Genomic DNA, 51,964 nt, shown 5'->3' on the forward strand with positions numbered 1-51,964 from the left:
TTCACACAAGACGATCAGCGCCGGAGCAACCTAACAAACTTACCCCCAACACCCCAAGAAAGCAAACCCAGTAAACACCAGACAAACCAACCCGAAACACCAGAAAACAACCGAACAAACGGCCATCAACAAAAAAGGGGAACGCCATCCCCAACACTCAGGACAACTCGATAAACACTACACACAAAGCGTGGCTGGCACAAATCCACACAGGTTTACTTGGCCAAGGAAAGGACCTTCCACAATCTGCGTAAATTGCGCCGAACTTGCAGGCCGAACTTGCAGGCCGAAAATATACTTCGCAACGCGAGTCGGTACTGGTCCCGGCGGGTGATTACTAGCGGTCGGCGCGGCTGCAACGATGCCGTGAACGGTAGTCGTCATCAACTGCCTCCGGTTCTGAAGATGGAACTGCTGCCGTTTCTATGGATTCAACATAAGGGCCTTGAAACACAGACGTCCTAATTTGGACGGTATTGGAGCGCGAAGCAGCTTCCGCAGTGCCGGTAGCCTAGGGCGCAGTTCCGGCAGCCTAGGGGTACACGCACTTGGGCCGGGATGCATCCCTATATATACGTGCCTTCCAGTGCCGTTCGTGGGTTGGCGGCACTGGGGACACAAAAAATCCCACCGAAATGATCCGATGGGATTCTTTGAAGCTCCAAGACTTTTTCACCTTGGGATTTATTTCAACGTGCGCGAGGGGGGATTTGAACCCCCACGCCCTTTCGGACACTGGCACCTGAAGCCAGCGCGTCTGCCGTTCCGCCACTCGCGCGTTGCGGCTATTTCACAGTCTCCCTTTCAGGTTCCAGTGGAACAGCGTGATCAAGCATATAGGACACTCAACCGAAATACCTAAACGACCCACCAGCGGCACGCGTGCGGCACCATATGGTCCTACGCCAGGGGTCCTGTCGCTCTTCCATGCGCTCCGAACATAGCGACTTCGAACCACCCTTTGAAAACCATACTGAGGGATGAAATCCGCCCCTTTCGGGGAATCAGATAGAGTTTTTTCAAGGCGCGCCCCGTAGTATCGTCTCTGTGGCGCGTTGCTAGCGGTTCGGGCAACCGCTCCGTGGGTGCGGAGTCTCGGGCCCAATGGTAGTTTCCGCCAGTCAGAAAATCTTGGAGAACGACCAAGCGTTCAAGCACTGAGCGCTGCAACTTGGGAGAGGAGACCGATGGGACTGTTTGACAACGTTGAAAAAGGCATTGAAAAGGCAGTTCGCGGAGCCTTTTCCCGGGGATCAAAGGTCTTGCAACCGGTGGAGATGGCGAGTGCTCTGCGCCGCGAACTCGACGATAAAGCTATGACCCTGGACGCCGGGCGCACACTTGCACCTAATACGTTCAATATTGAGTTGGGCGATTCCGACTTTGAACGGGCACGCTCTTGGGGCGTCACGCTAGCCGAGGAACTCTGTGATGTAGTAATAAATCACGCCCGGAGCCAGGGGTATGTTCTCCAAGGTCCCGTCCGAGTATCTTTTATCCATCAAGAGCAGCTTCGCCCGGGCCAGTTCGACGTCGTTTCGGCCACCGAAAAGGAAAGTGCTCGTTCCTCCGCTGCTCCTGCAACGGCGCCGCGTCAGCCGCCTCGTTCCGCATCTGCCACGCCAGCCCCGGTCTACAATCATCAGCCAGCCGCTGCGCCGGCGCCCACGGGGCAGCCTGTTTTGGATATTGATGGCCAGCGCTATTCACTCAATGCCAGCTCCATCATCTTGGGGCGCTCCTCCGAAGCCGACATTCTCATTGATGACACCGGAGTCTCCCGTAAACATCTTGAGATCCGAACCCGCGACGGCGTGAGCACTGCAGTCGACCTGGGTTCCACCAACGGTAGCTTTGTCGATGGGCACCGAGTACGGGGCAGCGCCTCGCTGGCAGACGGATCGACTATCACCATGGGGCGCACACACATCATTTTCCGCATTTTGCCAGCCCGGAACGGTGGACGCCCATGAGTGACCTCAGCCTTACCGTTACCATTTTGCGCTTCGGATTCCTGGCTCTGATGTGGGTCATGGTCTTTAGCGTTGTCGCTGCCATGCGCCGGGACTTAGTGATTGGTAGGAAAGCAAAGGTCGGAGCTCCGTCGGCTCGGCAGGTCCGCAAACACCCGGAACTAGAACAACCCGCTCCGCCTGCAAAGCTTCAAGCGCGAGAATTGGTGGTCACTGAGGGCCCACTTTCCGGGACCACTTTAGAACTTTCTGATTCCCCCATTTTGTTGGGGCGGGCTCAGGACGCAACTTTGGTACTTGAAGACGACTACGCTTCGGGGCGCCACGCACGCTTGTTTCCTCAAGGAACCCGCTGGTTTATTGAAGACTTGGGCTCTACCAACGGCACGTTTCTTGGCGGCACCCAACTGACGCGCGCCCTCCCTGTAGAACTCGGGACGCCGGTGCGGATCGGCAAAACGGTCATTGAATTGAGATCGTGACTATGGCCGAAACCACTTTGATACTAAGGTATGCGGCCAGATCGCATGTCGGTCTGGTCCGGGCAAAAAATGACGACTCCGCCTACGCCGGCCGCTATTTGGCTGTGGTCGCCGATGGCATGGGGGGCCATGCCGGCGGCGACGTCGCCAGCGCTTCAACCGTGCTCGATTTGATCCATTTGGACCATGGCAACTACACGGATGATGCAGGAACTCACCTTGCTGATGAAATTCAGAGCGCGAATTCCCTGTTGTCAGAATTGGTCCACGTAAATCCGAAACTCGCCGGAATGGGCACAACTGTCACGTCGTTGCTGCTCTCGGGCCAGCGGCTTGCGTACGCGCATATCGGCGATTCACGCGCCTACCGTCTGAAGAACAATACGTTCGAGCAGATGAGCAACGATCACACTTTCGTACAACACATGATCGACGAAGGCCGCATGACGGAGGCGGAGGCAGAAGTCCATCCTCACAAAAACGTGCTTATGCGCGTGCTGGGCGACGTTGACGCCTCGCCAGAGCTGGATCTGAAATATTTCGATGCGGAGCCGGGGGAACGTTGGTTATTGTGCTCAGACGGACTGAACTTTGTGCGTCACGAAATGATCGAGGAGGTCATTCGGCACACCAAGTCGTTAGCTGCGGCCGCAGACACTCTTATTGAGCTCACATTGGCTGCGGGGTCACCAGATAACGTCACGGTAGTCATTTTCGATGTGGTTGAAGCTTCTCCCGATGACACACAGACAGCGGCACTGGAAACAATTACCCCTTCCGCAAAGTCCAGAACATCCGAAGTGCTTGAGGACGATGCCCCCGTCGTTGCTGATCCTTCCGACAGCACACAGGCCGGTCCCCTTGACGAGCCGAAAGTACTGAAGGACGACGTCGGCGCCGCCGCTATAGCCAGCCCAACGGCCAATCAGCCAGAGCCCAAGAACGAAGACATTCCCGAGGAAGAGCTCGATACTCATATCAGGGCAAGCGCAGTCCATCATGAGCTTTCGTTGCGACCTCACGAATTAGTTGGCGCTGCCGTAACCGCCAATGCAGAGGGAAAAATACCCCGCTTGGAGCATCGTCCCCCCACTCAGCGCGCGGCTACAGTACTTACACACAAGCCAGTAGATACTCCCGTAATCTCGGATGAGACCGAAGAATCCCTGCCACGGGCGCATTACCGCCGCTTGGTACTTCTCATACTGGGCATATTGGCGACGCTGGCGATCGTAGCAGGCGGATGGCTGGCGTACACCTGGACACAGGCACAGTATTTCGTTGGCCTCTCGAACGGAAACGTTGCTATCTATCAAGGTGTCTCCCAGAATCTGGGCCCGATTTCGTTGTCCCATCTTTTGCGAGAAACGAGCGTCTCAGTGTCCTCCCTGCCGGAGTACTCTCAACAATTGGTCACGGCAACCATGCCAGCTTCCACCTTGGGTACCGCGGAACAACTCATCAGCGACCTTCAATTGGGCACGGGTTCCAGTCTGCCTCCTTGCAATCTGCTACCCACCAGTTCAGCTACCGGGACTTCCTCGGCCGCAACTGGTGGGACGATCCCAGCTACAGCTCAACCTTCTACGCCTGGAAATAGCCCGGCTGCTACTGCCACCCCCATCTCCACGGCCCCACCGACATGTAGCCCGGGAGGCGGAAATTGAGTCAATTAGCGACTGTAGCGAAGCCACGCCGCAACTCTGAACTTCTTTTGTTGGTGCTGGCTTTGGGTGTAGGAGTGATGGCCAACGCTCTGGTCAACCTCAACCTCGGCCGGACGTTTGACAATGATTTCTATATCCAGACGGCAGTACTGACCGTGTTGTCGCTGGCTATGCATGTTTCTCTGCGTTTCCGCGCACAATATGCAGATCCGGTCATATTACCGGTGGTTGTGGCTCTCAACGGCATTGGGTTAGCCGTTATCCACCGGCTTGATATTGTCACCGGGGATAATGCTGGCCCACGCCAATGGTTATGGACGACCCTCGCAGTTGCCGTCGCCGTAACTGTGATCTGGATGCTCAAAGATCACAGAATTCTACGCCGGTATACCTACATTTCACTGGTTTTGTCGGTAGCCCTCCTTCTGATGCCGCTAGTACCTGGCATCACAGCTGGGGACGTCAACGGCGCAACAGTCTGGATCAAACTCGGGCCGTTCACCTTCCAACCGGGAGAAATTGCGAAGATCACCCTGGCTATATTCTTCGCCGGGTACCTTTCCTCCAACCGGGACCTGATCTTGCTGGCAGGCAAAAAGATTGGTCCTTTACAGCTTCCTCGCGCCAAGGATCTAGCGCCCATGATCGTGGCATGGATGGCAAGTGTTGGCGTGCTGGTATTCCAGCATGACCTCGGGACCTCAATCCTGTTCTTCGGTCTATTCATGGTCATGATCTACGTGGCGACAAGCCGCGTCAGCTGGATTTTGATCGGTTTGGTACTAATGGCAGTTGGTGGCACGGCCGCTTACAAGATTTTCCCCCACGTCGCCCGTCGCATTGACGTGTGGATACATGCCCTGGAACCGGCTTACATTGATGCCCCTTACGGCAGCGGACAGGTAGTCCAGGGCCTTTTTGGTATGGCGAATGGCGGGTTGACAGGTACCGGCTTGGGTCAGGGTTCACCGCAGGGTGTGCCGTTGGCCAATAGCGACATGATTGTTGCCAGCATTGGTGAAGAACTTGGTCTTGTCGGTCTGTTCGCAATTGTCTGTCTCTACGCTTTGCTCGTTGCGCGCGGATTCCGAGCATCTTTGGGAACTCGCGATGCGTTCGGCAAACTACTCGCTGTGGGCCTTTCGTTCGCCGTCGCATTGCAGTGCTTTGTGATCATTGGCGGCGTCACTCGTCTGATTCCATTGACAGGACTCACCACGCCTTTCTTGGCTGCTGGAGGTTCCTCACTGTTGTCCAACTGGATCATTGTGGCCCTGATCCTTAAGATTTCAGATGCGGCACGCCGTCCAATCAACGTTTCTGACGGCCCCAACAGTGAACGTCAACGGGAGGTGTCCGCGGTATGAACCAAGCCATTCGAAATTCATGGATAGTGGCCATCACCTTGTTCGCCCTACTCTTTGGGTCTATCTCCTACGTTCAGTTCTTTGCTGCCGATGCTCTCAACAAGAACCCGAACAACAACCGCCAACTAATTGCTAATTTCTGCAGCAACCGCGGGCCGATCCTTGTGAGCGGGCATCCCATTGCCGAGTCCGTCGCTACGGATAACGACTGCAAGTACCAACGTAAGTACAACGATCCCTATCTGTATGCCGGGCTGACGGGATTTTACAGTCTCGGCAATGGCCAGTATGGGTTGGAGGAAGCCATGAAAGAGGATCTGGCTGGCACGTCCAACGATGCTCTCTTTGAGCGGATCGCCCAAACTTTTACCGGCGCCAAACCTCAGGGGCGTTCGGTGGAGTTGACGATCGACGACTCCATTCAAAAGCTGGCTTACAGCATGATTCCCGACGGTGTTGCCGGTTCCATTGTGGTGATGAATCCGAAGACCGGTGCCATCATCGCCATGGCATCCAAACCGTCCTACGATACGAACTTGATGGCCAGCCACGACTCGTCCGTCGTTGCCAAGGCTTATGACGAACTAGTCCAAACGCCCAGTATCAACTTGTTTGGTTCCCCGGCCTTCACGCAGACGTACGCCCCAGGATCAGTCTTCAAGTTAGTCGACACCGCGGCGGCCTTGGAGTCAGGGAAATACAATAAGGACAGCGTGTTGGCGAACCCGGCGGAACTAGCCTTTCCCGGCATCAACTACGCACTGCCCAACTATCGTTACGGCCAGTGCTACTCCCAAACAACGGCTACTTTTAAATTTGCTCTTGAGAACTCCTGCAACACTCCATTTGCGAGCATTGCACTGGACTTGGGACAGGACGCGATCACTAAGCAGGCAGAGAAGTTTGGTTTCAACGACTCCTCTGTGAAGATTCCCATGGGAGTAGAAACCAGCCGTTTCCCCGGAAGCACGGGCGTTCTGGATCCGCCCTCACTAGCTCAAAGCGCCATTGGCCAGCTTAATGTCACTGCTACACCACTTCAAATTGCCATGATGACCGCAGCGATTGCCAACGACGGCAAACAAATGAAGCCAAATCTTGTCCAAACTGTTCGCTCGCCGGATTTGAAAACCGTCTCGAGTTTGACTCCTGAAGTCCTGCGCCAATCCACAACCCCGGCAATTGCCCAACAAATCAAAGACTGGATGGTCAGTGTGGTAGATAACGGCATTGCTTCAGGCGCGGCCGTACCAGGCGTGAAAGTGGCTGGCAAGACAGGTACCGCGGAGGTGGCCAATAATTTGAACAATGCATGGTTTACTGGCTTCGCGCCGGCAGATGATCCCCAAGTCGTTGTATCGATTGTCATGCCGAACGTAGACGTGGCCACCGGTGCACTTTTAACTAGTCCAAATGCAAGCAAACTCTTCAAGGCGGTGTTGAAAAAGTGAGGCCTACATCAGGAATCACCTTAGGCGGCAGATTCCAACTCACCTCACGCATTGCCATTGGCGGCATGGGCGAAGTTTGGAAGGCGCAGGACATGGTCCTGGGCCGCATAGTGGCCATCAAAATCCTCAAGGATGAATACACCGGGGATCCGGGCTTTAGAGCCCGCTTCCGGGCAGAAGCTAAACACACGGCCCTGCTGAACCACGTCGGAATTGCCAACGTCTACGATTACGGCGAAGAGGACGGTTCCGCCTACTTGGTCATGGAACTTGTCCCTGGAGAACCGCTCTCCACGATGATCGAACGCGAGCATGTGCTCTCAGCCGACTGGACTTTGTCCATGATTGCCCAGACTGCCCGCGCCTTGTCCGTCGCGCATGCACAAGGTCTGGTGCATCGCGACGTGAAGCCTGGCAATTTACTCATCACACCTGATGGGCGGGTTAAGATCACCGACTTCGGCATCGCAAGACTGGCCGATCAGGTGCCGCTCACGCAGACCGGTCAGGTCATGGGGACGGCCCAATATTTGGCCCCCGAACAAGCCACAGGCCAAATTGCAACAGGCTCCTCGGATATATATGCTCTTGGCGTTATAGGTTATGAGTGCATTACCGGACATCGCCCCTTCTCGGGGGAATCACAGATCGCGATTGCTCTAGCGCAGGTCAACGATGCTCCGCCACCATTGCCTGACACCTTACCGACTCCGGTACGTGCACTGCTGATGTCCATGCTTGCCAAGGATCCCAGCAACCGACCAGCCAACGCGTTGAAGCTCTCCGACGCCGCCGAGGCCATTCGAGAAGGCAACATCAAGGCCGCCCATGCCGCAGTACCTGGCATGTTGCTTTTTGAATCCACCACGGGCCCCATCACGGCACCTGTGGATATCAATGCCACGGCACCCACCTCAGTGGTGGGAAACGTTCGCGAACCAAGCACGTCGGCGCTTCCCACTGTTATTGGCGGTGCCGTCCCGGAGTCCACCACGGACAAGCCCATGACACGCGCCGAAATGCTCGGTGCCGAGCGGGCCTGGACGGCGGGCCCGGACCCCGAGCAGGATGATTTCAACTCCGAAGACACCGCTGAGGAACCGGCCAAACGTGGGCGCAGCCCGTGGACCTGGCCGGCCGTAGCTTTGATAGCGCTTCTGATCTTTGCGCTTGGAGCACTGCTCCTGCAGAGTTTGGGAGTTTTTGATTCCGCCAAAACTGGTCCCGTGCAAAGTTCCTCCGCCGCCACGACCACGTCCGCTGCTCCCACCACTGCTGCGACATCTGCCACACCGTCTGCGACTCCGTCCGCATCAGCGACGCCCACCACGGTGACAGTGTCTGCGGACCAGTTCAGGGGCCGGCCCTTTGATCAGGTCCGGACCCAGCTCGAGAACATGAGTCTGCAGGTAAACCGCGGGGAAGATGCTTTCAGTGCAACCGTCCCAGCCGGCAGCGTCATCGATTTGACTCCCACTGGCCCCATGAAGGTTGGCTCAGAAATAACCGTCACGGTTTCCAAGGGTGTGGAACCTCCCACCATGGTGGCTGTCCCTTCCTCGGCGGGAATGACGGGTGATGCCTACGATCAGGCCATTGTGGCCGCCGGGCTCCAGCCGGCGCGGGTCGAGGAAGCTTCCACGGTGACCAAGGGCAACGTAATCCGCACCAATCCGCAGGCTGGCACCCAAGTGGCCAAGGGTACCGTGGTCACCTACTACGTCTCCTCCGGACCGCCTGCTGCGGCAACAACCCCCGCAGTACCGTAGCGTCTCGCCTAGCAACTTCCTTGATTTTCCAAACAGCCGAAAGGACCGACCGCACTCATGAGTGTTCCGCGCGTCCTTAATGGACGGTATGAAATAGGGGAGTTGCTGGGCCGCGGTGGCATGGCAGATGTCTATATGGCCCGTGACACGTTGCTGGGACGTACTGTTGCCGTCAAACTGTTGCGTGGAGACGTTGCCCGTGACTCTCAACTTCAGGCGCGCTTTCGCAGGGAGGCACAAGCTGTTGCTGGGCTGAACCATCCCTCGATCGTCGCCGTCTATGACACCGGAGAACACGCCAACGGGGACCCTCTTCGCGACGGGACCACCCTCCCGTACATCGTGATGGAATACGTCCACGGTAAGACGTTAAGGGACCTTATCCATGGTGGCTCACTGAGCATTGAGCAATCCACTGAATTCACCCTTGGAGTGCTTGCGGCGCTGGAATATAGCCACCGTGCCAGCATTGTGCACCGCGATATCAAACCCGCCAATGTCATGGTGACAGAGGATTCCGAGGGTCGGCTTCACGATGTGAAAGTCATGGATTTTGGTATCGCACGGACCATTTCAGATTCTTCCGCCACCATGACTCAAACTCAGACGGTGATGGGAACCGCTCAATATCTGTCGCCAGAACAGGCTCGTGGGGAGCCCGTGGACGCCCGCAGCGACCTATATTCCGCAGCCTGCCTATTTTATGAAATGCTTGCCAGCCGCCCCCCTTTCGTTGGGGACTCACCCGTTTCCGTGGCGTACCAGCACGTTCGCGAAGTTCCGCCGGCGCCGAGTAACTTCAATCCGAAGATATCTGCCGCCCTAGATAGTGTCCTGCTGCATGCCTTGCAAAAAGACCGCGAGGACCGTTTTCAGGATGCAGCATCTTTCCGTCGGGCCCTCCGGGCAGCCCGCACCGGCGTGCTTTTGGCGACCACCAATGCACCTGTGACAACTGATCCAGTAGAAACCGTTCCGATGCCTCCGGCACCGTCTACGAACCTTGGTAGCACCTCGCGTAATCCTCTGGCTGTCCAAGACGATGGCCCCTCCACCCGCGCCATGGCAAAGGTTTTGGCCGGCGGGGCATTGACCCATGACGGCGTCGTCGAAGAAGACCCTCGAGAGCCGGCAAAGTCCGTCCAACGACGCCGTCGCGCTTGGACCATTACCCTTTTTGTCTTTCTGGCTCTCATACTTGGTGGCGGCGCGTTCCTCGGCTGGACCATGATGAATTCCAAACCGCCGGCCGTGGTGCAAGTTGCGATCCCCAGCCTGGCGGGCTTCAGCGAGGAGGACGCCATGGCCAAGCTCAGCGCCTTGGGCTTGGAGGGCCATCACGCAGAAGCACATTCGACCACCATTCCTAGCGGTAAGGTTATCCGCACAAATCCTCAAGCGGATATTCAGGTCAACCTCCACTCCACGGTCGACGTTGTGGTTTCCACGGGCCCTTCAGCAGTCACCATTCCCACAGACCTCGCGGGTAAGACTGAGTCAGAGGTCAGGGGTGAACTCTCTGCCTTGAATCTTGTGTTCAAGTCCAACCAGTTTGTGGACAACGGGCAGATTTTGGCAAACCTCGTGGTGACCACAGATCCAGAACCGGGCAAGACTGTCCCGGTTGGCTCCAGCATTACCCTTAAGATCTCCAGCGGTCTGGTTGTCATGCCTTCGCTCTTTGAACTGACAAGTGATCCGGCAGCCGTCAAGGGCGCGGTAACAGAAGCTTTGGCGAACGTTTCGCCTTCTTTGACTGTGGACTTTGAGGAAGCGGAAAACTCCGCAGTGGCTCCAGGAATGGTCATCGATCAGTCGGAGACAAGCGGATCCCGAATTCCTCAGAGGACCAGAATAGTTGTGACGCTGGCCAAAGAACCGGCCAAAGCAACGCCCACGCCAACGCCCTCAGCCACACCCAAGAAGCCAACATCACCATCGACCGTGCCACCAGCTAAGCCTTAAAGTATCCCCGCCTCAACCGTCATCGGACCTGGTTAGACTAGCTGCTTTACTATTTGTTGATGAGTGGGCTGAGCGTGGCAGCCTTCGTGGCAGCACCGTTTAGCCCCAGAGATTCGAGCCAATTGCCAACCATCTGATAGCCACCCTGTGTGAGTACGGACTCGGGATGAAACTGAACCCCGCACAGCGGTGCGTTCTTATGTACCAAACCCATGATGACGCCGTCGTCCGTCTCAGCTGTAATTTGTAGAACATCCGGAATGCTACTGCGCACGGCAGCCAAGGAGTGGTATCGGGTGGCGGTGAGAGGACTGCCTAGGCCGGCAAAAACGCCGCTACCGTTATGAAAGACGCTGCTGGTCTTGCCGTGCATGAGGTGCTGCGCATGGGTGACAACGCCGCCGTACGCTTCCGCAAGAGCCTGATGCCCAAGGCACACCCCCAGCATGGGCTTGGCATACTGCCCGCACCATTTGATGAGGTCGATACAGACACCAGCCTCTGCCGGCGTGCCTGGGCCTGGAGAGATGAGGACGCCGTCGCGGAGCTTCGCGAGCTCCACCACTTCAGCCAATGTGAGATCGTCATTTCTGACGACGGTCGTTTCCGCGCCGAGTTGCTGGAGATAGCCCACAAGAGTGTAGACAAAGCTGTCGTAGTTATCTATCACCAAAATGCGTGTGGTCATGGTGTTGCGTTGCCACCTATCGTGGAGTCGTTGAGCGGATTGAATTGGCTAAGCCAAGGAAAAACGAACTGCATCAGCACCAAGATCGCCACAGCGATGAACAGTACGGCTGTGACAATGCGGAACCAGAGTGGCCCTGGAAGGTGCCGGAAAATCCATCCGTACATGGCTAACCTTTCGAACTATTCGCCGCGACTTGAGCGGCGATGGCGGCCGGGGGACCAGCACTGGCAGGTTGCCATGATTCCAGCAGAGAATACGCAATGATACGTTCCTCGGATCCAAAGCGGGGGTTGCAGCTGGTCATTGTCATGAAGCGCTCTGTTGGGACCGCACCGGCTTCTGTGGGCACAGGCAGAAGCACATCAGCGCGCGTAGGCAACACGATCTGATTGTTGCGGAAGACGTAGGTGTAATAACCATCCTTGGTTTGGACGTAGATTTTGTCACCTGGGACTAAAGAATCAATGGCGTCCAAGACTGCACCGTGCGTCTGGCGATGCCCCGCTACAGCAAAGTTGCCGATGCCTCCGGGCATGGTGGAAGTTGCATACCGACCTAGCCCGAGGGTATCGAGCTGTTCGCGGGCTACACCGTCGACCAGCGGGCGGCTGTACGTAGCGCCAAATCGAGGTATGTACACCACACCGAATACTTTTCCGGGGGAATCAATATCTGCCATGACCACTGGTGGTCCAAAATCCTTTGGTTCCGCACCACTGTTCACTGGTGCCACGGGACCTTGAAATTCCTTCGCGAACGCTGATATTGCGTGTTGTTGGGCATTGTTCGCATCAATATTGGTCCACCATAATTCCCACGCGATGAAGAGGAGCAAAACCACACCAGCAGTGATCAGCAATTCGCCGAGAATCTGCACAATCGTGCGAAAGAAACCCTGTCGATGGCGTTGGGCGTTTCGCTGTTTTGATCTACGGCCGGCTCTTTCGCCCGGTGCCTTTTCGTCAGTGAAAAGTTCGTCCACACCCACAGCAGCGTCGGTTGGATCTGGCGATCGGGCCACGCGCAATCTCCTCCTGGACGGGGGTCATTGGGCCGTGGAATCTTCGACCGCGTAATTTACAGTTAGAATTGCCTCAACAATACCGGCAGTTGCGCACGCCTGAACAATCTGGTGGGTATCCAGAGCGCTAGTGAACCACACTCCAAGTAGTAGCCGTGCTGCTACACCGACCAAGAACCCAAGGAGCTCCAAGTGCCTGAGTCCAAATCGCGTCGTCGTCCTACTAAAGGACCAGCACAGACGCCCTCGTCAAAGACTCAGAAACCCAATGCACCATGGTTTCTGCCCGTCATGGTCACCTTGATGCTGCTCGGCCTATTTTGGATCATCGTGTATTACATTTCAGACGGCGCCTACCCGATCCCCAACATTAAAAACTGGAACATCGGCATCGGTTTCGCAATCGCACTCTCGGGCTTCATGATGACTACCCGGTGGCACAGCTAAGGCTCAGTCCTCCACCTGGCCACCATCGCCGTAGTCACCAGCGACATATCTTCCCTTGGTGTCCTCTGAAGAATTTTTAGCAATATCCCCGGCAGTGCCGTAATCAGCTTCTACAAAGCGACTCGCCGCATCCTCGGGATCAGCCCCTTCTTTGCCAGTGCGCCCGTAGTCACCTTCAACGTACTGACCCTGGGACTGTGTATCCGCGTGCCCGGCTTCAGTGCCGGCCTTGCCGTATGACCCCTGAACATAGCGGCCGCTCTCGTGCTCTTTTTTACTTGCTTTTTCGTCGGACATTGTTCGGCCCTTCCTTTCACAGTGCCCCCTGTGCTTCCACAAAGCGCCTTAGGCTAACGAGCCGGCAGACCACCCGCGCTCCTTACCTCTGAGTCTAAGCATTTTAGCCATTTAGTGACAGGTTACTGTGAGGGGAATTTAGTCCCCACGTGGCTTCCGTCAAACCACTTGTGTGCTGGTACGGGGCGCGGCAGCGAACTAGGACGACGGCGGGCGCGTTAGCTGCAGCGTTGGCGAGGAGTGCGACGGGGGCGACAGGGCGCAACGGCGACAGAACACAGAAGACAGTCGCGCTGACGAAAGTGCGCATCTAAGGACTAGACAGACACCGCCTGGCGCACTCGTTGAACGATTTTTTGGCGGGCATCTCTTCCCACCACCGTCGGCAGCAAGGGAAACACGTGCAGTTGCCCGTCCTTTTGAATGAACTCTATGTCTACGCCGGCCTTGGTGGCTTTCTCAAAATAGAGGCGGGAGTCGGGGTTGAGGATGTCGCGAGTTCCCGAAAAGAGTGTGATGGGTCCCAGGCCCTGAAGGTCACCATTAAGAGGGCTGACCAAGGGATTTTCCACGTTCAGACAGTCTTTCCAAAGATCGATGAAGACCTTCGTCCCCTTGGTTCCGAGCCACGGATCACTGGGCTGAACCTTTGCGATGTCCGGATTCTTCATGGACAGGTCAAGGGCCGGCGAGATGGCAATTGTCCGTGGCAAGGTCAGGCCATGGTGATCCCGAAGCTGCAGGGCAGCGGACAAGACAATCTGCCCTCCGGCCGAGTCCCCTGCCAGTATGGTGGGGCCATGCGTCTGCGTGGATTTGTGGGCCATATCAGTGACGCTTTCAACGACCGCCTCCGATGTTCCAAAAGGGATCAACGGATAGATGAGAACCTGGACGAGTGTGCTCGCTTCGGCAGCAATTTGAGCAGCAATTTGCCAGTGTTGAAGCGATATCTCGTTTACCCATCCGCCACCATGGATGTATAAAACGTTGCCCTGAGCGGGCGTGTTCTTCGGTGACACAGTGTAGACGGGCCATCCTGCAGCATTGCGTTCTGCGGAGACTAGAACATCTGCTCTGAGCCGCCGGGGCGGCCCAGAGCGTGCTGGGCGGAGAGTTCGTTCATGCAGGCGCCGACGAGCTCCTGACTCCGTCAAGAACGCAGCGTTTGCTTGCGTGAGCCGCAAAAATACCGGAACCAAGGCTTCGGGTAAAATCATGTGTCAGGGTGTCCCTTTCAAATCAGAAATTTCGAGCGAGGGATTACTGGCCGTAAGCATAGCCTTGTTCACCTGTCCAGGAGACTAGATTCGCAGATATTCGGTACTATCTAGCTGTTGGGATGAGGCACATCTTCCGCGGTCGAACCATGTACAGTATGTTGCGTTATGTCGCCCGACCCCACTTCGCCTGAGCCCACTTCATCTGTGCCCGCCCCCCTGTGGCGCCGGCTGCTGCGGCAACCATTGTTGTGGGCTGCACTGTGCGTTGGCCTTGCGCTGCCATGGTATTTCACCGAGAACGCTCTGGAGCTGCCACCGTTTCTGCTGACTTTGGTGGGCGGGTGGCTGTGCGGTTTTGCTTTCGTCAATTTCACATTTGCTATGAAGAACGTGAAATACGGTCTGCTTGTTCATCTAGTTGGCGCAGCCATTTTCGGTTTGATCCTAAGATTGGGCACGCTCGTTAGTGGCAGCATGCGGGCCCATCTTCCTCAACCAGTTCTTGCGCTGTCCTATCTCGTCATTTTGGGTTCGATTCCTGCTGCCGGTTGGGTCTGGCTTGGTCTCCTGAGCCGTGTGACATCCGCTCGGTGGTTCGTGCCCCGAAAAGAGAAACCGGTACGAATCGCTCCGGCATGGGAGTTCAGGACAACGCACAGATTCATCCGATTCTCCGCAATACGGATGCCCCTGCGAACACTCGGGTGGATCATCGCAGCTGTCGTCGTCGTCCTTGGCTCGGTCACCACCATTACGCTCATAGCAACCGATCTAATCCGTTACATCAGCAGTGGAACTCTGTTTGTTTTCTTGTTCGGCACTGCGATTGCCCTTCCGGCCTACTTCATCCTCACCACCCTATTGAAGCGCAAAACGGTTACCTGCACCGTTGAATTCGCACCCGATCATATGCAAATCGACGCCGGCACGGAGATCATTCGTCTCGGCTTGGCTGATCTGGATCGCTTTCTCTGGCGATGTGAGAGCGACTATGCTCGTCTCGAAGTGCGCGGAGGCGGACATGATATTTCACTAATCACGGGAATCGCTCGGGTACCATCTACCGTATTGCCCGAACTTCCCAAGCTGCCAGGCGAGATTGCGCGCCGACTTGCCGCGGCCGGGCTGGTTCAGCAGCGCACACGCCGTGTCGGGGTTACCGTGTTCACGCGTCTTTCGGTGTGTAAGCATTGAGTGAACATGCTGGCACAGACGCCGTATGAGAGCCTGGTCTCCCTCCTCGCGAATATTTAGGGGATGAGAACGACCTTTCCGAACACCGTTTTTGATTCAGCGAGCGTCATCGCACGGTTTGCTTCTCGCAGCGGTATGCGTGCTGCGACGTTTGCCGTGATCTTCCCATCAACGAGCAGGCCAAGCACGGTGGTTAGATCCGCGGAGAGGTTCCCTCGAAATGCTTTGGCATGCAGAGTCTTACCTTCCCAGAAGTTGAAGAACAACGCTCGGCGGCGGTTGGGCAACAGAGTCCAAAGCATGAGACGAAAATAGAAGCTAAGAAAGCTCAGATTGATATTGTTTGTTTCATCACGCTGGGCCGCAGTGCCGTAGGCCACGAGCGTGCCACCGGGCGAAAGCAGGTTGAAGGAGCGTTTGAAGCTCTCCTCGCCGAGGTGGTCGAAGACGGCATCGACGCCACCGGGGGCGATCTGACGAACCTGAGCTCCAAGGTCTGGATCGTTGTAGTCAATCGGTTCCACTCCCAATTCACGTAGCTGCGCGTGATACCGGGGCGACGCGGTCCCGATCACGTGTACGCCAGCATTGCGGGCCAGTTGAACCAGAGTGCTTCCTACGCCGCCGTTGGCTCCATGGACTAAAATAGTGTCGCCAGATTTCACGCGGGCTTTACGGTGCAGCATCTGCCATGCGGTGACCCCGTTGACTACAACGGACTCGGCCTCAGCGGCATCTAGTTCATCGGGGACGAGGACTACGTCACGCGCATCGACGAGGACATGGGTACTCCAGCCGCCGGTCTTGATGACCGCTGCGACACGGCGGCCGGCAAGTGCTTCGTCGCATCCGTTCCCTGTTGCGGTGACTATGCCGACGATGTCATAGCCAGGGACGAACGGAAACTTCGGCTGCCCTGGATACCGGTTGCGACGCATTTGTTGTTCTGCAAATGAGACACCGGTTGCCAACATCTTGATGAGGACTTGGCCAGGTGCGGGGCAAGGCATGGGTAGCTGGCGAACAATCAGACCATCAGGCAAAACGACGCCGGGCAGCACGACGTCGGTCAGTGTGGTTGTTGGACTAGTCATGAAAAAGGCCTTTCACTGAATGGAGAATATTCGAACGCTCTTTTGGTGTGGTGGTTGGCGTTAAGCGACGTGGACATGACGATCAACACCAATTATGAACAACGTTCTCGATTTTGATCAGTGTATACGCTTCGAAAACGTCTGAGCAAGAACACCGTTCACGATTACGTCTTGTGTTCTCGCCGGATGATATATTGAAGTGCATGAATACCTCCGGAAATGCACGGGCAAGAGTCCGCGCAACACTGACACGCGAGATCCTTGACGTGGCTCGCCACCAATTAGCCGCTGTCGGAGCTAACGCATTATCTCTTCGTGCAGTAGCTCAAGAAATGGAAATGGTGCCTTCCGGGCTCTACCGCTACTTCGCAAGCCGGGACGTCCTGCTTACAGCATTGATCATCGAGGCATACGACGCTTTGGGTGACCAAGCAGAACGCGCTCTCCTAGATATCCCTGCGGATGACTATCGCAACCGGTGGCTCACCGTTTGCGGCTCAGTGCGAGACTGGGCCCTGGCGCACCCTCAAGAATTCATCCTGATCTACGGCTCTCCCGTTACGAACTATCGCGCACCAGCGGACACCATTGCACCAGCTGCCCGGGTGTACACACTTTTGCTAAACATCGTCAACGACAGCGTTGTTGCCGGACGATTTGAGTCGCCCGCCACTGAACCTGCAATGGCTGAACCAGCAATGGATAGCGGCCTTACCGAAGATGCGGTGGCTCTGCTGTCTTCTCTCAACATTTCTAGCCTCAGCCCTGCCACTCTCTTACGCGCTATCACCGCCTGGTCCCATGTGCTCGGTGCAATTAGTCAGGAACTATTCGGCCATCTCGATGGTGCATTCCGCGAAAAGGGCCATCTATTCGAGTACACCGCAGAGCTCATGGTTGACTTCGTCGGGCTGAGAGCCGAAAACTGACCAAGTACGTTTAGCAGTTGCGGACCAAGGTCTTCATTCTTGCCGCACTTTTCTACCCGCGCGCCACATCCGAGCGCGGGACAGTATCTCGGAGACGACGTCGGTCTTCGCTTCCGCGTAGTAATTCATATCTGTCCACTTTTGCGCAGCAAGACCCTTTTTTACTGTTGTGTAGAGGGTTCGGTCCATTTCATCCACTCGAAGCCAATCCCTAAAGTCCAGATAGTTTGCAACGGCAGGGTTATCCGGGGAAACCACGTGAATATGAACATCCTTTTCGGGCGTTCTCATCAGGACGTGGCCGGCTTCCCGAACACGGAGCACGAAACCCGCTGACTCAAGCTTGGCCAAGTATGAATCTTCATCGCCAACGTCTGCAACTGTCAGCAAAACATCGATAATCGGCTTCGCTGACAGGCCTGGGACTGAAGTCGAGCCAATATGCTCAACCGACAGCGCGACATCTCCAACCGCATCCCTGATTGCCAAATCAAGCTCGTCGAAACGTGCGGACCATTTTCGGTCGTATTCCACAATAACAATTTGACGCTCTTCACGACCGCCTATCAAAACGGCGTCTAGATGCTCATCGGTTTCAGGGATCATCGACTAATCATGTCATCGTCTCAACCAGAGCTTGCGCCTGCGGATCCGTGAAGTCATCCAGTTGATGGCGCGAAAAGCAGACGCTGCTTAGTTCTTCTGGCGCGTGTCTTTGATCTGTTGTTGTCTCGCCTCAGGCGACAATAGTCACCTTTGTCCGCATCGCGTGGAGTGCATTCGTCCATGCCACGACCGCGTCAAGCGTTCCGGCAAGGCTTTGTTCTTGGTGCGCACGCGGGGTGAACGGGCCTCCGAAGCCGCTCCAGTCTTCGCGGGAGCTGAGAGCTACCGCTGGCCCGACGTCGGCCATTCGCAAAGAAGCGGAGACAGGCCTGAGCGCCTCAACGGCCCGGATTCCACCGTCCACGCCGTACGAAACGAAGCCGACGACCTTGTCGTTCCACTGCGCCCACACCCGATCGAGGGCGTTCTTAAGCTTTCCGGGGAAGGAGTGGTTATATTCCGGAGTGACAATCACGTATCCATCGAACCGGGCGACGACCCCCGCCCACACCTTGGTGTGTTCTTCGGTGTATCGGCCAACTGCCGGGGGGATTGCCTCGTCAATCTCAGGCAGGGCATAGTCGGCGAGATCGATCAGCTCGTAGTCCGCGTCACCGCGGGCGGTTGCCTGCGCAAGAACCCAATGCGCGACGGCTTCTCCTGCCCGGCCGGACCGGGTGCTACTGAGAATGACGGCTATTTTCACCATGACGATCCACTCCTTGATGTGGTTGGCTTCTGTTAGAGATTTGAAATAAACGTGGCGATAACTGCGAAGACTTCATTCGCCTTCACACGGGTGGGGACGTGGCTTGCGCCTTCGATGCCCGCATACTCAGAATGTTGAAATGCTGCTGCGTAACTGCACCCAAATTAGGGAATGACTACGGAATCCTCGTCGCCGGCCCAGCGTGGTGCGCCGGGTCAGTGCTGCAGCGATAGCTCAGTGCACGTCAATCGCTTCGGTTGCGAGACTCACGGACTGGAAGAAGTTCACGAGCGGGCGGGGTGACCCTTTCTGGAACAACAGGTCCAGGCTTTGTGCGGAATCGTTGGCAGATTCAGCGGAACGTGGAAACAGTTCGGCTTCGTAGGCAAGCAGTGCCGCTTCGGTGTCACCCGGGTGAGCGGCGATTGCCAGAGCCAGCTCAGCGGCGTCGAACATCGCAAGGTTCGCGCCTTCTCCGGCAAACGGCGACATGACATGTGCGGCGTCACCGAGGAGCGTAACACCAGGTACACGATCCCAATGAAGCCCAATTGGCAGCGCGTGAATACGGCGAGGTGTGAGAGGAGTATCAGCGTTGGCAACAAAACCGCGCAGACTTTCGTCCCAGCCGTCAAGCAAGCTCAAAACCGTCTTTTTAGCCCGGGCGTCGTCCGTGAAGTCAACGGTGTCGACCCATTCTTCCGGGCACCGCAAGCCGACGTAGACATGCAGGGTCCCATCGGTTTCAAGATGACCCAGTATGCCGGTGGTGTCCTTGAATGCGAACAACATGCCCGAGCCCATTGCGGCAGCTTCGAGGGTGTGCTTGTGGACGCCGTCGTGAAGATCGGCTTCGAGAAAGGAGACGCCCACGTATTCCGGGCGTGCCGCACTGAGCAGCGGACGGACCTTAGACCATGCGCCGTCGGCACCAATAAGAAGGTTAGTGGTGATGGTCTCTCCATTCGCAAACACGACCTCATGCAAGTTTGATTGAGAAGGTACGCTCCGTACCGCGACGACTTTATAGCCCCAGTGGATGGCGCCATCGGGGAGAGAATCTATGAGCATGTTACGCAAGTCGCCGCGATCGACCTCGGGGCGAGCGAAACTGCCGTCATCGCGTTCGTCAATGTACACCGTGCCGAGGTGGTCAAGGACACGAGTGGCCTCGCCGCCCTCATGAATGATGCTGGTGAATTCCTCCATGAGTTCGGCGGCTTGGATCGCCTTCTGGCCGTTGTAGTCATGGATATCCAGCATGCCTCCCTGAACACGAGACTCACGGTGGGGCTCGAGTTCAAAAATAGCGGACTCGATACCCTTGGTGTGGAGAACTCTGGCGGTTGTAAGGCCGCCCAGACCGCCTCCGATAATGGCGATGGGGTAGTGCTTAGTCATGGTTGCCGCTCCTGGAAATTCAATGATCGATTGGTTAGGACTCATAGCTGGTGGAGGAAGGTACAGCTGTGGCAGTGATGCCTGCGATGAGTGCCCGGATGGCCCAACTGGAACGTTGTGCTGGAGTGCCGCTAAGCACTGCATCTAAGTGCATGGATAAATGCGGAGTATTTTCTGAAGACGCGTTGCGAACTGCACCTGCGAAGCTGTTTGCATCGACATGTTCGGTGACGGCAACAACGTCTGACGGCGCTGGGGCGCTGTGCTCGGCAGCACTGGCAGTCACGAACTGCACTAGCAAGTCCACACCCCATGCAGCGCGAGCTGGCTCGACACCTCCCTCTAAAAGAAGGCCCAGTACGGCGTCGAACAGGGACATCGAGTTGGTCCCAGTTGGCCGGAGAATGAGAGCAGATCTGGCGAGCCCGGGATACGTAAACAAAATATCCGAATAGCTGCCCAGGAGCCCTTCGATTCGATCGGCCCAGCCAGCTCCATCGGAACTGGGCAGTGAACCAAGCAGTTCATCCAGGACCGCGGCGTGCAACTCAGCCGTGTTGGCCACATAAACGTACAAGGATGCGGGACCGGTGTCCAGCGCCTGTGCCACCCTGCGCATCGTGGCCTTTTGCAAGCCCTCAGCGCGCATGATCTCGATCGTGGTTTCTATTATCCACTTGCGAGACAAGGCTGGCTTGGCCGGGCGGTCTCTGCGGCTTTGTACTGCGTTTCTCATATTTCGATCGTAACGAACATGTTCGTAAAGAACAAGTTCGACACAAAATTGTTTCCGTTCAAAGAAACCAGACGGACTGGTCCAACCAGAACTTCCGGGGCGGTGGTTCCCATGACGCTACCTATTGCCAACACTTCACGCCTCGACGAACCCGTCCGATGTGGTCGAAACGCAATGTTGGTCTCGTCAACGCACTGATCAATAACGGACAGATACGTGAGTGAGCCTTCACTGAGATCTCACTCACGAAGGCTGACGACGCTGGGAACGCGCTTATGCAGGCACTGCGACAATCGACATGCCTGCCGACCTGCAGGCCACCCTCGACGCATCGGCTACCCGTCAAACCTGACCTCCGCCTCGGGAACGACCATAGTACGTCGGCCCAGGAAGCAAGCGGGGATAAAGCGACGCCAAGTCCTACTGCCGCATTGAATGATCCCCACATATCCTCGATGTATTCCGTAAAGGTCATACATAACCAAGATCCTGGCGCAGTGTTCCCGGACACCGTCAAAACCCCAAAAAAACGTTCACCGACTTTTTTCACTATTTCACAAGCTGCCCCTGTTCCGTCGTGTGGCCGCGGCCTCCCGACACCTTCGCCACCAACAACTGAAGTATCCGCCACTGAGCAACGCGCATGATAAGCGCGTTCAACCGGATGCCGATTTTGCCCTTGGGCGCGATCATGTCTACTCGGCCGGGAATAAGCTTTTGGGCGGCGACCACGCGCGGACGCATCGTTTGTTCGTAGTTCGCGAGAATTTCCGACCGGGCGCGGTCGTTGCCGAGACTGGACCCGTCGCCAAGAGCGTCCGCAAGGGCGGCGGCTCCGTGGAGGCCGAGCGCCGTGCCGAGGCCGCTCAACGGGCTCGCGCACCAGGCGGCGTCGCCGAGAAGCACAACGCGGCCGTTGAACCAAGTTGGCATATGTACTTGGTCGAAGGTGTCGAGGGCGAAGTCAGGTGCGGTTCGAGCGGCGTCGAGGAATTCGCGCGTACGCCAGCTCATTCCGGCGAACTCCCGTTCTAGCAGTGCGATGCGGGCCTGGTGGTCAGTACGCGCCGGGAGTTCGTCGGCTGCGAATGTCAGGCCGATCTGCTGGTGACCGGGGAGCCCTGGCCGGGCAGAGACTAGACGGCGACCCGGGGCATTGTGGTCGAGGGCCCAGCCGTTCAGCGATGGTGTGGACGGTTTTTCGGCCAGGGTGTACCAGGCATGCGCGAGCCCGAGCGGGCGACGGAAGTCGGCTTCGGGTCCAAAGCGCAGCGCCCGCACATGGGAATGGGCTCCGTCCGCACCAACGACCACGTCGAACGCCTCGGTGTTTCCGGAGCGGAAACGCACCGACACACCCGCATCCACGTCGCGTAACTCGTCGACGGTGTCAGCAAACGTGTAGTGGACGCCCGCGTCCACAGCGGCACCGTGGAGCAGTCGCGCAAGGTCGGTGCGCAGCAGTTCCTCCTCCGACACGAGCCCCTGGCCACCGAACGCGTCAACAGGCATTTCTGCGAGTCGCCGCCCCCGCGCGTCGATCCAGGCAATACCGCGCTGCGGAACGAGGACATCGAGTGCGGCACCGAGCAGGCCAAGGCGATCGAGAACCTCGCGCGAGCCGCCGCGTAAGTCCACGGTCTGGCCACCAGTGCGAAGTGCTGGTGCGATCTCGACAACAGTGACCGACCAACCGGCACGGCCGAGCAGGACGGCAAGTGTGTCGCCGGCGATGCCGGCTCCGACGATAAGAATCTTGGGCATTTTTTCTCCAGATTAGCTAACGCTACAAAAGTTGTATTTATGACACTACATCTTAACGCTACAAATGATGCAATTGCGTGCAACAATTGATGCAATAGAATGAGACCCATGCCAGAACACTCCGGTACAGATAGGCCCGCGGGCCGCACTGCTCGCACGCGAGAAGCCGTTCACCGTGCCGTCGGCGAGCTGCTCGCCGATCCTATGGCTGAGGTTACAATGGCCACCGTTGCTGCTCGGTCCGGTGTGCACCGAACCACCCTCTATCGGCGTTGGCGGACTGCCGAGTCGATCGTGCTCGACTTTGCCGTGGAACGCGTCACTGAGGAATCGCCCGTGCCGGCGACCGGCGATCTACGAGCAGACCTCACCGAGTACGTGCACCGCCTTCTCACGACTCTGCAGCGCACTGGCACGAGCAGTTTGCTGCAGGCGCTCCTCGCCGCGGCCGCGCAGACGAATGACGCCGTCGAAATCGGGGACATCATGGAGCCACGTGTTCGCCAGTTTCAGGCGATGCTAGATGCCGCGGAAGTGAGGCGGCTCGACGGATCGCAGCTCGTCGACCTCGTGCTCGCCCCTTCCTACCTCTGGGCGCAGTTCGGGGCGCCGCTGGACCCTGATGCGGGTACGCAGCGGATCGTCGACGCCGTGCTCGCGGTTGCCCAATGGAAACACTAAAACGAACTGACAACATTCCTGCAGCACCTCGGGCGTCTCGCAAGCCCTTCCGCTTACAGGCGGCGCTTAATTCTCTGCCCGGAGTAGGGTTGTGCCATGACATTTGCTAACGCGGGAACACTCGGTGTTGTCCCCGGCAAGCGAGATGAACTGGTCGCTCATCTGACCAAGCGCAGTGACACCCTCAAACAGATCGGTTGCCTGGCGTATGAGGTGGGTGTCAGCGACGACGACCCCGACACGGTATTTGTGATGGAACTCTGGGAGAGCGCCGAAGCGCATCAATCTTCTCTCACTTTGCCAGAGGTCCAAGCAGCTATAGCGGCCGCACGGCCGCTTCTGTCCGGCGCCTTTGGCGGATTTCGCTTCAATGTTGTCGGATCACCACTCCGAGACTAAAACACGGCACTCCAACCGCGCGCTAAACAATCCACCGCCGGAACTCCTCGGGCATCCCATTCACCATTCCGCATGCGGGACTGCCGCCATGTATTAGTGACCGTAGTGATATCGGCATCCGGCAATGCGAATTTCAGCAATATCAATTTTGTAAACGAGGCGATGTTCGTCGGTGATTCGTCGTGACCAGTAGCCATGAAAACCGTGCTTCAGGGGTTCCGGCTTTCCGATGCCTTCATTTCCGTTTCGTGCGATATCCCGCAGTAGGATGTTGATGCGTTTGAGGACCTTACGATCCTGTGTCTGCCACCACTCATAGTCATCCCATGCGCACTCGTCCCAGACCAACTTCATTCTGTGATGTCGTGCTCGACGCCCTTACCAGATTCGAGCCGCTCTATTGCACCGAGGAGTCGCCTGGCATTCGTAGGGGATTTCAACAGATACGCGGTTTCTTTCAACGACTCATAATCATCTAGCGAAACGATGACCACTGGCTCGTGACCCGCGCGAGTGATAATGACTTCCTCGCGGTCATCGACCACAGCGGAAAGCGTCGCAGCGTAATGTGCCCGGGACTCTGAGTAAGTCATTGTGCGCATGATGTTCCCTTCTTGACGTACAACTTATTGTACGGTGAGGATTGATGTCCCGCAAGAGGTTCGGCGAAATCAGGCGGTCGTCGCACCAGGGGGTTACTCTGGTTGCGATAGTAGCTGTTCCTTGGCTTGTCCCGGGTGAATCGACACAAGACCCTTGCGCTGCCGGTCGTTGAGTTCGGTGGCGACTTCCAGTGGTCGCTTCGGTGAATGCTCGGACAAATCCGTGCCAACACAACAGCCATCAAATAGAGTTTAATTACACCGTCCAACTTTCGGGGACCAGTCCAGGAGCCCGTTGGTATCCTCGTTGGTTCGACGCTGCCAGGGCGAATGCAGTTCGTAGAAGTGATGTCCATTTGTGTTACCAGGGTGATTTTCTTGTGATTGTCAGCTCGGTTCCCGGGTCCCAGGTCAGCGACTTGCGCAGGTGCTTCCGCAACGCGTTGATGGTCCTCACCAGTCCCTCCCGGACGGCGACGACACCGTGATCGTTGGGCAGATGGACCAGCGTCGTGTACCTGCTTTGCCGTTTCACCAACGTTGCGATCGCCGAGCGGCAATTGGACCCCTGCACCAGATCGGCCAGTTCAACGTCATCGAACTTGCTGATCTTAGGCCGACACCCGCGCGAACCATCCTTACAAGGTCGGCAAAGACCAGCGGCTCGATACATTCGTTGATGGCGCGCATGGCCGTCTGTCGATCGAAATGCGTCGACACTCGCGCGCAGGCGAGCAGCTTGATATTCCGGAGGACAGTCTCCGAGGTTCCTGACCACACCTCATAGTCCCAGCCGTGTTGGCTGCAAACATCGCCGGGCGAATCAAAAACTGCTGCCGTTTCGGGATCGTCGAGCCGCGACTTCGGCTTCACGTCGACGATGAGGATTCGTCCAAGGTTCGAGCGGACCATGACATCAGGAACGTGGCGATGGTCCCTACCACCAAAACGGCCAGACAACTCAAACCGCTGCGTGGCAATCCAATCAACGGTTGGAAGAAGGTCTGCCGTCCACAGATAGTCGAGTTTCAGCAGACTCTCATAGATCAAGAAGGACCTGGTGGTCGCAGACCAGAACAAGCCAGGATAAATCCTCTGGCCCCTGTAGGTGGGTGATTTTCTGACGGGAAGCCCGTGCAGGACAGCAGCCACATCAACGTCTTCGAGCCGTGCGCTAACCGTGCTTCTGTCGAATGAGAGGTGCTGAACCCTAACGTCTTGACCCCGAACACCGGCCATACCTCAAGTCTCCGCCCCATGTGGTGAAACTGGGACAAGTGACAAATAGTTTGAGTTTCTACACCTTCAAGGGTTCCCTGATTCCTGTTGTCCACAGATTGTCCCCAAAGTTATCCACGGAATCCGACCGTCAAAACCTTAGTTACAAAAGTTATCCACGGACGTTGACAACTTCTTTGAACTATCCACAGGTGGTCTTCGAATGGCCACCGAACAGCAGTTGTTCACAAAGTTATCCACAGGAGTGGATAACTTTGGCTGGTTTTCCTCCCGAATACGGGAAAACTACCGCGTGGAAGTAATCCACAGCTGTGGAATTACATGTGTGTAACTTATACCCAATGTGTGTAACCCTGTGGAGAACAGTCCGTTCGACGAATCCTCACTTGTTCGAACTACAGCTCTGTAAGTTATGCCCATGTGTGGACAGTCCTGTGGATAACTGTGGATACGTGGGAACATTGAGGCATGGAATTGACCGAACCGCTTGATTTTTCGCCTGTTTCCCCACAGGCACCCACCCAAGAGCAAATAGACGAATATCGACGTCTAAGCGCTGAACAGGCAGCGGGAGTTGGAATTGTGAGTACGGTCTGGCGTGGCAGAGACTACGCTGCTACCGTCTCTGCTTTTCTATCGGTCTCCTACGACCCTCCGACGATCCTGGTGAGCCTCTACGAGGGCTCCCGGATCGCACAGGCAGTGTCAGAATCGGGCACCTGGTCCCTGACGTTGCTCACCGCAGATCAAAAGCGTGACGCGAATTGGCTTGCTAGCCCAGGCACGCCAATTGAAGGTCTGCTCAGCCAAGTGAAGTTCAAACGCGGTGGGGCCACCGGATGTGCCATCGTCAGTGGTGCCTTAGCGTATTTTGAGGCATCGACCACAAACATCTACCCGCAGGAAACCCACTTGCTCATCGTGGGAAACGTCGTAGGGATGGGCAGCGAGTCCATATGGACACCGAACACATCCCCGCTGCTGCACTACGGTGGCGACTACCGCCGGCTCAAGCCCTAGCCATGATAGGTCTAAGAAAAGGTATAAGCCGGGAAAGTGGAAACTTTGTAGAGAGTCAGTCCTACCAAAAGAAGTACGACGGCGGCCATCGCACCCCACTGGATTACGTTACGTCTGGCTGTAGCTGGTGCATAGGCAATAGCGAGCGTGCAGAGCGCTCCGGCAATCAGCCCGCCTAGGTGCGCCTGCCAAGCGATGTTGGGGATGAAAAAGCCAAGGGCTGCATTAATCAACAGCAACACGATAATTTGACGAAGGTCTCCACCACGCTTTTTCTGCACCACGAATAAGGCGCCAAATAGGCCAAATACGGCCCCCGATGCCCCGACGACAACTGTATCTACGGGGGAAATCAGCAGTACGCCCACAGAGCCTGCCATTGCACTGATGAGGTACACCGCCAAGAACCGGACCCGTCCAAAGGCCGGTTCCAAAGCGTTCCCCAGAATCCACAGAGCGTACATGTTAAAAGCAATGTGCGTGATGTTTGTTGAATGCAAGAAGGCCGACGTCACCATGCGCCAAGGCTCGGTTTTCGTCGTGAACGGCGCATACGCAAAGTTCTCGAAGATGAATCTGTTAGGGATAGCCCATTCCACGATGAACAACGCCACACATATGGCCATCATGGTGATAGTGATCACTGGACGACCGGTGCGAACTACACCACCGAAGATGGTCCGTCGGCCAGGGACGGTCCTTGCCGCTTCCTTCACACAGTCCACACACTGGATGCCGACAGCGGCACTTCTTTGGCAGTCGGGGCATGTGGGACGCCCACACCGTTGGCAACTCACATAGGAGACGCGATCAGGATGTCGTGGACACACAGGTGCTCCCACTGGGGTGCCGGAAACGGGGTATGCAGAACTCATGGAGGCGATCCTAGGCTGATGTTCTATTACATGTTCTGGCCGACTCAACCGAGGTTGGGCCGGCCAGAACTATTGCTAATTGGAGTTAGAGCTTCTCGATCGTGACGGAGTTGATAACGACGTCTTCGCGTGGTTTGTCACCAGGACCGGTGGAAACGCCTTCGATGGCGTCAACTACAGCCTTTGAATCCGCATCGATTACCTCACCGAAGATGGTGTGCTTACCCTGCAGCCATCCGGTGGGGATGGTGGTGATGAAGAACTGTGAACCGTTGGTGCCGCGGCCACCCTGGATACCGGCGTTGGCCATGGCCAGCTTGTACGGCTCATTGAAGTTCAGATCAGGGTTGATTTCGTCGTCGAATTGGTAGCCGGGTCCGCCAACTCCTCGGCCTAGAGGATCTCCGGCCTGGATCATGAAGTCTTTAATGATGCGGTGGAAGATAGTGCCGTTGTACAGCGGTGCGTTGGACTTTTCTCCGCTGCCGGGGTGTGTCCATTCGATCTCACCGGTGGCAAGGCCGACGAAGTTGGCTACGGTCTTGGGCGCGTGATTACCAAAAAGGTTCACCACGATATCCCCGAGGCTAGTGCTGATAGTTGCTTTTGCGGTTGGGATAGCAGTCATGGCGCCATTCTGCCACGCTACAGAGACAATATTCCTTCCGAGTCCTCACATTCCGCGCCGGGCGAACTGCCAATTGATGACACGTGAACACATCGCAACGTAGGCTGGGCATTGAAGTCGTGTACATCTGGAGGAAAAAACGTGAAGACAGTAGAACGCTTGACCCACGGTCTGGAAGAGTCGCTGAATACCGGAGTGGACAACGCCCGTGAATGGGCAGCACCACGTGTGGAAAGCGCCAAAGAGTGGACCGCACCGCGTGTGGAGGCTGCCTGGGATTGGGCAGCGCCACGGATCGAGAGAGGTATTGAGAATGCATCTCCTAGAGTTCAAGAAGGTTTTCGAAAAGCTGCCCACTACACAGCCGACGGCGTAGCTGCGGTCACTCCTAGAATTCAGGAGGGATTGGAGAAACTAGCGCCGCGAATTTCGGACGCAGTCGACGGTGCCGGCCCACGCATGCAGGACGCCTTGGACAAAGCCACTCCCGCTTTGTCATCAGCCAAGGACAAGGTGGTTGACGAATATCTTCCGTTCTTCTCCGAAAAACTCGGGGATGCCGCGCAAGCGGTTGGAGCCGCCTTGGAAGGAGCCACATCATCTGAGCAGATTGCAGTGGTCAAGTCCAAGTTATCTGGCAGTAAGAAAGCCATCAAAAAAGCTGCCAAGGACGCCGAGAAATCAGCTACGCGGGCCGCTAAAGCCGCGTCTGCAGAACTAAAACGGAACCAGAAGAAGAGCCATAAGGGCTGGATTGTGGTTGGCGTTCTCGTCGCTGCTTCAGCTGCCGGTGTCGCTGCCTGGAAGGCTTCCAAGCCTGTACCAGACCCTTGGAAGACTCCCGCACCAGTTCCTACGAACCACGGCGTGAAAAGCCCACTGGACACGCCCGCCAAGGAAGATACGGTTCCAGCACCGATTCCTGCGGACGACGGCGCTTCCTCCGACACGGTTGCCTCAGTCCAAGCTGAGGTCCTGGACACAGGAGCTGCTACCGAAGCTGCCAAGCATGTCAAGGATGTCAAGGAAGAAGAGTCAGACGCTGATAAGGGGTCTACCCCAAAGCCGAAGGCACCGAACAAGTAAGCACCAACGAGTGAGGGAGGGTGTGGATGGCGGAAAATACTTCCGCTGTCCACACCCTCCTTTTTCGTCTAATGTCCCACGCCTGCTTGTTCTCAGCTACTCCGGCGTCTAAAACTCCCACGCCCCTGGTGCAGGACCACCACGGCCAAACCAAACAGGATCAGAACCAATCCCACGTAGGTACCAGTAGGTAGGCTCTCACCCAAGAAGAATCCGGCCAACAGAGCGGCACCAGGGATTTCTAAAAGAATCATCATAGAGACGACCAAAGGCGAAATAGTGGCCAGTAGATGATTGAAAATGGTGTGCCCCATGATCTGCGCCGTCAAAGTTACAGCAATAATTCCCACCCAGACATCAGGAGAGAGCTGAACTAGCGGCTGCCCAAAAGCGAGGCACATGACAAATAGAATCACCGAGGCAATTGTGTAGCAAATACTCGAGTACAAACTCGTTGGCATGCTCTTGCGAGCCCTCGACCCGGCCAACGTGTAGACAGCCGCCAGGACTCCGCCCGCGAGGGCAAGAACATCTCCTATCAGCGCTTCTGTACTGATGCCAACGTCAAATCCGGTGATAACTAGGACGCCTACCAGGGCAACACCGAGTCCAAGCACGATGAGCCTGTGTGGCCGCCGTCCCCGAAACCATTGGAACAATGCGATCCAGGCGGCTTGCAGGCACACCAAGGCCGTCGCCCCCGCCACGCTGGTCAACTTTACGGAGGTGACATATGCGGCAAAGTGTAGGGCTAACGCTGTGGCAGCTATCGCCGAATACTTCAGCTCGTTTCGGGTCAGCCTCCTAATGGCATCCCGCTGGCCTACCACTGCGGGCATCCCCATGACCACCGCACCAAGCGCATTACGCCAAAATGCTATGGTCAGCGCAGGAGCCGCCGTGGCAACCATAATGGGCCCTGATGCGGAAATACCCACAATACCCAAGACGGCTAAAAGTAATATCACTAGTCAACAGTAGGTGATCTAACGCTTCGTTGAGTCACCGGAGCCGTCCAAGTTCTGAGTCAAAGCCCTGAACGGTTAGGAAAGGGCTCCCAACTGAAAAAAACACCCCGGTCCAGTGGACCGGGGTGTTTTTCATGGTGGAGGCACGGGGACTCGAACCCCGAACCCCCTGCTTGCAAAGCAGGTGCGCTACCAATTGCGCCATGCCCCCATGAGGGTACTTATTCTACTTGACGGTATCCGTCGCCTTGCTCCAGGTAGCTTTCACAACCTTGGATTCATCATATTTCTTTTTCAGGAACAATGCTGCGCCAAGTGCAGAGGCTACTATCAGTAATCTCTTCACGAAACCTCATCCCTATTTTAGAACCATTGGTTCCGTGGGCGCACCAGGACTTGAACCTGGGACCTCTTCGTTATCAGCGAAGCGCTCTAACCGCCTGAGCTATGCGCCCTCATCAGCCCGCTTGGGCCGAGACAAAACTTTACCCCACACAATCCCTAACTCACAAATCGGCGGGTCCACGAGTGGCTTGGACCCGCCAATTCGGCTAGTTCAGAAAGGCATTCTTCCCAACTAATCGTCCGTCAAGGTCACACCAATGCCGCCAACCAGAGTGGCAGAGATGTTGTAAAGAACCGCTGAGAGCATTGAGAGAGCTGTCAGGAGGACCACATTGACGACGGCGATGATAGTTGAGTAGGAAGCTACCTGACCCAAGGAGGCGAACTTTTTCAGATCGAAGGCAGCACCACCCTCACTGCCTTGAATGTCTGTCATAAGCGCATTGATTTTGTCGAACAGCCCGAGGACGTCAAGCACAGACCACAGCACGATCGCGGCGACCACCGTGATGATACCTAATGCCACGGAGAGCAGAAATGCCATCTTCAGCACCGACCAGGGTTCAACCTTGCTCACCAAGAGCCGGGCACGACGAGCCTTCGCCTTGGGTGCTGGCTTGACCAAAGGCGGGTGAGATGGACGCTTAACCGCCGTCGTCGTCGGAGCAGGTCGCTGCTGCGGCCGCTGCGCGGGACGGGCTGGCGCACTTACCCTAGGGGCGGTCTTGGGCCGCGGATTCGGGTTATTCGTGCTCAATCGGTACCTCCATTTGTTGCGTCAGGATCGCTTAAGGGTACTTCATCAAGCTGATGCTCTCCTTCAGATAATATCTCAACGGGAGTTACCGCAGCCTCTACTGCTTCGACGGTAACTTCATCCTCGCTGTCAGGAGCGTCGTGCTCGTCATTGTCTAGGCCGCGTTCACTATTGCGGGCAACCTCGATGATTTTGTCGTTCTTATCCGGCTTTGCGAAGATGACCCCCATGGTGTCACGACCCTTGGCTGGCACCTCCGAAACGTTAGAACGGACGATCTTTCCGCCACTCATGACGACCAGAACCTCGTCGTCTTCACGAACAATGAGAGCACCCACGAGATCTCCGCGATCTTCTACCAGTTTGGCAACCTTGATGCCTAAGCCACCACGACCCTGCAGACGATACTCGTCCACGGCCGTGCGCTTGGCATAACCACCTTCGGTCACGATGAACACGTAGGAATCTTCATCCACCACGGAGGCTGAGAGAAGTTCATCTCGATCACGGAACTTCATTCCGGTGACACCGGAAGTTGCCCTCCCCATGGGGCGTAGAGCAGCATCCGTCGCTGTGAAACGGATAGATTGACCCTTGCGTGAGACCAAAAGTAGGTCGTCTGTTTCGGATACCAATTGTGCCGATACCAGTTCGTCATCGTCGCGCAGATTGATGGCAATGACACCGGCAGATCGGTTGGTGTCGTAGTCTTCCAATCGCGTCTTCTTTACGAGTCCGTTGCGAGTGGCCAAGACCAGGTATGGAGATTGCTGGTAGTCCTTGAGCTCCATGACCTGCGCAATTTTCTCGTCTGGCTGGAATGCCAGCAGATTGGCTACGTGTTGCCCTTTCGCATCCCGGCCGGCCTCTACAAGTTCGTAAGCTTTGGCTCGGTAAACACGTCCCAGATTAGTAAAGAACAGAAGCCAGTGATGGGTTGTGGTGACGAAGAAGTGTTCGACGACGTCGTCGCCGCGCAACTGTGCACCCTTAACGCCCTTCCCACCCCGGTGTTGCGTACGGTAGTTGTCGCTGCGTGTGCGCTTTACGTAGCCACCCCGAGTAATGGTGACCACCATTTCTTCTTCAGGGATAAGGTCTTCCATGCTCATATTGGGGTCGTAGCCCATCATGATTTCCGTGCGACGCTCATCGCCATACCGTGTGGTGATATCAGCAAGTTCATCGCTAACGATTCCTCGCTGAACTTCCGGGTCAGCCAAAATCCTATTGAACTCGGTGATCATAGTTTCAAGAACGTTGCTGCGATCCTGGATCTTTTGGTGTTCCAGAGCCGCCAGCTTGCGCAACTGCATGTCAAGAATGGCTTTGGCCTGAATCTCATCTATGTCAAGCAGCGCCATCAACCCATCGCGGGCCTCTTCCGAAGTTGAGGAGCGACGGATGAGTGCGATGACTTCATCCAAAGCATCCAGTGCCTTCAGCAGTGCCCGCTGGATGTGAGCTTCCTCTTCGGCTTTCCGAAGACGAAAACGTGTGCGCCGGACAATCACGTCCATCTGGTGAGTCACCCAGTGACGGATGAACGCATCCAACGGAAGAGTACGCGGGACCCCATCCACGATTGCCAGCATGTTGGCGCTGAAGTTCTCTTGCAATTGTGTGTGCTTGTAGAGGTTGTTCAGCACAACCTTGGCAACGGCGTCGCGCTTAAGCACCACAACAAGCCTTTGACCTGTTCGGCCAGAGGTCTCATCCCGAAGATCGGCAATGCCAGCAATCTTGCCGTCCTTGACCAGTTCGGCGATTTTGATAGCCAAATTATCCGGGTTCGCTTGGTACGGCAACTCGGTGACGACCAAACAAGTGCGACCCTGAATTTCCTCAACGTTGACCACTGCTCGCATCGTAATGGATCCGCGTCCAGTGCGGTACGCTTCCTCGATGCCTTTGCGCCCTAGGATCTGGGCGCCTGTGGGAAAGTCAGGGCCCTTAATACGTATGATCAGTGCTTCAAGTAGTTCCTCGCGGCTAACCCCAGGATTCGCCAGAAACCATTGCACACCCTCGGCTACCTCGCGAAGATTGTGAGGGGGAATGTTGGTGGCCATACCCACTGCGATACCGGATGACCCATTGACCAACAGGTTCGGGAAACGGGCCGGCAGGATGGTTGGTTCTTGGTTCTTACCGTCGTAGTTGTCTTGGAAATCGACGGTTTCCTCGTCGATGTCACGGACCATTTCCATGGCCAGCGGGGCCATTTTAGTTTCCGTATACCGGGGAGCGGCAGCCCCGTCATTCCCGGGAGAACCAAAGTTCCCCTGTCCAAGCGCCAGAGGGTAGCGCATGGTCCAGTCCTGGATTAGGCGCACCAAAGCGTCATAGATGGCCGAATCACCATGCGGATGATATTGACCCATAACTTCACCGACGACGCGCGCACACTTGTTAAAGGAGCGCTCGGGGCGATAGCCACCGTCAAACATGGCATACAAAACCCTGCGATGGACGGGCTTCAGTCCGTCTCTGACGTCGGGGAGAGCGCGGCCCACAATGACTGCCATCGCGTAGTCCAGGTAGGACCGCTTCATCTCATCCTGAAGATCAATTTTTTCGATCTTGTCATGCGTTGGCAGAACATCGCCTTCAAGAACGATGTCGGTGGAGTCGCCTTGACCCGGGCTTTCGGGGGTTTCGTCACTCATAATTATTTATATTCCATTCCAAACATATGCTATTACCGTAATATTCAGGGTAGGGAACCGCGTTCCCGGATGCCTAGATATCGAGGAAACGGACGTCCTTGGCATTTTGTTGAATAAAGTTTCGGCGAGATTCTACGTCCTCACCCATGAGGATGGAAAATGTCTGATCAGCCTCAGCAGCGTCATCCATGGTGACCTGAAGAAGGGTACGGTGCGCTGGATCCATGGTGGTGTCCCACAGTTCGGAGTAGTCCATCTCACCCAGGCCCTTATAGCGCTGAATACCGTTATCCTTGGGAATTCGTCGTCCCGCTGCGGCACCAGCAGCCAACGCGGAATCGCGCTCTTTATCGCTGTACACATAATCATGTGGGGCGTTGGACCACTTGATTCTGTAGAGCGGGGGCTGCGCCAAATAAACGTAACCACTTTCAATCAAAGGACGCATATACCGAAATAATAGAGTCAGCAACAAAGTGGTGATGTGCTGACCATCAACATCGGCATCGGCCATCAGGACGATTTTGTGATAACGAGCCTTCTCAACATCAAAATCTTCTCCGATTCCCGCACCAAAGGCAGTAATCATGGCTTGAACTTCGGCGTTACCCAGTGCCCTGTCCAGACGTGCCCGCTCAACGTTAAGAATCTTTCCGCGCAGCGGCAAGATCGCCTGAGTTGTTGGGTTCCTTCCGCGAACTGCCGAACCACCAGCAGAGTCGCCCTCCACAATATAGATCTCTGATAGCGAGGGATCCTTGGACTGGCAGTCCTTGAGCTTGCCGGGCATGCCACCTGATTCGAGCAGTCCCTTCCGGCGCGTGTTTTCGCGGGCTTTTCGTGCAGCCATTCGAGCTTGTGAAGCCTGAATAGACTTGCGAATTACGTCCCGGGCCGGACCAGGGTTGCGCTCGAGCCAGTCACCAAGACCGTCAGTTACGACGCGTTGAACAAATCCCTTAACCTCGGAGTTTCCCAATTTTGTTTTGGTTTGACCCTCGAATTGTGGTTCGGACAGTTTGACGGAAATCACTGCAGTCAAACCCTCACGGATATCATCTCCGGTGAGGTTATCGTCCTTTTCCTTGATGATGTTCTTCTCACGCGCATAGCGGTTGATAAGGGACGTCATCGCCGCACGGAAACCCTCTTCGTGTGTTCCACCCTCATGGGTATTGATGGTGTTCGCATACGTGTGAACACTTTCAGAGAATGACGTGGTCCACTGGAGGGCAAGCTCCACCGCCATGTGACGTTCAGTATCTTCGGTCTCGAACGCAATGACGTCCTCATGTACGGGCTCGTACTTTTTGGAAGAGTTGAGGTATTTGACGTAGTCCAACAAGCCATCGAGGTACTGGTAAACAACTACGCGTTTACCGGTGGAAGTATCCTTACCCTCAGGAATCGCATCCAGTTCAGGATCCTCGTCCACAGTTTCCGGTACGCGCTCGTCCGTCAGCGTGATTTTTAATCCTTTGTTAAGGAAAGCCATCTGCTGGAACCGTGCACGGAGCGTCTCAAAATCGAACTCAATGCTCTCAAAAATTTCCGGATCTGGATAGAACGTCTGTGTGGTTCCGGTTTCCGTTGTGGACTCACCCTTGACCAACGTTCCTTGCGGCTTCCCGCCGTCGGCAAACCTCATGCGCCAGACGAACCCCTTGCGCCGGATTTCAGTGTCGACACGCCGGGACAATGCATTCACAACTGAAATGCCGACGCCATGTAGCCCACCGGAAACCGCATAGCCACTTCCACCGAACTTGCCGCCGGCGTGCAGAATTGTCATGACTACCTCTACCGTAGGTTTACCCTCGGTTGGGTGAATGTCCACGGGAATTCCGCGCCCATTGTCCACCACACACACTCCGCCATCGGCAGTCAACGTAATTTCGATGTGGTCACAATAGCCCGCTAGGGCCTCATCAACTGAGTTATCGACTACTTCGTAGACCAGATGGTGAAGACCTCTGGGGCCAGTAGAGCCGATGTACATTCCTGGACGCTTTCGCACGGCTTCCAGACCCTCAAGGACAGTGATGTCACTTGCGTCATAGTGCGGTGCAATCACTTCAGGCACAACCGCGTCCGTGAGCGGATTCTGCCCGGGAAGGCTTGCCGATTCCGGATTATTCATTGTCACAGGCGCGTTCGACCCCTTTATAGTTCGTTCGATTGCCACTACCGGGCATGCACATGATGCTTGTGGTTGCGTGCATTTGCTCACCCGGTGGAAGGCAGATGAATACCGCTCTCACGGCTATCACGAAAGGCATTACAGCGCCGTGGAGAGGCGGTCCTAAAATAATTCTACCTTGTGGAGGCTTGAAACTCCGCCTAAACGTGCTCTAGAACGCGAGAAAAGCGGCCTGGAATGCCACAATCTATCGAATGTCGAGGGGAAGTACGCCCAACGGACCACACATCGCTGGATAGGCCTTTTGACACTTTGCGCACATCAAAAATGATCCTTATCCGTATGTGTCCCGTGGACCACGTCCCTTAACACTGCGAAAGCCCTTTTTCCAGCTAGGTGCGGCTGGGCCCAAGACTAGAATTTTAGTAACGACGCCTGCGCCTAGATCAGCATCAAACTTGGCTAGGAGCGACGGCGAAAGTAGTCGCAGCTGTGTCGCCCAGCTAGTGGAATCACACCGGACATGTAAAGTCGTCACCTCAAAGCTCTCAGGTTGGCAGTGTGCTGCGATGTCAGGACCAACCAAGGTTCCCCATTGGGACATAACCGAACCGACGGCAAGAGGCGAACTCCATCCGCGGTCAGACACAAGCCGGCTGACTACCTTCCCTAAACCCAGGGGATCCCGTCCTCCTTCTGTTCTATCTAAGAACGGGAGCCTCTTATTTTTGGGTGTTACTTTCTCACCAAGGCGACTGCGCGAGATACGCAGTTCACCACGACTCTTCGCAAGTGTACGCATGTGGTTCAGGGCTGCTTGAGGAGCATCCACCTCTGTTATATGGTCAGCCGCTGTTGCTGCCAAACGGTCGCTTCGTCCCGTTGCATCATGCTGGGGGCTACCTGGTGTTATGCCACTAGCTACCATCGGAAAGCTCATTTTCCTTGATGAGAAGTTCCTGGCCTTGACTACTTTCTTCCTGGGCCGCCGACTCGATCACGCCACCAGGAATGACTTGTATCTGGGCACCAGAGAGTTCTTCGGGAATGTCCCCCACCACGGCTGCCGTGACCAAAACCTGTTCCGCTGTGGAAACCATGAGAGCCAATTTACGGCGTCGCAAAGAATCAAGCTCAGCAAACACGTCATCCAAGATCAGAATGGGCTGGTTACCCTCAATGTGGGTGTCGTCGCTAAGAACATAAAATGACGCCAACCGCAGGGCAAGTGCCACCGACCACGATTCACCATGGGATGCATAGCCTCGTGCGGGGGAAGATCCCAAAAGTAGTTCAACGTCATCACGATGCGGCCCTACCAAGGTCATGCCCCGCTCCAACTCTCGCTTTCGTGCTTGAGCCAGTGCAAGGACATATCGTTGAGCTAACTCATCAACATCACAGAGCGAGAGATCTTCTGACTCTCCCTCAATACCAGGTGAGCTCGAAGTGTTGGAGGCTCCGGCGTCGTACGTTCCCAAATCATTCAAAGGTTCAAGACTACTTCGATAATCCGCTTGAAGTAACTTGGATCCGTCGGTCAACTGGGCGTATGCCTGGGCCATATATGGGCGCAGACTATTGAGTAATTCAAGCCTGGCCGCTAACAATTTTGCTGCAGATCCAGCCAAATGTGTATCCCACACATCAAGGGTTGCAAGCTGCTCAGCCCCAACCCCGGCACGGGAATAATGAGCTGATTTAGCAGACTTTAACAAGGCATTGCGCTGTTTAAGAACCCGATCATAGTCCATGCGCGTTCTGGCATGTTTGGGGTGCAGAACCACCAGCAGCTCGTCTAAGAACCTACGTCGATTAGCGGGATCTCCCTTAACGAGGGCAAGATCCTCCGGCGCAAAGAGAACACTGCGGCATATCCCAAGTACTTCACGGGAACGGATGGGGTTGGCCCTATTAATTCGGGCTCTATTTGCCCGGGAAGAGTTTATCTCCACCTCAACCATGACTTTTTGCTCCCCACGGACCAATTGTGCACGGATCAACGCCCGCTCAGTCCCAATACGCAGCAATGGGGCATCGGAGCTAACACGGTGGGAGGAAAGGGTGGATAAATATCCAATTGCTTCCACCAAATTGGTTTTTCCGAATCCGTTAAAACCAACTAAAACTGTCACTCCCCGTGAGAGTGCAAGATCAACTTGGGCGTAACTGCGGAAATCTGTAAGGGAAAGGTGTTCAAGAAACACAGGTACTGCCGGCTCTTCTAATCGCTCTAAGAACCAGCAGGCTTAGTGGCATGGCCACCAAATTGGTGGCGTAGTGCCGAGACCATTTTCATGGCAGGTGAATTGTCTTCACGCGAGGAGAAACGGGCAAAGAGTGCTGCCGTAATGGCGGGGGCTGGCACAGCGTTGGCTATTGCTTCCTCTACGGTCCAGCGTCCTTCCCCAGAATCTTCGACGTAATCGTCGATGGACTCCAGACCCGGATCTTCCTCCAGGGCCTTGACCATCAGGTCTAACAACCATGAGCGAACCACGGTTCCTTTTTGCCATGCTCGGAACGTCCCGGGAAGATCTTGGATGATTTCTTTTTTCGCGAGAAGCTCATACCCTTCGGCATAGGCCTGCATGAGCCCATATTCGATGCCGTTGTGAACCATCTTTGCGTAATGTCCGGCACCAATATCCCCAACATGGACAAAACTGTCAGCACGATCGCCCTCCGGCCGCAAAGCATCGAGAATTGGCATGGCCCACGCCACATTCTCAGATGATCCGCCGGCCATGAGCCCATAGCCATTTTTGAGTCCCCAGACACCACCGGAGACACCTACATCCATGAAACCGATACCTTCCTCGGCTAACATGGCACCGTGCTTTTGATCTTCGGTGAAACGGGAGTTTCCACCATCAATGAGAAGATCACCACTGTCCATATGACTTGAGAGTTCAGTAATGACCTGGTGGGTAATGTCCCCGGAGGGAACCATCACCCAGATCAGACGAGGAGCATCAATTGCTTCCGCCAGTGCTTGAAGCGAAGCCACATCGCTAACATCAGGATTTCGATCAAATCCAGTGACTTCAATTCCCGCTTCACGCAACCGCGCCCGCATGTTGAAACCCATTTTTCCAAGTCCGACAAGTCCGATGTGCACGGCATTTCCTTTTCTTGAGGTGGCGGGGAGGCAATAAAACAGGAATTATTGGTTGGGCAACCTAACAGGCATTACCAAGTATCGGTAGTCATCGCGATTGTCGCCGTCAATGTCATCTTGTGCTGTCAACATTGCAGGTTTGGGAGCCGAAGTGAAAGAGAACCTAACGTATTTGCTATCAAACGCGTTGAGTCCTTCACTGAGATAGTGCGGGTTGAAAGCGACTGTTATGTCGTCCCCGACCAGGGAAGCTTCAAGATTCTCTGAAGCTTGTGCATCTTCACCCGTTCCTGCATCGAGGGTCAACTGACCATCGGTAAACATGAGTCGAACTGGCGTATTTCTTTCAGCAACAAGTGAAACACGGCGGACAGCTTCGGCTAAAGCATGGGTTTCAACCGTGGCATAGATGGGTGTGTTCTCAGGGAACAGAGAACGAATCTTGGGGTAATCTCCATCAACTAGCAAGGATGTGGTCCGCCGTCCACCACTTTCAAATCCAATGAGTTCACTGTTCTGGGACAGTGCAATGTTGATTCTCCCAGACCCACCCAGTGTTTTAGCAACTTCACTAAGGGTCTTGGCTTTCACCAGTGCACCGGTTGATATGTCCGGGTTGCTTGGGTTCCAGCGTATTTCTCGTAGTGCTAGACGGTAGCGGTCAGTTGCCAACAGGGTAATCAGATCGCCCTCTATTTCCATTTTCACGCCTGTGAGAATGGGTAAGGTGTCGTCCTTGCTTGAGGCAATAATAACTTGGGAGACAGCTTGGGCAAATGCTTCGCCGTCCACAGTTCCGCTGACGTCTGGAAGCGCCGGGAGCTCAGGATAATCATTGACGGGCATGGTTGCTAGATGGAAACGGCTACTTCTGCAAGTCAAAGTGACTTTTGCGCCGTCAGTCTCAACATCAACAGGTGCCGAGGGCAGACTTCGGCAAATATCTGCAAGAAGGCGGCCAGATACTAAAATGGTTCCCTCTTCGGAGATGTCAGCTGGAATATGGAGATGAGCTGATATCTCGTAGTCAAAGCTAGCCAAGCTAAGTGTGCCAGCCTCAGCTTTCAACAGTAGGCCTGAGAGTACCGGGACGGGTGGCCTGGGGGACAAGGAACGTGCGGCCCAGCTGACTGCTTCGGTCAGAACATCCCGTTCGACTCGGAACTTCACGGAAGGGTGCCGCCTTTCATTTTAGAAATTTGTCAGTGGTGCCTGAGGAAGGCTTCCATCTGAAACTACATGCTTCCAGACAGCTTAGCTCTTTGGCTAGCTGGATCTGACATTGTCATTTGGGTCTTGCCTGGCGGTGATGGGGAAACAGAAGATGTTCTTTGAAAAGAAGAATTATTGGTGTTCGTAGTGTTAATAAGTCCTGTGGATACTGTGGATAACCCTGCTGGTTCGCGTGGTTGCGGGGATCTTGCCTGTGCACAGTATGTGAGGCTGTCCCGTAGCTGCCTGTGTGGACCGGTGGAGAACTTTTTCGACAAAATACTGCGTCCACAGGAAGGTAGGGGGTTATCCGCAGGTAGGAGGTGGTTGTGCACTTAACTGTCCACAGCTTTATCCACAGCTGTTAATTCTCAAAATTTTTCCACCCTGGCGTTTAGCCTTCCCGCTGCTGCTGCTTGATCTTGTTGGTTAGCTCGGTGACCTGGTTGTAGATGGCCCGTCGCTCTGCCATAAGTTCCCTGATCTTTCGGTCAGCGTGAATAACCGTGGTGTGGTCCCTGCCACCAAATTCTTGGCCGATCTTGGGAAGGGACATATCTGTTAGCTCACGACACAGATACATAGCGATCTGCCGGGCCGTGACCAATGTCCTGGTGCGGGACTTGCTACAGAGTTCTTCCAAAGAGATGTTGAAATAGGCAGCTGTCTGGCCCAAGATCGCGGTGGAGGTAATCTCTTGAGCGCCGTCGTCAGTGATCAGGTCCTTCAAAACCATCTCTGCCAGGCCAACGTCGACTGGTTGGCGATTCAGACTGGCGAAGGCTGTCACTCGAATCAGTGCCCCCTCGAGTTCCCTGATATTGGTGGAAATTTTGGAGGCGATGTACTCAAGTGCGTCGTCCGGAGCAGACAGGCCTTCACCGATGGCCTTTTTACGCAAGATAGCTATGCGAGTTTCCAATTCCGGAGGTTGAACATCGGTGAGTAAACCCCACTCGAATCGAGAACGCATGCGTTCCTCAAAACCCTGAAGTCGCTTCGGAGGAAGGTCCGAAGTGATGACTACCTGCTTGTTGTGGTTGTGAAGTGCATTGAAAGTATGGAAGAACTCCTCTTGCGTGGCGTCCTTGTTGGCCAGGAACTGAATGTCATCGATGAGCAGAATGTCTACATTGCGGTAGAGCTGCTTAAAACTGGCGCCTTCGTCGTCTCGGATGGAGTTGATGAAGTCGTTGGTGAACTCTTCAGAATTGACGTAGCGGACGCGAATTCCTGTGTAGAGGCGCCGAGCATAGTGACCGATGGCATGAAGTAGGTGAGTTTTACCCAGACCCGAATCGCCATAGATAAATAGCGGGTTGTAGGCCTTTGCCGGCGCTTCCGCGACGGCAACTGCGGCGGCGTGGGCGAATCGGTTAGAGGAACCAATCACAAAGGAGTCGAATACGTACTTTGGATTCAGACGACCAAACTCTTGAGAAGTGCTTGGCAGCATAGGAGAGGGTCTGGATGCCCTGTCTTGGCGATCGGTTCTGTCTTGGCGTTCGATTCTGTCCTGGTGTTCGGTTCTGTCTTGGCGTTCGACTCGCGACGGTGCTGGCTCCGGCTTAGATTCTTCCTCGGTGATAGACGGCACTAAATCCGCATTGACACTGAAGGCGCAGCTGATCTCTTCTGGAAAGACTTGACGCAAGGCATCCACAAGTGCCGTATTGAGCTGGTTTTGGAGGACCTCACGAGTCAATTCGTTGGGAACGGCCACCAACAAAGTGTTCCCAATTAAGCCCTGTGGCTGGGTGAGGACAACAAAGCCACGTTGGCGCGGGGAAACGCGCTCATCTTGTTCTAATATCCGGATAACTCGGCGCCAGGAGCTTCCAACATCATTGATTTCTTCAGTGCTCATCGACTGCCCCATCCTCACTGCCGGGTGGACTCGCTGTCCGGCCTAGTCGTATTTTGTGCCTTCCAAGTGACATTGATTACAGTCCGGTGGAAGTGCTGTATAGAAGGAGGCGATGCTACCGCACCGTCATCCACAGGTTTATTCACAACCCGTGGATAACTTGCCACGGGCCTAGCCTAAAGGATGATTTGTTCAGAAGATAGCGAGGAAATCGGCTTGTGGATAAATCTCACATCCAAGCAGACTTTTGACGTGTGTCAACAGGTTGTCCACGGGTTATCCACTTAACAGTGCACAGGGTGGAGACGGTCGACAAGTTTTATTCCGGCATAAAGCCTGATTTTAGGTGGCGCGAAACGGCGGTGGCGTTTGACTGGTAGCCCTGCGATGACCTAACGTTGTGAAGTCCCATGTGTCCACTTTGCGCATTTGTGCACGCTGCTGGTTTCCAGAAGCAAAAGTGGGCATCCATATACTTAGCGTCGGCCTGTTCTTCCCCTTACATTTAGCTTCGGGCAAGGCGCATCTTTGATTGTCTTGGAGTAACTACCGTGAGCAAGCGGACTTTTCAGCCGAACAACCGCCGTCGTGCCAAAAAGCACGGCTTCCGCCTTCGTATGCGCACCCGCGCCGGCCGCGCCATTTTGGCAGCACGCCGTGGCAAGGGTCGCATCGAGCTGTCGGCCTAAACCATTAATCGCTTGACGATTCGTCGAGCCTTACAGAAGTAGCAGTTGATCGCAGGGTGCTGGCCACCAGAAATAGAATGCGGACATCCGCCAACTTCTCGCATACTGTACGTTCCGGTGCCCGCAATGGACGCCGGAACGTAGTGTTATATGTGGAATTCACGACGCCGAAGGAACCAACTCAAATTGGTTTCATCGTTTCAAAGGCCGTTGGGAACGCTGTGACGCGCAATCTCGTTAAAAGGAGACTGCGAGAAATAGCTGTCACTACTGTTCGTCTTTTTCCAGAAGGTGTGAACCTCGTGGTTCGGGCATTGCCCGCAGCCACGAACGCCTCATGGGACGAGCTTGTTGATGACTATCAACGTGCATTTGCAAGGGCTGCCCGTTTGGGACAAAAGCCGCCAGTGATACGCCATCATGACGACCCGAAAGCACTAGCAGACGGGGAAAAGCGAGTTGAAGGAGATGATGTCCGTGACCCGAGCCAGGCTTAGGGGTCGGACAGACAGCTGGCCGGCCGAGGTTGCCTCTTTCGTGTGGCACCTTCCGCGCAATCTACTGATACTTGTACTGAAGTTATACCGGCGTTTCATCTCACCCAGCTATGGGCAGGTGTGCCGGTTTTTTCCGTCATGTTCCGCATATGCTCTGGAGGCCGTGACCGTCCATGGAGCCCTTAAGGGTAGTTGGTATGCCGCCCAGCGGATCGTACGGTGCCATCCATGGAATGCCGGCGGTCTTGATCCGGTACCCAGCCCGGCGCACGTCAACTGGGATGATCCTTCCAAGGTCCCCTTCATTGTCCAACTGAATCACCCGGATTTTTTTCTGGCTGCTCAGGCGGAGACACAAAGCCGCCCGGCGGCTTGAGGAGAATAGAAAAGAAATATGGATTTCCTCCAGACGATTCTGACGCCCTTCGAGTGGCTCGTGTCTATGATCATGGTCTTGTTCCATGACGGACTGACTGCCATTGGGTTGCCGGCCGCCTCAGGTGTTACGTGGACGCTGTCCATCATCGGACTTGTGCTGGTGATTCGGGGTGCGCTGATCCCGGTATTCGTCAAGCAAATCAAGGCACAGCGCGGTATGCAGGCGCTCCAGCCGGATATGAAGAAGCTTCAGGCGAAGTACAAGGGTAAGACAGACCAACTCTCGCGTCAGGCCATGGCACAAGAACAAATGGCCCTATACAAGGAACACGGCACTAACCCGTTCTCCGCTTGTCTTCCCATGCTGATTCAAATGCCATTCTTCTTCTCCCTCTTCAGGGTTCTCTCGGGTGTGGCGAAAGCAAACGCTGAAAGCAAGGGCATTGGTGGAATGAGCCACGAGCAGGTGGCGCAATTTGATCAGGCAAGTATTTTTGGAGCCCCTCTTTCCGCTGCATTCCTTCCCCAACTCCAGGGTGGCGATCTTTCTGTTGCGGTCGTGGTGCTCTCACTGATCATGATTATTGCCATGATTGCTTCGCAGTTCATCACTCAGAAGCAGATCATGACCAAGAACATGTCCGAAGAGGCCATGCAGGGTCCATTCATGAAGCAGCAGAAAATGATGCTTTATGTATTGCCGTTGGTCTTCGGCATCGGTGGTGTCAACTTTCCCATCGGAGTCTTGATTTACTGGACAACTACCAATATTTGGACAATGGGACAGCAGTTCTTTGTCATCCGTAGGATGCCCACACCCGGGTCACCCGCCTACAAGGAGTATCAGAAACGTCGCGAAGCCAAGGGCTTGCCGTTGTTGGGTGCTTCTAAGAAAAAGGTCGAAGAAGTGGTGGAAGAGATCCCGGAGCTTAAAGGCCAGCGCAGCCAGCCACAACGTAAGAACAGGAAGAAGAGATAATGCCTGCTGAAACAGAGATTGCCGTCGAAGACACTGTTGTTGAAGAGGGCGTGGTTGGTGTCAGTCGTGTCGAAGAAGAAGGCGACATTGCGGCGGATTACCTAGAGGAACTGCTCGACATTGCTGACATTGATGGTGACATCGATATTGAAGTCCGCAATGGACGCACCTACATTTCCATCGTCGCCGATGAGGAAACAGATGCATTGAAGACTTTAGTAGGTTCAGAAGGCGAAGTTCTGGATGCTCTTCAGGAACTGACGCGGCTGTGTGTGCTTTCGGCTACCGGCAATCGTTCGCGGCTGGTGTTGGATATCTCCGGGTACCGTGATCAGCGCAACGTGGAGCTTGTTGCCATTGCCAAGGGCGCCGCAGAGAAGATCGAGGGCGGTTCTACTGCTGTCGCTCTACCTGCCATGGGGGCTTACGAACGTAAAATTGTGCACGACGCCGTCGCCGAGCTCGGATTGGAATCCGAGTCCGAAGGAGAGGGTTCCAGCCGGCACATCGTAGTTACGGCTGCCCAGCAAGATTGAGCCTTAGCTAATACAACCGACTTTTTATTCATTATTTCCCGGTCCCGGTCACCTACCTATAGGTAAGTGGGCGGGACCTCTTGCAAGGAGCCTGCTGGCATGGAAGATCCAATCGCTGAAGAATTAGTTGCCGCTGAGCGGATCTTTGGTGATCGGGTGAATCTAGCCAAACGTTATGTTGAACATCTGGCCACTTCTGGAATTGAACGTGGACTTATTGGACCCCGCGAAGTTCCCAGATTATGGAGTCGTCATGTTCTTAATTGCGCGGTAGTAGAAGAGTTGATCCCGGAAGGGGTCAGAGTCGCTGACGTAGGAAGCGGTGCGGGACTGCCTGGGCTTTGCCTGGCAATCGCGCGAGCGGATCTACACCTGACCCTGATAGAGCCTTTGGAACGCCGGGTGATCTGGCTAGAAGAAGTGGTCATGGACCTTGGCCTGGAGAATGTGGAGATCATTCGTGCACGGGCTGAGGCTGTCATTGGCAAGGTGGAATGCAGTGTTGTGACGGCTCGTGCCGTGTCTGCGCTAAGTACCCTGGCTCCTTTGACGATACCGCTATTGGGTGGGCGCGGAGAGTTGCTGGCGATTAAGGGACGTAGTGCTGCTGAGGAGATTGTGAAAGCGGCGAAAATAATAAAGAAACTCGGCGGCGTGTCAACCGAGGTGTTGAATGCTGGTGTTACTGTCTTAGCTGAACCCACCACCGTGGTGCGCGTGAAAGTGGCACGTCGCTGATCACCGGAGGAACACCGGGAAAACGGTAGGCTAGTGAGTGGCAATCACAGCCAGATGAAAGAGAGTGTGTTCGCGTGACCAGCAGCGAAGCAGCTTCGCAACGGATCCCACCGTTCATGTCATTAGGGTCGGCTCGATCCGATACGACAACACAGGGGATTGCTTTGGATCAACACGTCGTAAATCAACCGAAATCAGTTGATCAAAAGCAGGATCCGAGTGTTTCACGTGAAACAGAATCATCTGGGTGGTCTGGCTTAGAGAATGACTTTGACGAAAGCAGTCCTATCGCAAGTCAGCTTGCGAACGAGACCAAGCGCCGGGAGAAATTGTTGGGCAGGAGACTGCCCCGCCCAACGAAAACACGGATTCTCACGGTGGCGAACCAGAAGGGTGGCGTTGGTAAGACTACGACCACCGTTAATATCGCGGCTGCACTTGCCTCCGCTGGACTGCACGTGTTGGTTATCGACATTGACCCCCAAGGAAACGCCTCGACCGCTCTTGGCGTCCCGCATCACGCGGAAATAGACAGTATCTATGATGTTCTCATCAATGATTTTCCGATGTCCGACGTGATTCAGGAGTGCCCGGACATTGATCATCTCTACTGTGCGCCAGCAACGATTCACCTTGCAGGTGCTGAGATCGAGCTCGTCTCGCTGGTAGCACGTGAGCAGCGGTTGCGCCGAGCAATTGATGAATATGTGAAGTTTCGCCAGAGCAATGGAGAAGAGCGTCTGGACTTTATTTTCATTGACTGCCCTCCGAGCCTGGGACTGCTGACAGTCAACGCGTTCTGTGCGGCCAATGAGGTGATGATCCCAATTCAGTGCGAGTACTACGCCTTAGAAGGACTGAGTCAACTGCTGAAGAATATAGAAATGATTCAGAAGCACCTCAACTCGGATTTGACGGTTTCGACCATTCTTTTGACCATGTACGACGGTCGGACAAATCTAGCAGCCCATGTAGCTGCAGACGTTCGTGAACATTTCCCCAAACAGGTCCTTCGTGCGCTGATTCCGCGCTCTGTGCGTATTTCTGAGGCTCCTAGTTATCAACAAACAGTTATGACTTATGATCCATCGTCCACCGGTGCGTTGTCATATCTAGAGGCCGCTGCGGAACTTGCCGAACGTTAGACTGCAGGTAGAAGTACAAATCGTCGTGTGCGAGATTTTTGCAAAGAAGTTCATCAGGCCGATAGCTAGTGTTGGCTCACTTAATGGAGGGGTATATCAATGACCGAAAAGCGTAGAGGCCTTGGCCGCGGTTTAGGTGCCTTGATTCCAAGCTCGTCAACTGATGAAGCGGGAGTGTCAGTGATGCCCACGCGCCCGGTGGATCTTTTTTTCCCGGAACCGCAGGGACGAAAAAGCCGATCTGCCGCGTCGGGAACATCCAAGCCAGCCATGGAAAGCACTCCAGACCTTGTGGAAGTTCCCGGCGCACGGTTTATGGAGCTGCCCGTTGGGGAGATCCATCCAAATCGAAAACAACCTAGGACCGTCTTTGACGAAGACGACATGGCGGAGTTGGTACATTCCGTCAAAGAAATCGGCGTTCTACAGCCCATTGTGGTTCGAAAGTCATCCGAGGAGGGTGATCAGCCGTATGAACTCGTTATGGGTGAACGACGTTGGCGAGCATCACAGGCTGCGGGACTTGAGACAATTCCCGTCATTGTTCGCGAGACGACAGACGACAACCTGCTCCGTGATGCGCTATTGGAGAATCTTCACCGTAGTCAGCTCAATCCTCTAGAGGAGGCTGCTGCATATCAGCAATTGCTTGAGGACTTCGGGACTACTCATGAACAGCTCGCGGACAAAATTGGTCGATCCCGTCCGCAGGTGTCGAATACCTTGCGGCTATTGAAGTTGCCTCCAGTGGTGCAACGGCGCGTGGCAGCAGGAGTGCTTTCTGCGGGCCACGCCAGGGCTTTACTGGCACTACCCGGACCAGATGCCATGGAACAGCTGGCCCAGAAGATTGTGGCGGAAGGTATGTCGGTACGGGCCACAGAGGAGGCTGTCCAGCTATATCAAGCGCCGGCCAATGCTCATAAGGCTCACTCGAGTAGACCTAATCCAAGGCACGAGCGACTCGATTTTTTGGCGAGTTCCTTGTCCGATCGTCTAGATACAAATGTAAAGATTTCTCTGGGTGCCAGGAAAGGCAAAGTCAGTATTGAGTTTGCCTCGGTCGAGGACCTGAATCGGATCATGGATGTTCTAGACTCTCGCTCCAATTAGTTCTACGACTTCGGATGCACTGCCGTGTTTCACGTGAAACACGGCAGTGCATTTCTGTTTTTGATTCCCCAGGAACGATCCTTAGAAATAGTTCTTCGACTACGTGGGCCACTGTTGGGGGAGCAATTGGTGTTATGACATGGAAATTTGGCAGCCTATGTAGTGGCACCTTGTTTCACGTGAATCGGTTAGAGCACGAATCCTCCGAGCTACTCTTAGTTGTGGAAGAGTCCGGGGAGCATCAACCAGGAAAGACGATGGGTTCGGCGGTACGCCCCTTTCATATGCGCTGCGTGCCGAGTTGGAATCGGCGCTGAATATCGGTACTGAGTATTGGATGTATTGGGAACGCAAACTAACGCCGCTGGGGGACAGCGCGTGCCGGGGTGGGAGCTACTGGCGCCAACGGTTCTAACTCTGCCTGAATGGGACCAATCTTTTCGCTCATGGAGTAGCTTCCGGTCTCGATCCAGATGGTGTCATGGATGATGCGGTCGATGATGGCGTCGGCGTGAACGCCGGAACCCACCCCTGGCGCGAGTCCTTCTGCTGCTACTGCGGGCAGCTTGCAATTGAGGTGGATTCGGAGCCGCGTTCCATGAGTTCCGGAAGCATGCGCAAGAAGTTGCAGCTGGGACGTTCGAGCAACCACTCATCTAAGACTAGCAACGTGTACGACGCATACTCTTCAAGAACTTAGAGGTAGCTTGTAGCTTGCCTTGAGCTTGGACCCATTCTTCCTGGAGGTCGGGGATGCGCATGTACTAGGTACGGATCCTGTTTCGGCAGGCCTGTTTCGTAAAGGCTCATCCCAGGTACGACCTGCCGGCACCTGTCATACCTTGGAAGACTAGGTTCTAATTCTGCTTGATGTAGGCGCAACTGCCAATGGGGGCGAGCGTGTTGAGGTTTAGTCCACGCTCTTGGAAAGTTGTTGCCGTACTAAGAGTTTCATCTTGGACCTCGACGGCTTGCAGCATGTCGTTGGCATTCACTTCACGTACTCTCTGTTTAGGCTCGATATCCAGTGAGCTCATCGGGCACCTCCAGCGTCGCAGTCCGTGCCGCGCACGTAGCCACCTTCGTTGTGGATAGGCTCAGGCAGTGCGCCGCGGTATTTGTCCTGTCCGGTTTCAGCAGCGGGCGCAGATGGGCGTAGCGAGGGGTAGGTATTTGGTGTTTTGAACACCACCAAATAGTGTGGTTCCGCACCACAATTCGTGCGAGAGAGTGCCAGGAGTGGTGCAGCTGGGAGCCCCTCGCACTTTACGTCAGGGATTACTCGCTGGTCAGTGCAGTGTGTTCCTTATGTTGTTGGTGCCAGTCTGGATCCAGGTCGTGTCTTGGGAGATGCGGTCCATGATTGCGTCGACTTGGTACCTAGGCCCAGGCGCTGGAGCCATTCCGTCTGCGAATACGGGATGGTGGACACAGTTGTCCTGTTGCCATGGCTTAGCGTTGCTTCATCAGTTCCTCTATTCAAGCAACTTGTTGCTCCGATGGAATGGTACCGCTGAGCACATATTAGTGAGTCAGGCGCAGCATGACTCCGGTGCACTCACTGGGCGACCTCCTGTATCCGAAGGGGCACTCTTGCGCGGCTATCCATGCTTCCTCGAGGTCGGGTACGAGGACGTCGTGGGCTCGGCTGCTGTGTTCGCAGGCAAGAGTGGCGATTTCACAACGCAGACAAGGTATCCCCGGGCCGGTGAATGCCTGTAAGGCAACGTTGGCCCGACGGGCGAAGAGGCAGTAGTGGCCGAGCTCGGATATCAGTCCATCAGGTGTCCAATGCATGGTGGAAGGGGTCTTTTAGGCAGCATTCGAGAACACCAATTTTGGTGCTCGACTAAGCCAGTTGCCCTACCGGGCAATGCCCCTCACTAACATCACACCTGGCGCCTAGCGAAGCCAGCCTCACTAGTCTATTGGTGACGACTCTTCTTGAAGTCCGCCAGCAAATACCAAGTAACGGCGGCTGGGCGGAGGCGGCAGTTTAGTGCACTACGCCTGATGCAGCAGCGTGCATCCCTTTAGGGTCCAGCCGCGGGGCTAAAAGTGAACGTCGAAAGTGGGGGGTAATGGCTACGCGATCTTTTAGGGGAGCGGTAAGCACTCTTGGAGGCATTGTTCGCGCAATTGGTACCGGAGGCTAGCCAGTGTCGCGTGGCAGGGTTCATTGAACGTTTGAGGGCTTGTGATGCAGCCGGCAACTGGAGAACTGCAAGCGACGACCGGCTTGCAGTGAACGGCGGGGTCCAGTTGGTGTTACGCGGCCTCGCGGGGTCTTACGTCTAGTGTCAGGGCCTGCGCAGTGACCAAGCGGGGTTATGCGGCACTACCCACGATAACGAGGAACGGTAGCGATGCATTTCGTACTTGGGCGGTGCGGGGCTCCCTATGGTCGGCGTCGTCAGTGACCTCTTGGCTTCTGTCAGTATTCAAACAGAGCACTGTGTCGAAGTGAATGGTGCAAAGTCCACTCGTGCCGTACATGCGCGATGTGGCGAACCAGCAGATCCAGGCAACATTGAGCGGCTGCCGCCGAGTGGGTGTTTCACGTGAAACCAGACATACACCATCTCCATGGCGTAGTTTTCCACCGGGATGTTTGGAACATAACATTGACTCAATATTCCTTCTATGGACTCCTCCGTCTCTGCGAAGACATTCGACGCGCCGTACGCTCGTATCATCCGTCGCAGAATGGGGACGCTGAGGAAGCCGCTGCTGCATCCGTGCTGACGATTGAACGGAGAGACTGCATCATCGCTCTCCGGGTCTCTGGCCAATGTCGAAGGCCGGAGGAGGGAGCCCCTATTACCGTTCCCGGTGGGCATACTCAATAGTATCCAAGTAGCCGCTAAAGAGGGCTGGTTCGAATCTGGCCTGACTATAAGCTCAAGACTGCAGAAACGACCCAGATCAGAGTCGTGGGGTAGGGGACGGGATAGTGAAAGATCCAGGGTCCAGGACTGGGGTCCAGGGCTAGGACTCCAGATTTCGTGGCCCAAGCTGCAGAGTCGGGCTCGGATTGACCCGTCCATGAAAAGCTAACCACAGTGCTCCTTAGCGGCACTGAAGAACCGCGGGCCCTCAATGTGGGTGTCAGCTCTGGCGCCGGGTCCCGACATCGCTGTCTGTTCTTACGAAGGAGATCTATGAATAAGAACGCGGCTTTTCTTAGACTGAGAGGATCACCGCACCGTCCCCATCTTTAGCTGCCACTAGCGAAAGCCTAAAAAATGGCTACTGGCTCCTCGACTGGCAGTGCCTGCCAAATTCTGGACAATCCACGATTCATGACTATCGTCAGGTAGTTCACGTATCGGTTGCAAAGGGGGTCAGTTTCACGTGAAACAATTACTTCTCAGATAAATCCGGAACTATTGTTCTCGGACACCATTACCGGGAAAAGCGTCGCACGAAAAGTGGACCTTACGATCAATCTGGGAGAAGCAGTTAAACAGTTGCGGGGCGGGCGTATTACGGCC

General features: G+C 55.3%; 51 protein-coding genes and 3 tRNA genes. 22 read left to right on the forward strand and 32 right to left on the reverse strand.

Annotated features, from left to right (window positions below):
• Positions 1 to 695: 695 nt before the first annotated feature.
• Positions 696 to 778, reverse strand: a tRNA-Leu gene (locus LOH53_RS05330).
• A 409-nt stretch (positions 779 to 1,187) separates the two neighbouring features.
• On the opposite strand from LOH53_RS05330, the gene LOH53_RS05335 reads away from it, so the two are divergent.
• The 7 genes from LOH53_RS05335 to pknB are packed head-to-tail and all read left to right on the forward strand — an operon-like array spanning position 1,188 to position 10,674.
• Positions 1,188 to 1,973: an FhaA domain-containing protein gene (locus LOH53_RS05335; protein WP_230066698.1), complete on the forward strand. Its 786-nt coding sequence runs from the start codon at positions 1,188 to 1,190 to the stop codon at positions 1,971 to 1,973.
• Positions 1,970 to 2,455, forward strand: coding sequence for an FHA domain-containing protein FhaB/FipA (locus tag LOH53_RS05340; protein WP_230066699.1), 486 nt, complete (start codon positions 1,970 to 1,972; stop codon positions 2,453 to 2,455). The genes LOH53_RS05335 and LOH53_RS05340 overlap by 4 nt, the downstream gene beginning before the upstream one ends.
• Before the next feature lie 2 nt (positions 2,456 to 2,457).
• Positions 2,458 to 4,122 (forward strand): PP2C family protein-serine/threonine phosphatase, encoded by a 1,665-nt coding sequence (locus tag LOH53_RS05345; protein WP_230066744.1) that lies wholly within the window; start codon positions 2,458 to 2,460, stop codon positions 4,120 to 4,122.
• Positions 4,119 to 5,489, forward strand: a complete 1,371-nt coding sequence (locus LOH53_RS05350; protein WP_230066700.1) for an FtsW/RodA/SpoVE family cell cycle protein — start codon at positions 4,119 to 4,121, stop codon at positions 5,487 to 5,489. Before LOH53_RS05345 ends, LOH53_RS05350 begins: the two co-directional genes overlap by 4 nt.
• Positions 5,486 to 6,940 carry a peptidoglycan D,D-transpeptidase FtsI family protein gene (locus tag LOH53_RS05355; RefSeq protein ID WP_230066701.1) on the forward strand — a complete coding sequence of 485 codons (1,455 nt, stop codon included), beginning with the start codon at positions 5,486 to 5,488 and terminating at the stop codon, positions 6,938 to 6,940. Before LOH53_RS05350 ends, LOH53_RS05355 begins: the two co-directional genes overlap by 4 nt.
• Positions 6,937 to 8,709 carry a protein kinase domain-containing protein gene (locus LOH53_RS05360; RefSeq protein WP_230066702.1) on the forward strand — a complete coding sequence of 591 codons (1,773 nt, stop codon included), beginning with the start codon at positions 6,937 to 6,939 and terminating at the stop codon, positions 8,707 to 8,709. Before LOH53_RS05355 ends, LOH53_RS05360 begins: the two co-directional genes overlap by 4 nt.
• Before the next feature lie 57 nt (positions 8,710 to 8,766).
• Positions 8,767 to 10,674, forward strand: a complete 1,908-nt coding sequence (gene pknB / locus LOH53_RS05365; protein WP_230066703.1) for a Stk1 family PASTA domain-containing Ser/Thr kinase — start codon at positions 8,767 to 8,769, stop codon at positions 10,672 to 10,674.
• 49 nt (positions 10,675 to 10,723) lie between these two features.
• Here pknB and LOH53_RS05370 read toward each other — a convergent pair whose 3' ends face one another.
• Genes LOH53_RS05370 through LOH53_RS05380 form a run of 3 tightly spaced genes read right to left on the reverse strand, consistent with a single transcriptional unit; the run spans position 10,724 to position 12,353 of the window.
• Complete coding sequence (locus tag LOH53_RS05370) at positions 10,724 to 11,362, reverse strand: anthranilate synthase component II (RefSeq protein ID WP_230066704.1); 639 nt, start codon at positions 11,360 to 11,362, stop codon at positions 10,724 to 10,726.
• The gene (locus tag LOH53_RS05375) at positions 11,359 to 11,529 is read right to left on the reverse strand and encodes a hypothetical protein (RefSeq protein ID WP_230066705.1); all 171 of its coding nucleotides are present in this window, start codon (positions 11,527 to 11,529) and stop codon (positions 11,359 to 11,361) included. Before LOH53_RS05375 ends, LOH53_RS05370 begins: the two co-directional genes overlap by 4 nt.
• Positions 11,530 to 11,531: 2 nt before the next feature.
• The gene (locus LOH53_RS05380) at positions 11,532 to 12,353 is read right to left on the reverse strand and encodes a class E sortase (protein WP_376991820.1); all 822 of its coding nucleotides are present in this window, start codon (positions 12,351 to 12,353) and stop codon (positions 11,532 to 11,534) included.
• Positions 12,354 to 12,578: 225 nt separating this feature from the next.
• On the opposite strand from LOH53_RS05380, the gene LOH53_RS05385 reads away from it, so the two are divergent.
• Positions 12,579 to 12,833, forward strand: coding sequence for a cell division protein CrgA (locus tag LOH53_RS05385; protein ID WP_230066706.1), 255 nt, complete (start codon positions 12,579 to 12,581; stop codon positions 12,831 to 12,833).
• Between the two features lie 3 nt (positions 12,834 to 12,836).
• Here LOH53_RS05385 and LOH53_RS05390 read toward each other — a convergent pair whose 3' ends face one another.
• Both LOH53_RS05390 and LOH53_RS05395 read right to left on the reverse strand, forming a co-directional pair.
• Entirely contained in the window at positions 12,837 to 13,130 is a 294-nt protein-coding gene (locus LOH53_RS05390) for a hypothetical protein (protein WP_230066707.1), read from the reverse strand.
• 317 nt (positions 13,131 to 13,447) lie between these two features.
• Positions 13,448 to 14,350 carry an alpha/beta hydrolase fold domain-containing protein gene (locus LOH53_RS05395; RefSeq protein WP_230066708.1) on the reverse strand — a complete coding sequence of 301 codons (903 nt, stop codon included), beginning with the start codon at positions 14,348 to 14,350 and terminating at the stop codon, positions 13,448 to 13,450.
• 207 nt (positions 14,351 to 14,557) lie between these two features.
• Here LOH53_RS05395 and LOH53_RS05400 point away from each other — a divergent pair, with 207 nt between their 5' ends.
• A complete protein-coding gene (locus tag LOH53_RS05400) occupies positions 14,558 to 15,547 on the forward strand; it encodes a hypothetical protein (protein WP_230066709.1) in 990 nt (329 codons plus the stop codon).
• A gap of 56 nt (positions 15,548 to 15,603) precedes the next feature.
• Here the strand turns inward: LOH53_RS05400 and LOH53_RS05405 are convergent, their stop codons facing one another.
• The gene (locus LOH53_RS05405; RefSeq protein WP_230066710.1) at positions 15,604 to 16,641 is read right to left on the reverse strand and encodes a medium chain dehydrogenase/reductase family protein; all 1,038 of its coding nucleotides are present in this window, start codon (positions 16,639 to 16,641) and stop codon (positions 15,604 to 15,606) included.
• A gap of 203 nt (positions 16,642 to 16,844) precedes the next feature.
• Between LOH53_RS05405 and LOH53_RS05410 the strand changes: the two genes are divergently transcribed.
• The gene (locus tag LOH53_RS05410) at positions 16,845 to 17,570 is read left to right on the forward strand and encodes a TetR/AcrR family transcriptional regulator (protein ID WP_230066711.1); all 726 of its coding nucleotides are present in this window, start codon (positions 16,845 to 16,847) and stop codon (positions 17,568 to 17,570) included.
• Positions 17,571 to 17,603: 33 nt separating this feature from the next.
• Here LOH53_RS05410 and LOH53_RS05415 read toward each other — a convergent pair whose 3' ends face one another.
• The 5 genes from LOH53_RS05415 to LOH53_RS05435 all read right to left on the reverse strand — a co-directional run bounded on the left by LOH53_RS05415 (position 17,604) and on the right by LOH53_RS05435 (position 22,786).
• Entirely contained in the window at positions 17,604 to 18,176 is a 573-nt protein-coding gene (locus tag LOH53_RS05415; protein ID WP_230066712.1) for a GrpB family protein, read from the reverse strand.
• A 130-nt stretch (positions 18,177 to 18,306) separates the two neighbouring features.
• Positions 18,307 to 18,885, reverse strand: coding sequence for an NADPH-dependent FMN reductase (locus tag LOH53_RS05420; RefSeq protein ID WP_230066713.1), 579 nt, complete (start codon positions 18,883 to 18,885; stop codon positions 18,307 to 18,309).
• A 234-nt stretch (positions 18,886 to 19,119) separates the two neighbouring features.
• Positions 19,120 to 20,286, reverse strand: a complete 1,167-nt coding sequence (locus tag LOH53_RS05425; protein ID WP_230066714.1) for an FAD-dependent oxidoreductase — start codon at positions 20,284 to 20,286, stop codon at positions 19,120 to 19,122.
• A 34-nt stretch (positions 20,287 to 20,320) separates the two neighbouring features.
• The gene (locus tag LOH53_RS05430) at positions 20,321 to 21,022 is read right to left on the reverse strand and encodes a TetR/AcrR family transcriptional regulator (protein ID WP_230066715.1); all 702 of its coding nucleotides are present in this window, start codon (positions 21,020 to 21,022) and stop codon (positions 20,321 to 20,323) included.
• A gap of 549 nt (positions 21,023 to 21,571) precedes the next feature.
• Positions 21,572 to 22,786, reverse strand: coding sequence for an FAD-dependent monooxygenase (locus tag LOH53_RS05435; protein WP_230066716.1), 1,215 nt, complete (start codon positions 22,784 to 22,786; stop codon positions 21,572 to 21,574).
• 108 nt (positions 22,787 to 22,894) lie between these two features.
• Between LOH53_RS05435 and LOH53_RS05440 the strand changes: the two genes are divergently transcribed.
• A complete protein-coding gene (locus LOH53_RS05440) occupies positions 22,895 to 23,467 on the forward strand; it encodes a TetR/AcrR family transcriptional regulator (protein ID WP_230066717.1) in 573 nt (190 codons plus the stop codon).
• Positions 23,468 to 23,563: 96 nt separating this feature from the next.
• Positions 23,564 to 23,866: a putative quinol monooxygenase gene (locus LOH53_RS05445; protein WP_230066718.1), complete on the forward strand. Its 303-nt coding sequence runs from the start codon at positions 23,564 to 23,566 to the stop codon at positions 23,864 to 23,866.
• A gap of 93 nt (positions 23,867 to 23,959) precedes the next feature.
• On the opposite strand, the gene LOH53_RS05450 is transcribed toward LOH53_RS05445, so the two are convergent.
• The 4 genes from LOH53_RS05450 to LOH53_RS05465 all read right to left on the reverse strand — a co-directional run bounded on the left by LOH53_RS05450 (position 23,960) and on the right by LOH53_RS05465 (position 25,707).
• On the reverse strand, positions 23,960 to 24,220 hold the full coding sequence (locus LOH53_RS05450; protein ID WP_230066719.1) for a Txe/YoeB family addiction module toxin: 261 nt from the start codon (positions 24,218 to 24,220) through the stop codon (positions 23,960 to 23,962).
• A complete protein-coding gene (locus LOH53_RS05455) occupies positions 24,217 to 24,468 on the reverse strand; it encodes a type II toxin-antitoxin system Phd/YefM family antitoxin (RefSeq protein ID WP_230066720.1) in 252 nt (83 codons plus the stop codon). Before LOH53_RS05455 ends, LOH53_RS05450 begins: the two co-directional genes overlap by 4 nt.
• 361 nt (positions 24,469 to 24,829) lie before the next feature.
• Positions 24,830 to 25,003, reverse strand: a complete 174-nt coding sequence (locus tag LOH53_RS05460; protein ID WP_230066721.1) for a hypothetical protein — start codon at positions 25,001 to 25,003, stop codon at positions 24,830 to 24,832.
• Entirely contained in the window at positions 25,000 to 25,707 is a 708-nt protein-coding gene (locus tag LOH53_RS05465) for a TnsA-like heteromeric transposase endonuclease subunit (RefSeq protein WP_230066722.1), read from the reverse strand. The genes LOH53_RS05460 and LOH53_RS05465 overlap by 4 nt, the downstream gene beginning before the upstream one ends.
• Positions 25,708 to 26,175: 468 nt before the next feature.
• On the opposite strand from LOH53_RS05465, the gene LOH53_RS05470 reads away from it, so the two are divergent.
• A complete protein-coding gene (locus tag LOH53_RS05470) occupies positions 26,176 to 26,727 on the forward strand; it encodes a flavin reductase family protein (protein ID WP_230066723.1) in 552 nt (183 codons plus the stop codon).
• Positions 26,728 to 26,738: 11 nt separating this feature from the next.
• On the opposite strand, the gene LOH53_RS05475 is transcribed toward LOH53_RS05470, so the two are convergent.
• Together LOH53_RS05475 and LOH53_RS05480 are read right to left on the reverse strand one after the other, a co-directional pair.
• Positions 26,739 to 27,371, reverse strand: coding sequence for a rhomboid family intramembrane serine protease (locus tag LOH53_RS05475; RefSeq protein ID WP_326832743.1), 633 nt, complete (start codon positions 27,369 to 27,371; stop codon positions 26,739 to 26,741).
• A 316-nt stretch (positions 27,372 to 27,687) separates the two neighbouring features.
• Positions 27,688 to 28,230 (reverse strand): peptidylprolyl isomerase, encoded by a 543-nt coding sequence (locus LOH53_RS05480; protein WP_230066725.1) that lies wholly within the window; start codon positions 28,228 to 28,230, stop codon positions 27,688 to 27,690.
• A gap of 141 nt (positions 28,231 to 28,371) precedes the next feature.
• On the opposite strand from LOH53_RS05480, the gene LOH53_RS05485 reads away from it, so the two are divergent.
• Entirely contained in the window at positions 28,372 to 29,316 is a 945-nt protein-coding gene (locus LOH53_RS05485) for a hypothetical protein (RefSeq protein WP_230066726.1), read from the forward strand.
• 92 nt (positions 29,317 to 29,408) lie between these two features.
• Here LOH53_RS05485 and LOH53_RS05490 read toward each other — a convergent pair whose 3' ends face one another.
• From LOH53_RS05490 to dnaA, 12 genes are all read right to left on the reverse strand, one after another.
• Positions 29,409 to 30,284 carry a DMT family transporter gene (locus LOH53_RS05490; protein ID WP_230066727.1) on the reverse strand — a complete coding sequence of 292 codons (876 nt, stop codon included), beginning with the start codon at positions 30,282 to 30,284 and terminating at the stop codon, positions 29,409 to 29,411.
• Positions 30,285 to 30,419: 135 nt separating this feature from the next.
• Positions 30,420 to 30,495: transfer RNA gene (locus LOH53_RS05495), tRNA-Ala, on the reverse strand.
• A 15-nt stretch (positions 30,496 to 30,510) separates the two neighbouring features.
• Positions 30,511 to 30,630: a DLW-39 family protein gene (locus tag LOH53_RS05500; protein WP_230066728.1), complete on the reverse strand. Its 120-nt coding sequence runs from the start codon at positions 30,628 to 30,630 to the stop codon at positions 30,511 to 30,513.
• Positions 30,631 to 30,665: 35 nt separating this feature from the next.
• Positions 30,666 to 30,739: transfer RNA gene (locus LOH53_RS05505), tRNA-Ile, on the reverse strand.
• A 122-nt stretch (positions 30,740 to 30,861) separates the two neighbouring features.
• Positions 30,862 to 31,386 carry a DUF3566 domain-containing protein gene (locus tag LOH53_RS05510; protein WP_230066729.1) on the reverse strand — a complete coding sequence of 175 codons (525 nt, stop codon included), beginning with the start codon at positions 31,384 to 31,386 and terminating at the stop codon, positions 30,862 to 30,864.
• A complete protein-coding gene (gene gyrA / locus LOH53_RS05515) occupies positions 31,383 to 34,055 on the reverse strand; it encodes a DNA gyrase subunit A (protein WP_230066730.1) in 2,673 nt (890 codons plus the stop codon). Before gyrA ends, LOH53_RS05510 begins: the two co-directional genes overlap by 4 nt.
• Before the next feature lie 73 nt (positions 34,056 to 34,128).
• Positions 34,129 to 36,195, reverse strand: coding sequence for a DNA topoisomerase (ATP-hydrolyzing) subunit B (gene gyrB, locus LOH53_RS05520; protein ID WP_230066731.1), 2,067 nt, complete (start codon positions 36,193 to 36,195; stop codon positions 34,129 to 34,131).
• Between the two features lie 334 nt (positions 36,196 to 36,529).
• Positions 36,530 to 37,060 carry a DUF721 domain-containing protein gene (locus LOH53_RS05525; RefSeq protein ID WP_230066746.1) on the reverse strand — a complete coding sequence of 177 codons (531 nt, stop codon included), beginning with the start codon at positions 37,058 to 37,060 and terminating at the stop codon, positions 36,530 to 36,532.
• 52 nt (positions 37,061 to 37,112) lie between these two features.
• Positions 37,113 to 38,402, reverse strand: coding sequence for a DNA replication/repair protein RecF (gene recF, locus LOH53_RS05530; RefSeq protein ID WP_230066732.1), 1,290 nt, complete (start codon positions 38,400 to 38,402; stop codon positions 37,113 to 37,115).
• 26 nt (positions 38,403 to 38,428) lie between these two features.
• Positions 38,429 to 39,316, reverse strand: a complete 888-nt coding sequence (gnd, locus tag LOH53_RS05535; RefSeq protein WP_230066733.1) for a phosphogluconate dehydrogenase (NAD(+)-dependent, decarboxylating) — start codon at positions 39,314 to 39,316, stop codon at positions 38,429 to 38,431.
• Positions 39,317 to 39,361: 45 nt separating this feature from the next.
• A complete protein-coding gene (gene dnaN / locus LOH53_RS05540) occupies positions 39,362 to 40,486 on the reverse strand; it encodes a DNA polymerase III subunit beta (RefSeq protein ID WP_230066734.1) in 1,125 nt (374 codons plus the stop codon).
• A 436-nt stretch (positions 40,487 to 40,922) separates the two neighbouring features.
• Positions 40,923 to 42,395 (reverse strand): chromosomal replication initiator protein DnaA, encoded by a 1,473-nt coding sequence (gene dnaA, locus LOH53_RS05545; protein WP_230066735.1) that lies wholly within the window; start codon positions 42,393 to 42,395, stop codon positions 40,923 to 40,925.
• A gap of 551 nt (positions 42,396 to 42,946) precedes the next feature.
• On the opposite strand from dnaA, the gene rpmH reads away from it, so the two are divergent.
• From rpmH to LOH53_RS05585, 8 genes are all read left to right on the forward strand, one after another.
• On the forward strand, positions 42,947 to 43,084 hold the full coding sequence (rpmH, locus tag LOH53_RS05550; protein ID WP_062008104.1) for a 50S ribosomal protein L34: 138 nt from the start codon (positions 42,947 to 42,949) through the stop codon (positions 43,082 to 43,084).
• Between the two features lie 56 nt (positions 43,085 to 43,140).
• Positions 43,141 to 43,581, forward strand: coding sequence for a ribonuclease P protein component (gene rnpA / locus LOH53_RS05555; RefSeq protein WP_230066736.1), 441 nt, complete (start codon positions 43,141 to 43,143; stop codon positions 43,579 to 43,581).
• A complete protein-coding gene (yidD, locus tag LOH53_RS05560) occupies positions 43,556 to 43,957 on the forward strand; it encodes a membrane protein insertion efficiency factor YidD (RefSeq protein WP_230066737.1) in 402 nt (133 codons plus the stop codon). Before rnpA ends, yidD begins: the two co-directional genes overlap by 26 nt.
• 18 nt (positions 43,958 to 43,975) lie before the next feature.
• Entirely contained in the window at positions 43,976 to 44,938 is a 963-nt protein-coding gene (gene yidC, locus LOH53_RS05565) for a membrane protein insertase YidC (protein ID WP_230066738.1), read from the forward strand.
• A complete protein-coding gene (locus LOH53_RS05570; RefSeq protein WP_230066739.1) occupies positions 44,938 to 45,474 on the forward strand; it encodes a Jag family protein in 537 nt (178 codons plus the stop codon). The genes yidC and LOH53_RS05570 overlap by 1 nt, the downstream gene beginning before the upstream one ends.
• A gap of 99 nt (positions 45,475 to 45,573) precedes the next feature.
• A complete protein-coding gene (rsmG, locus tag LOH53_RS05575; protein WP_230066740.1) occupies positions 45,574 to 46,212 on the forward strand; it encodes a 16S rRNA (guanine(527)-N(7))-methyltransferase RsmG in 639 nt (212 codons plus the stop codon).
• A 74-nt stretch (positions 46,213 to 46,286) separates the two neighbouring features.
• Entirely contained in the window at positions 46,287 to 47,357 is a 1,071-nt protein-coding gene (locus LOH53_RS05580) for a ParA family protein (protein WP_326832744.1), read from the forward strand.
• A gap of 99 nt (positions 47,358 to 47,456) precedes the next feature.
• On the forward strand, positions 47,457 to 48,470 hold the full coding sequence (locus LOH53_RS05585) for a ParB/RepB/Spo0J family partition protein (RefSeq protein ID WP_230066741.1): 1,014 nt from the start codon (positions 47,457 to 47,459) through the stop codon (positions 48,468 to 48,470).
• A 355-nt stretch (positions 48,471 to 48,825) separates the two neighbouring features.
• Here the strand turns inward: LOH53_RS05585 and LOH53_RS05590 are convergent, their stop codons facing one another.
• Both LOH53_RS05590 and LOH53_RS05595 read right to left on the reverse strand, forming a co-directional pair.
• Complete coding sequence (locus LOH53_RS05590; RefSeq protein ID WP_230066742.1) at positions 48,826 to 49,122, reverse strand: hypothetical protein; 297 nt, start codon at positions 49,120 to 49,122, stop codon at positions 48,826 to 48,828.
• A 205-nt stretch (positions 49,123 to 49,327) separates the two neighbouring features.
• Positions 49,328 to 49,507 (reverse strand): hypothetical protein, encoded by a 180-nt coding sequence (locus tag LOH53_RS05595; RefSeq protein WP_230066743.1) that lies wholly within the window; start codon positions 49,505 to 49,507, stop codon positions 49,328 to 49,330.
• Positions 49,508 to 51,964 lie beyond the last annotated feature (2,457 nt).

This window comes from Arthrobacter cryoconiti, assembly GCF_020905375.1.
GTDB lineage: Bacteria > Actinomycetota > Actinomycetes > Actinomycetales > Micrococcaceae > Specibacter > Specibacter cryoconiti.

Bases quoted from the DNA above. Each gene is read 5' to 3' on its own strand.
- LOH53_RS05370 (WP_230066704.1), bottom strand. From the start codon at position 11,362: ATGACCACACGCATTTTGGTGATAGATAACTACGACAGCTTTGTCTAC.
- pknB (WP_230066703.1), top strand. From the start codon at position 8,767: ATGAGTGTTCCGCGCGTCCTTAATGGACGGTATGAAATAGGGGAGTTG.
- LOH53_RS05345 (WP_230066744.1), top strand. From the start codon at position 2,458: ATGGCCGAAACCACTTTGATACTAAGGTATGCGGCCAGATCGCATGTC.
- LOH53_RS05450 (WP_230066719.1), bottom strand. From the start codon at position 24,220: ATGAAGTTGGTCTGGGACGAGTGCGCATGGGATGACTATGAGTGGTGG.
- LOH53_RS05405 (WP_230066710.1), bottom strand. From the start codon at position 16,641: ATGACTAGTCCAACAACCACACTGACCGACGTCGTGCTGCCCGGCGTC.
- LOH53_RS05470 (WP_230066723.1), top strand. From the start codon at position 26,176: ATGGAATTGACCGAACCGCTTGATTTTTCGCCTGTTTCCCCACAGGCA.
- dnaA (WP_230066735.1), bottom strand. From the start codon at position 42,395: ATGAGCACTGAAGAAATCAATGATGTTGGAAGCTCCTGGCGCCGAGTT.
- LOH53_RS05335 (WP_230066698.1), top strand. From the start codon at position 1,188: ATGGGACTGTTTGACAACGTTGAAAAAGGCATTGAAAAGGCAGTTCGC.
- LOH53_RS05355 (WP_230066701.1), top strand. From the start codon at position 5,486: ATGAACCAAGCCATTCGAAATTCATGGATAGTGGCCATCACCTTGTTC.
- LOH53_RS05445 (WP_230066718.1), top strand. From the start codon at position 23,564: ATGACATTTGCTAACGCGGGAACACTCGGTGTTGTCCCCGGCAAGCGA.
- gyrB (WP_230066731.1), bottom strand. From the start codon at position 36,195: ATGAATAATCCGGAATCGGCAAGCCTTCCCGGGCAGAATCCGCTCACG.
- LOH53_RS05410 (WP_230066711.1), top strand. From the start codon at position 16,845: ATGAATACCTCCGGAAATGCACGGGCAAGAGTCCGCGCAACACTGACA.
- LOH53_RS05375 (WP_230066705.1), bottom strand. From the start codon at position 11,529: ATGTACGGATGGATTTTCCGGCACCTTCCAGGGCCACTCTGGTTCCGC.
- LOH53_RS05585 (WP_230066741.1), top strand. From the start codon at position 47,457: ATGACCGAAAAGCGTAGAGGCCTTGGCCGCGGTTTAGGTGCCTTGATT.
- LOH53_RS05570 (WP_230066739.1), top strand. From the start codon at position 44,938: ATGCCTGCTGAAACAGAGATTGCCGTCGAAGACACTGTTGTTGAAGAG.
- rsmG (WP_230066740.1), top strand. From the start codon at position 45,574: ATGGAAGATCCAATCGCTGAAGAATTAGTTGCCGCTGAGCGGATCTTT.
- LOH53_RS05480 (WP_230066725.1), bottom strand. From the start codon at position 28,230: ATGACTGCTATCCCAACCGCAAAAGCAACTATCAGCACTAGCCTCGGG.
- LOH53_RS05395 (WP_230066708.1), bottom strand. From the start codon at position 14,350: ATGATTTTACCCGAAGCCTTGGTTCCGGTATTTTTGCGGCTCACGCAA.
- LOH53_RS05595 (WP_230066743.1), bottom strand. From the start codon at position 49,507: ATGAGCTCACTGGATATCGAGCCTAAACAGAGAGTACGTGAAGTGAAT.
- yidC (WP_230066738.1), top strand. From the start codon at position 43,976: ATGGATTTCCTCCAGACGATTCTGACGCCCTTCGAGTGGCTCGTGTCT.
- LOH53_RS05465 (WP_230066722.1), bottom strand. From the start codon at position 25,707: ATGGCCGGTGTTCGGGGTCAAGACGTTAGGGTTCAGCACCTCTCATTC.
- LOH53_RS05340 (WP_230066699.1), top strand. From the start codon at position 1,970: ATGAGTGACCTCAGCCTTACCGTTACCATTTTGCGCTTCGGATTCCTG.
- LOH53_RS05455 (WP_230066720.1), bottom strand. From the start codon at position 24,468: ATGCGCACAATGACTTACTCAGAGTCCCGGGCACATTACGCTGCGACG.
- gyrA (WP_230066730.1), bottom strand. From the start codon at position 34,055: ATGAGTGACGAAACCCCCGAAAGCCCGGGTCAAGGCGACTCCACCGAC.
- LOH53_RS05390 (WP_230066707.1), bottom strand. From the start codon at position 13,130: ATGTCCGACGAAAAAGCAAGTAAAAAAGAGCACGAGAGCGGCCGCTAT.
- LOH53_RS05420 (WP_230066713.1), bottom strand. From the start codon at position 18,885: ATGGTGAAAATAGCCGTCATTCTCAGTAGCACCCGGTCCGGCCGGGCA.
- LOH53_RS05425 (WP_230066714.1), bottom strand. From the start codon at position 20,286: ATGACTAAGCACTACCCCATCGCCATTATCGGAGGCGGTCTGGGCGGC.
- yidD (WP_230066737.1), top strand. From the start codon at position 43,556: ATGTCCGTGACCCGAGCCAGGCTTAGGGGTCGGACAGACAGCTGGCCG.
- LOH53_RS05415 (WP_230066712.1), bottom strand. From the start codon at position 18,176: ATGATCCCTGAAACCGATGAGCATCTAGACGCCGTTTTGATAGGCGGT.
- LOH53_RS05430 (WP_230066715.1), bottom strand. From the start codon at position 21,022: ATGAGAAACGCAGTACAAAGCCGCAGAGACCGCCCGGCCAAGCCAGCC.
- LOH53_RS05440 (WP_230066717.1), top strand. From the start codon at position 22,895: ATGCCAGAACACTCCGGTACAGATAGGCCCGCGGGCCGCACTGCTCGC.
- LOH53_RS05435 (WP_230066716.1), bottom strand. From the start codon at position 22,786: ATGCCCAAGATTCTTATCGTCGGAGCCGGCATCGCCGGCGACACACTT.